The sequence below is a fragment of the Garicola koreensis genome (genome assembly GCF_014195445.1).
Classification (GTDB): Bacteria; Actinomycetota; Actinomycetes; order Actinomycetales; family Micrococcaceae; genus Nesterenkonia; species Nesterenkonia koreensis.
Genome location: NZ_JACIBT010000004.1, coordinates 55,852 through 104,691, shown reverse-complemented (window position 1 = coordinate 104,691; position 48,840 = coordinate 55,852). Strand labels below are relative to the sequence as shown.

General features: G+C 64.6%; 43 protein-coding genes and 1 tRNA gene (1 of these 44 only partly in view). 21 read left to right on the top strand and 23 right to left on the bottom strand.

Features of this window, described 5'->3' with window-relative positions:
- The 9 genes from FHX47_RS07605 to FHX47_RS11070 form a co-directional block, all read right to left on the bottom strand.
- Nucleotides 1–827 (bottom strand): MFS transporter (locus FHX47_RS07605; protein ID WP_183358328.1); only part of this gene is annotated, 827 nt, incomplete at its 3' end.
- Nucleotides 828–1,096: 269 nt separating this feature from the next.
- A complete protein-coding gene (locus FHX47_RS07600) occupies nt 1,097–1,420 on the bottom strand; it encodes a DUF4870 domain-containing protein (RefSeq protein WP_183358327.1) in 324 nt (107 codons plus the stop codon).
- A 201-nt stretch (nt 1,421–1,621) separates the two neighbouring features.
- A complete protein-coding gene (locus FHX47_RS07595) occupies nt 1,622–2,848 on the bottom strand; it encodes a cysteine desulfurase-like protein (protein ID WP_183358326.1) in 1,227 nt (408 codons plus the stop codon).
- 9 nt (nt 2,849–2,857) lie between these two features.
- The gene (locus tag FHX47_RS07590; protein ID WP_183358325.1) at nt 2,858–3,667 is read right to left on the bottom strand and encodes a carbon-nitrogen hydrolase family protein; all 810 of its coding nucleotides are present in this window, start codon (nt 3,665–3,667) and stop codon (nt 2,858–2,860) included.
- Nucleotides 3,668–3,676: 9 nt separating this feature from the next.
- A complete protein-coding gene (locus FHX47_RS07585; RefSeq protein ID WP_183358324.1) occupies nt 3,677–5,386 on the bottom strand; it encodes a flavin monoamine oxidase family protein in 1,710 nt (569 codons plus the stop codon).
- A 22-nt stretch (nt 5,387–5,408) separates the two neighbouring features.
- The gene (locus FHX47_RS07580; RefSeq protein WP_183358323.1) at nt 5,409–6,527 is read right to left on the bottom strand and encodes an ABC transporter permease; all 1,119 of its coding nucleotides are present in this window, start codon (nt 6,525–6,527) and stop codon (nt 5,409–5,411) included.
- Entirely contained in the window at nt 6,524–7,456 is a 933-nt protein-coding gene (locus tag FHX47_RS07575) for an ABC transporter ATP-binding protein (RefSeq protein ID WP_183358322.1), read from the bottom strand. Before FHX47_RS07575 ends, FHX47_RS07580 begins: the two co-directional genes overlap by 4 nt.
- 135 nt (nt 7,457–7,591) lie before the next feature.
- Entirely contained in the window at nt 7,592–8,293 is a 702-nt protein-coding gene (locus FHX47_RS07570; RefSeq protein WP_183358321.1) for a response regulator, read from the bottom strand.
- 3 nt (nt 8,294–8,296) lie between these two features.
- Entirely contained in the window at nt 8,297–9,634 is a 1,338-nt protein-coding gene (locus tag FHX47_RS11070) for a histidine kinase (protein WP_183358320.1), read from the bottom strand.
- A gap of 97 nt (nt 9,635–9,731) precedes the next feature.
- Between FHX47_RS11070 and FHX47_RS07560 the strand changes: the two genes are divergently transcribed.
- Nucleotides 9,732–10,598 (top strand): Fpg/Nei family DNA glycosylase, encoded by an 867-nt coding sequence (locus FHX47_RS07560; RefSeq protein ID WP_183358319.1) that lies wholly within the window; start codon nt 9,732–9,734, stop codon nt 10,596–10,598.
- A 138-nt stretch (nt 10,599–10,736) separates the two neighbouring features.
- On the opposite strand, the gene purL is transcribed toward FHX47_RS07560, so the two are convergent.
- Genes purL through purS form a run of 3 tightly spaced genes read right to left on the bottom strand, consistent with a single transcriptional unit; the run spans nt 10,737 to nt 14,163 of the window.
- Nucleotides 10,737–13,124: a phosphoribosylformylglycinamidine synthase subunit PurL gene (gene purL, locus FHX47_RS07555; RefSeq protein ID WP_183358318.1), complete on the bottom strand. Its 2,388-nt coding sequence runs from the start codon at nt 13,122–13,124 to the stop codon at nt 10,737–10,739.
- Nucleotides 13,121–13,903 carry a phosphoribosylformylglycinamidine synthase subunit PurQ gene (purQ, locus tag FHX47_RS07550; protein ID WP_183358317.1) on the bottom strand — a complete coding sequence of 261 codons (783 nt, stop codon included), beginning with the start codon at nt 13,901–13,903 and terminating at the stop codon, nt 13,121–13,123. Before purQ ends, purL begins: the two co-directional genes overlap by 4 nt.
- Nucleotides 13,900–14,163: a phosphoribosylformylglycinamidine synthase subunit PurS gene (gene purS / locus FHX47_RS07545; protein WP_183358316.1), complete on the bottom strand. Its 264-nt coding sequence runs from the start codon at nt 14,161–14,163 to the stop codon at nt 13,900–13,902. The genes purQ and purS overlap by 4 nt, the downstream gene beginning before the upstream one ends.
- 265 nt (nt 14,164–14,428) lie before the next feature.
- Here purS and FHX47_RS07540 point away from each other — a divergent pair, with 265 nt between their 5' ends.
- Nucleotides 14,429–15,097: an NADPH-dependent F420 reductase gene (locus FHX47_RS07540; protein WP_343064336.1), complete on the top strand. Its 669-nt coding sequence runs from the start codon at nt 14,429–14,431 to the stop codon at nt 15,095–15,097.
- Between the two features lie 244 nt (nt 15,098–15,341).
- Here FHX47_RS07540 and FHX47_RS07535 read toward each other — a convergent pair whose 3' ends face one another.
- The 8 genes from FHX47_RS07535 to FHX47_RS07500 all read right to left on the bottom strand — a co-directional run bounded on the left by FHX47_RS07535 (nt 15,342) and on the right by FHX47_RS07500 (nt 24,725).
- Nucleotides 15,342–16,625: an aspartate kinase gene (locus tag FHX47_RS07535; RefSeq protein WP_183358315.1), complete on the bottom strand. Its 1,284-nt coding sequence runs from the start codon at nt 16,623–16,625 to the stop codon at nt 15,342–15,344.
- Between the two features lie 129 nt (nt 16,626–16,754).
- On the bottom strand, nt 16,755–17,591 hold the full coding sequence (locus FHX47_RS07530) for an amino acid ABC transporter ATP-binding protein (RefSeq protein ID WP_183358314.1): 837 nt from the start codon (nt 17,589–17,591) through the stop codon (nt 16,755–16,757).
- Entirely contained in the window at nt 17,575–18,282 is a 708-nt protein-coding gene (gene ehuD, locus FHX47_RS07525; protein ID WP_183358313.1) for an ectoine/hydroxyectoine ABC transporter permease subunit EhuD, read from the bottom strand. Before ehuD ends, FHX47_RS07530 begins: the two co-directional genes overlap by 17 nt.
- Entirely contained in the window at nt 18,279–19,106 is an 828-nt protein-coding gene (locus FHX47_RS07520) for an amino acid ABC transporter permease (RefSeq protein WP_183358312.1), read from the bottom strand. Before FHX47_RS07520 ends, ehuD begins: the two co-directional genes overlap by 4 nt.
- Before the next feature lie 99 nt (nt 19,107–19,205).
- Nucleotides 19,206–20,201 (bottom strand): transporter substrate-binding domain-containing protein, encoded by a 996-nt coding sequence (locus tag FHX47_RS07515; RefSeq protein ID WP_183358311.1) that lies wholly within the window; start codon nt 20,199–20,201, stop codon nt 19,206–19,208.
- 326 nt (nt 20,202–20,527) lie between these two features.
- Complete coding sequence (recR, locus tag FHX47_RS07510) at nt 20,528–21,124, bottom strand: recombination mediator RecR (RefSeq protein ID WP_183358310.1); 597 nt, start codon at nt 21,122–21,124, stop codon at nt 20,528–20,530.
- Between the two features lie 80 nt (nt 21,125–21,204).
- Nucleotides 21,205–23,661 carry a DNA polymerase III subunit gamma and tau gene (locus FHX47_RS07505; protein ID WP_183358309.1) on the bottom strand — a complete coding sequence of 819 codons (2,457 nt, stop codon included), beginning with the start codon at nt 23,659–23,661 and terminating at the stop codon, nt 21,205–21,207.
- An 11-nt stretch (nt 23,662–23,672) separates the two neighbouring features.
- Entirely contained in the window at nt 23,673–24,725 is a 1,053-nt protein-coding gene (locus tag FHX47_RS07500) for an acyltransferase family protein (RefSeq protein ID WP_183358308.1), read from the bottom strand.
- Nucleotides 24,726–24,878: 153 nt separating this feature from the next.
- Here FHX47_RS07500 and FHX47_RS07495 point away from each other — a divergent pair, with 153 nt between their 5' ends.
- The 3 genes from FHX47_RS07495 to FHX47_RS11130 all read left to right on the top strand — a co-directional run bounded on the left by FHX47_RS07495 (nt 24,879) and on the right by FHX47_RS11130 (nt 27,978).
- A complete protein-coding gene (locus tag FHX47_RS07495; protein WP_183358307.1) occupies nt 24,879–25,277 on the top strand; it encodes a hypothetical protein in 399 nt (132 codons plus the stop codon).
- Nucleotides 25,278–25,520: 243 nt separating this feature from the next.
- On the top strand, nt 25,521–27,833 hold the full coding sequence (locus tag FHX47_RS07490; protein ID WP_183358306.1) for an acetate--CoA ligase family protein: 2,313 nt from the start codon (nt 25,521–25,523) through the stop codon (nt 27,831–27,833).
- 52 nt (nt 27,834–27,885) lie between these two features.
- On the top strand, nt 27,886–27,978 hold the full coding sequence (locus tag FHX47_RS11130; RefSeq protein ID WP_183358337.1) for a type II toxin-antitoxin system prevent-host-death family antitoxin: 93 nt from the start codon (nt 27,886–27,888) through the stop codon (nt 27,976–27,978).
- 192 nt (nt 27,979–28,170) lie between these two features.
- Here FHX47_RS11130 and FHX47_RS07480 read toward each other — a convergent pair whose 3' ends face one another.
- Both FHX47_RS07480 and FHX47_RS07475 read right to left on the bottom strand, forming a co-directional pair.
- Nucleotides 28,171–29,049, bottom strand: coding sequence for an NmrA family NAD(P)-binding protein (locus FHX47_RS07480; protein ID WP_183358305.1), 879 nt, complete (start codon nt 29,047–29,049; stop codon nt 28,171–28,173).
- Nucleotides 29,050–29,193: 144 nt separating this feature from the next.
- Nucleotides 29,194–29,285: transfer RNA gene (locus FHX47_RS07475), tRNA-Ser, on the bottom strand.
- 173 nt (nt 29,286–29,458) lie between these two features.
- On the opposite strand from FHX47_RS07475, the gene FHX47_RS07470 reads away from it, so the two are divergent.
- From FHX47_RS07470 to FHX47_RS07450, 5 genes are all read left to right on the top strand, one after another.
- A complete protein-coding gene (locus FHX47_RS07470) occupies nt 29,459–31,231 on the top strand; it encodes an FAD/NAD(P)-binding protein (RefSeq protein ID WP_183358304.1) in 1,773 nt (590 codons plus the stop codon).
- 188 nt (nt 31,232–31,419) lie between these two features.
- The gene (locus FHX47_RS07465) at nt 31,420–32,790 is read left to right on the top strand and encodes an MFS transporter (RefSeq protein ID WP_183358303.1); all 1,371 of its coding nucleotides are present in this window, start codon (nt 31,420–31,422) and stop codon (nt 32,788–32,790) included.
- A gap of 55 nt (nt 32,791–32,845) precedes the next feature.
- Nucleotides 32,846–33,922, top strand: coding sequence for an ABC transporter substrate-binding protein (locus tag FHX47_RS07460; RefSeq protein ID WP_221206213.1), 1,077 nt, complete (start codon nt 32,846–32,848; stop codon nt 33,920–33,922).
- Entirely contained in the window at nt 33,922–34,863 is a 942-nt protein-coding gene (locus FHX47_RS07455) for an ABC transporter permease (RefSeq protein WP_183358301.1), read from the top strand. The genes FHX47_RS07460 and FHX47_RS07455 overlap by 1 nt, the downstream gene beginning before the upstream one ends.
- Before the next feature lie 3 nt (nt 34,864–34,866).
- Nucleotides 34,867–35,658: an ABC transporter ATP-binding protein gene (locus FHX47_RS07450; RefSeq protein ID WP_183358300.1), complete on the top strand. Its 792-nt coding sequence runs from the start codon at nt 34,867–34,869 to the stop codon at nt 35,656–35,658.
- 113 nt (nt 35,659–35,771) lie between these two features.
- Here the strand turns inward: FHX47_RS07450 and FHX47_RS07445 are convergent, their stop codons facing one another.
- Nucleotides 35,772–36,383, bottom strand: coding sequence for a TetR family transcriptional regulator C-terminal domain-containing protein (locus FHX47_RS07445; RefSeq protein WP_183358299.1), 612 nt, complete (start codon nt 36,381–36,383; stop codon nt 35,772–35,774).
- A gap of 152 nt (nt 36,384–36,535) precedes the next feature.
- On the opposite strand from FHX47_RS07445, the gene FHX47_RS07440 reads away from it, so the two are divergent.
- From FHX47_RS07440 to FHX47_RS07390, 11 genes are all read left to right on the top strand, one after another.
- Nucleotides 36,536–38,488 carry a primary-amine oxidase gene (locus FHX47_RS07440; RefSeq protein WP_183358298.1) on the top strand — a complete coding sequence of 651 codons (1,953 nt, stop codon included), beginning with the start codon at nt 36,536–36,538 and terminating at the stop codon, nt 38,486–38,488.
- Entirely contained in the window at nt 38,469–38,951 is a 483-nt protein-coding gene (locus FHX47_RS07435; RefSeq protein ID WP_183358297.1) for a hypothetical protein, read from the top strand. Before FHX47_RS07440 ends, FHX47_RS07435 begins: the two co-directional genes overlap by 20 nt.
- Before the next feature lie 9 nt (nt 38,952–38,960).
- Nucleotides 38,961–40,385, top strand: a complete 1,425-nt coding sequence (locus FHX47_RS07430) for an aldehyde dehydrogenase family protein (RefSeq protein ID WP_183358296.1) — start codon at nt 38,961–38,963, stop codon at nt 40,383–40,385.
- 33 nt (nt 40,386–40,418) lie between these two features.
- Nucleotides 40,419–41,900, top strand: a complete 1,482-nt coding sequence (locus FHX47_RS07425; protein WP_183358295.1) for an APC family permease — start codon at nt 40,419–40,421, stop codon at nt 41,898–41,900.
- 232 nt (nt 41,901–42,132) lie between these two features.
- Nucleotides 42,133–43,569: a fumarylacetoacetate hydrolase family protein gene (locus FHX47_RS07420; protein WP_246328098.1), complete on the top strand. Its 1,437-nt coding sequence runs from the start codon at nt 42,133–42,135 to the stop codon at nt 43,567–43,569.
- Between the two features lie 10 nt (nt 43,570–43,579).
- A complete protein-coding gene (locus FHX47_RS07415) occupies nt 43,580–44,251 on the top strand; it encodes an FCD domain-containing protein (RefSeq protein ID WP_183358293.1) in 672 nt (223 codons plus the stop codon).
- 66 nt (nt 44,252–44,317) lie between these two features.
- A complete protein-coding gene (hpaE, locus tag FHX47_RS07410) occupies nt 44,318–45,823 on the top strand; it encodes a 5-carboxymethyl-2-hydroxymuconate semialdehyde dehydrogenase (RefSeq protein ID WP_183358292.1) in 1,506 nt (501 codons plus the stop codon).
- Between the two features lie 65 nt (nt 45,824–45,888).
- The gene (gene hpaD, locus FHX47_RS07405; RefSeq protein WP_183358291.1) at nt 45,889–46,998 is read left to right on the top strand and encodes a 3,4-dihydroxyphenylacetate 2,3-dioxygenase; all 1,110 of its coding nucleotides are present in this window, start codon (nt 45,889–45,891) and stop codon (nt 46,996–46,998) included.
- Between the two features lie 12 nt (nt 46,999–47,010).
- Complete coding sequence (hpaH, locus tag FHX47_RS07400; RefSeq protein ID WP_183358290.1) at nt 47,011–47,814, top strand: 2-oxo-hept-4-ene-1,7-dioate hydratase; 804 nt, start codon at nt 47,011–47,013, stop codon at nt 47,812–47,814.
- Entirely contained in the window at nt 47,799–48,611 is an 813-nt protein-coding gene (locus tag FHX47_RS07395) for an HpcH/HpaI aldolase family protein (RefSeq protein ID WP_183358289.1), read from the top strand. Before hpaH ends, FHX47_RS07395 begins: the two co-directional genes overlap by 16 nt.
- A gap of 9 nt (nt 48,612–48,620) precedes the next feature.
- Nucleotides 48,621–48,840, top strand: partial view of an FAD-binding monooxygenase gene (locus tag FHX47_RS07390; RefSeq protein WP_183358288.1) — the start only. Its footprint extends 1,685 nt past the window's final position; only the first 220 of its 1,905 coding nucleotides appear in the window; its start codon is at nt 48,621–48,623; its stop codon lies off the right edge, out of view.

Here is a 48,840-nt window from a genome sequence, read left to right as displayed (position 1 = left end):
AGCAAGAACCGTGCTGGAAGGCTCAGCAGCCCCACCGCAGCGGCCCACCAGGCGAGCATGGTCGGGTCGAATCCGGAGCTTTCGAAGCGAGCGATGCGGTGGACGTTGAACGATTCCAAGACTGCCATGGTGCAGACCACGGCTATGGTCAGCGGAAGAAAACCAGCCGGCAGGCCGCGGCCGTCAGCGACCGCGATTTCCTCGGTCTCCAGGGCGGGAGCGATTGTCGCAGGTGCGGGGGCGACGCGCAGGGCCCACGCTGAGGCAAGTGTGGTGGTGGCCAGCACCAGCAGCCCCAGTACTGCTGCGGTGACCCTCCAGCCGTACCCCTCGACCAGAAACGTCGTCGAGGGGATGAAGATAGGTCCGGCCAGGCCGGTGATCAGCGTCAGGGTCCCGGCTGCGCGGTTGCGGGCCTGCCTGGTGAACCACTGCTGCAGGGCAATGAAGCCCGGATCGAAGAGAACCATCGCACTGCCGGGGCCGACCAGCAGCCACCAGGAACCCAACAGCTGCCAGGGTGTGGTGCTGAGTCCGAATCCGCAGAACCCCAGCATCACCAGCACCCCGCCCAGGGCGGTAAGTCCGCGGATCCCGTGACGATCTGCGTAGCGGCCCACCGGGATCGCCAATGCTGCTCCGGTCAGCACAGACCCGGAGAAGGCAGCAGACAGCAGGGACAATGAGTACACAGCACCGGCAGCCGTGGAGGTAATCAGCACCGAGGTGCCGAACAGGATCGCCCCGAAGCTCACACCAATGCTGACCGCCAATGAATACACCAGCCGGCCGAAGTAAGAAGCAGAATCAGACGAGGAACGGGACAAGGAAAGACCTCCAGGAAGTGGGCGTCAAAGGACGCCGACACCACTCCTGAAGGTTTCTATCCCGTAAGATCAACACCGCCCGCAGGCGGCATACCGTGGCGCTCGAACCAGACCCGACACCTCAAGATGCCGACGGAACCCTAGCCACCAGTGCTGGCCGGTCTCACCAGCATAGGCCACACTGAGGTGCTGGGGAGATTTCGAGACAGCGCGGCGTGCCCACGTCCCATGGCGAGACTGGGGCGTCGGGAGGGAAGGTGCCCCGCGCGCTATTTGATCAGGCGGATCGACAGCGGGTAGCGGTACGGTTGCCGGTTGTACGCCGCGATGGCGCCCATGATGCCGAAGATGAGGGCACATATCCAGGCCGCGAAGATGATCAGGAAGCCCACCAGAACGATCGTGAGTATACCGCCGACGACGTAGGCGATGAACAGTGTGATCTGGAAGTTCAGCGCTTCTTTGCCGTGTTGGTCCAGGGCCTGGCTGCGCTCGCGGCACACCAGCCAGATGACCAGCGGGGCCAACCAGGAAACCACCAGGCCCCCCAGGTGGATGCCTACACCCCAGCCCTGCTCCTCACCGGCCGTCATCGGCTGCGGGCCTGCTGCCCCCGGCTGACCCGCAGGTGCGGGGTCTCCCTGGGGTGATGGCTGCTGCCCCGGCGGAGGCGCATACCCCTGGTGAGGAGGTTGCCCCGCAGGGCTCGGATATGGTTCGTTCTGCGGTGGACGTGCCTGCGGCTCGTCTTCGAACGGCTGTCCACCCTCATTTGGCTGTGACATACCCTTACACTAGCTTGACACAGACTTGGCGTCTATGGTTCTGCGCAAACTGGTGAGCAGCCGGTCGACGTCGTCGTCGCTGGTATAGGGCGCGATTCCGATGCGCAGGCCGGTCTCATCTGCCAGATTGAGGGCCCTGACGGTCTCGTAGGCATAGAACGAACCGGCCGGGGCGTGGATGCCGTGGTCACTCAGCGCCCGTGAGACCTGCTGCGCGTGCTGCTCGGAGAAGGTGAGGAACAGGGTCGGCGTGCGCCGCTGCGCCCGAGAATGAACGCTGACCTGCTGCGCGAAATCTTCTTCCAAGGTGCGCAGAATGCGGCCCGCGAGTCGCTGCTGGTGGGACTCAAGCGTCTGCTGAGCGGTGTGGAGTCGGTGTCGGCGAGTGCCGGGCTCAGCGGTGGCGGCGCCGATGAGGTCCACTGCGGCCGTGGCTCCGGCCATGATCTCGTAGGGCAGGGTGCCGAACTCGAACCGCTCGGGGACGGCGTCTGTGGCCGGCAGCAGCTTATCGGGGGTAATGCCCTCCAGCAGGCTGGGCGCAGCGGCTAGGACAGCGCAGTGCGGGCCCAGGAACTTATACGGTGAGCAGACGAAGAAGTCTGCACCCAGCTCATCGACGTCGACCGGATGGTGTGCGGCGTAGTGGACGCCGTCGACGTAGACCAGCGCCCCCACACTGTGCGCCCGCCGCGCGATGCTCGCCACGTCGGGAACGGTGCCCAGCAGGTTGGAGGCAGCGGTGATGGCGACCAGCCGAGTCCGATCGGTGATGATCGAATCGAGCGCGGTGGTGTCCAGCTGCGCAGTGGCCGGATCCAGCTCAATCCAGCGCACTGCAGCTCCGGTGCGCTCAGCCGCCTGCACCCAGGGGCGGACGTTGCAGTCATGGTCCAACTGGGTGACGACGACCTCGTCGCCGGGGCCCCACTCCTTGGACAGGTGCCGGGAGAAGTCATAGGTGATCTGGGTGGCGCTGCGCCCATAGACGATGCCCCGTGGGTCTGCGCCCAGCAGGTCGGCGTAGGCCGCGCGGAATGCGGTGACCGTCTCCTCGGCGTTGCGCTCAGAGACTGCCTGGGTCCCACGGTTGGACAGCGGGGCGCTCAGCGTCTGGGCGATCGCCTCGCCGACCTGCCGCGGAGTTTGCGTGCCCCCGGGTGAGTCGAAGAACGCGACGCCGGACTCCAGGGCCGGAAAATGACTGCGGAATGCGGGCAGATCGAATCCTGACATGGTGCGATCCTATCCGGGCGCCGTGCCGTGCCCGTAGAGGTCCAGGCGGCGGTCGGTGAGATAGGTGAGGTTCCGGCGTGCCTCCTCCAGCGTGGCTCTGTCCAGGTCTGCGGTGAGGATCTCTTCGGCGTCGGGGCTCGCCGCAGCGCAGAGGTCGCCGGTGGGGGAGGCGATGACGCTGGTGCCGGCATAGGAGAACGTCTCATCGGCGCCGCAGTAGTTGGCGTAGGCGATGTAGAGCTGACTTTCATAGGCGCGGGCGGGGACGATCAGGCGTGACACCTGTTCGAACCCGACCATATTGGCGGTGGGGGTGCAGATCAGATCGGCGCCGTCCTCGGCCAGCATGCGCACCGTTTCGGGGAACTCGATGTCGTAGCAGATCGCCAGGCCCACGTTCCAGCCGTTCCAGGCGACCACCGGGGGTCGGTCATGGCCTGGGGAGAACTGCTCTGCGTCGACGGACTGAAACAGATGCAGTTTGCGGTGCACAGCAAGGTGCTCTCCGGTTTCGCTGACGAAGCTGGCGGCATTGTAGATCTTCTGGTCCGAGCCGCGTTCGGCGAACCCGTAGACCACAGCGATGCTGCTGCGGCGAGCAATGCGGGCCACGGCGGAGGCCATCTCGCCGTCGACCGGTTCAGCGAGGCGTTGGGCGGCGGCGCGGCCGATCGCATACCCGGACAGAAACGTCTCCGGGACGATCAGCAGGTCCGCGCCGGTGCTGCTGGCACTGCGCGCGGCCCGTTCCACGGCGGCCAGCGCCTGCTGCGGCTGCGCGATGTGCGGGCGAAGCTGCCCGACTGCCACGGTGATCATCAGTTCAGCTCAGTCTTCCAGGCGGAGGGGTCGCAGCTGATCGTAGACGTCACCGGGCCCGGGATTCTGCGGGTGGGAGGTCCCGCCGAAGTGGGTCATGATTCCCCACAGTGCGTTCAAGCCGGTCTGCACTGCGCCTTCCGCCCACGCAGGGGTGAATGAGATGTCATCGCCGGCCAGGAAGATCCCGCGGTGGGAATCAGGCATGCTCTGCTGATAGAAATGCGAGTACATCCGCTCGTTGTACCGGTAGTGGCCCGGCAGTGCGCCCTTGAACGCGCCTAAGAAGTTGGGGTCGGCCTCCCAGGACACGGAGATCGGCTCGGCAATGATGTGGGATTCGATGTCCACGTTCGGATAGATCTGCGCCAGCGCCTCCAGCGCTAGGCGCGTCCGCTCCGGAGCCGAGTGCGAGAGCATCTTCAGCGCATCACTCATCCACGAGTACGACAGGCACATCACCGCAGGCTGATCCGGCCCGTCGTCGAACAGGTAGGTGCCCCGGGTCATGCGGTCGGTCAGCGTCATGCTCATCGCCGGCCTGCCGGTCTGCGGGTCCAGGTCCTTCCAGAACGGCCGATCAACGAGAACGAAGGTCTTCGCGGACTGCATGTAGCGGGTGCGGTCCAGAGCCATCCACATGTCTTGGGAGAACAGGGCCTCCTCGCAGTCGATGTGCGTGGTCAGCAGCCAGCTCTGGCAGGTCACCAGGACGGCGTCGTAGTCTCCTCCCGGGCCGTAGGCTTCAGTGACGCGGATGCTGCCGTCGGCACGACGCCGCAGCGACCTCGCCGCCGAACGGGTGCGCCCCTGGTGCAGACTGCGCAGGCTGGTTCCCTCCGGCCAGGGGGAGTCCGGCCCAGTCTCGAGCTCCCAGAGTTGGCGGGGGACCTGCTCCGCACCGCCGCGGATCAGGTGCTGATCGGAGTCGCAGTTGGTGATGACCACCCGCAGAATCTCCAGCATGGTGTTGGCGAAGTCCGAGTCCCAGCCGCCGGTTCCGAACCCGACCTGGCCGAAGACCTCCCGGTGCCGGAACGACAGGCGCGAAAAGGCGTCCGAGGTGGCGACGAACTCGTAGAAGCTGTGGTCGTCCCAGCGCCGGACGATGTCGTTCCACAACGCTTTCAGCCGTGGGACGTCGCGGCCTCGGATGGCCTCCTGCAGGTCGGAGAAGCCGAACCCGTCCTCCAGCGCGGCGTCCCAGGCCTCCGCGACCTCGCGGAACAGCGCGGGCAGATCATCGACGCTCTGCGCAAACCAGGTCTTACCAGCTAAGTCGATGACGGTGGAGTCGGCGGCCGGTGTCAGGGGGTTCGGAAAAGCCTTCGTGTCCAGCCCCAGCTTCTGCACGTAGTGGAAGAACGTCGACGACGACTCAGGGAACCGCATGCCTCCCAGCTCCGCGACGGCTTCGTCTCCGGAGGAGAACTGCTCCGAGCGCAGGCGGCCGCCCATCCGGGCCGATTCGTAGATGACCGGGCGCAGCCCCAGGTTCATCAGCTCGTAGGCGGCGACCATCCCGGAGAGCCCAGCTCCGATGATGGCCACCTCAGCCCCGTGCTTCTCAGCCGGGATCGTGCCGATGCCTTTGGGGGAGGCCAACCACGAGTCGTAGGGGAAGGGGAAGTCCGGTCCGAAGATGGTGATCCGCTCGGGGTCACCATCTTCGGGGTCACCAGGTGCGGTGAAGCAGTGCGACTGTGAGGTCTGTGACATGCATCTCAGCTTAGTCGCCGGCTCACTCCGCTCTGCTCAGGGCTGTGCGCAGTGACACCGGCTGGCCGGTGCGCAGCAGGGAGCGGCTGTAGATCCCCGCAGCCAGTCGCATGATCAGCACAGTGGTGACCGCCAGGATCGCCAGGGACAGCAGCGGTTCGAACCACATGGATTCGTTGAAGAACATCCGCAGCGGCATCGCCACCGGCGCTGAGAACGGCACATAGGAGGCGATGGTCATTGCCAGCGTATTGTCGAAGAAGAACACGACGACGAAGTACGGGGCCATCACCAGCATCATCGCCGGTGTGATGACAGTGCCGGAGTCTTCCTGGCGGGAGACCAGTGAGGCGCTGGCGGCGAACATGGCGGCCACCAGCACGAAGCCGGGTATGAAGAACACGACGAACCACAGCATCGGCACGGTGAGCATATTCAGCACTTCCTGCTGACCTGAGAGCATCAGTCCCACGGAGGCGGCTGCGGCGAGCACCACGGCTTGGCCCAGCGCCAGAGCGGAATTGCCGAGGATCTTTCCGGCCAGCAGTGCACGCGCGGAGATTGCCGCCAGCAGCAGTTCCACAATTCGGTTCTGCTTCTCCTGGATGGTGTTCTGCACGATCATCATGCCTGAGCCGAGTGCGACCACCATGAACACCAGGCCGAAGCCCATGGCGACGATCGCGCGCAGCGGCCCTTCGGCATTGTCGGGGTCCAACACCTCTGTGGTGGGAGCGACTGCCAGCATGTCGGCGATGCCGGAAGGCTCAGTATTCAGTCCGATGACGCGCACACCGGTGGGTGAGGCATTGTCTGAGGTGATGATCGCCTCCACCTGCCCGTCACGCAGCAGCTCCTCTGCCTCATCCATGGTCCCGGCAGGCTGGGGCTCAAATCCGGCCGAGTCCAGGGCGTCGGCCTGACCGCTGAGGGCCACCGTCGCCACAGGTTCTGCGGCGTCGTCGTCGGAGGAGAAGAAACTCGTGGCGAGGATGCCGCCGATGACGAAGACCACCATGACGGCCAGCGAAATGATGAAGGCCTTGCTGCGCAGCTGGGTGCTGATCTCGCGTTCGGCCACCAACAGAGTGGCGGGGCCGTCGGCCAACGGTGTGCGCGGTGTCTGCTGCGCAGTGGTCATCGCTGCAGCTCCTTGACGTGGGTGTCCGGGGACTCGGAGTTGTAGGCGTCAGTGGTGAACTCGCGGAAGATCTCGCTCAAGTCGGGTAGCAGCGGGGTGAAGTTGGTGACCTCTCCGCGGCGCAGCGCTTCGGTCAGCACCTGCTGCGCCGCGTCGGTCTCCGCGCGGAAGATGACTCGGTGGGCGGAGAAGTCGTCGACCTCTACACCGGGGTGCTGGCGGACCCAGCCAGCATCGGAGCCGGTGCCCAGTTCGTAGCGCAGAGTGCCGTGGCGGGTGCGCAGCTCCTCGCGCTCGCCGGCGGCAAGCACCCGGCCGTCGCCGATGATGATCAGGTCATCGCAGAGCCGCTCCACCACATCGAGCTGGTGGGAGGAGAAGAGGACCACCGCCCCGGCGGACGCCTGCTCGTTCAGCACGCTGACGACCTCGTCCACCGCCAGCGGGTCCAGTCCGGAGAACGGTTCGTCGAGGATGAGCACATCGGGCTCGTGGACCAAAGCTGCGGCTACCTGCACGCGCTGCTGATTGCCCATGGACAGGGCCTCCAGCGGGTCGTTGATGCGCCCGGTGAGGCCCAATCGCTCCAGCAGGCCCTCTGCGCGGACGGCTGCCTGCCCTTTGGAGTACCCATGGAGCCTCGCCAGGTAGGTGATCTGCTCGCCGATTTTCATTTTGGGGTAGAGGCCCCGCTCAGAGGGCATATAGCCGAAGCGTGACCGGGCCGGTGAGCTCAGCGGCGCAGAGTCGAGTGTGATGGTCCCGGAGCTGGCGGCCAATACCCCCATGATGATGCGCATGGTGGTGGTCTTCCCCGCGCCGTTGCCTCCGACGAATCCGGTCAGCTGGCCGCGGGTGGCGCTGAAGGACACATCATGGAGCACTTCGCGACCGGAGAAGGAGCGGCAGATGTTCTGCAGTTCCAGCATGGGCACCTCGCTGCTGTGGTGAATTCTTAAGTGATGCTGTGAGCATATCGACCCGGGGGTCGTTGGCGGATCCCCCGAGCGGGGGATTGCCGGGCGTCACCCCATAGGAGGAAGTCGCAGAATCTGCTGAGGCGCTCAGTCGGCGACGATTCCGCAGCGGTGGGCATAGGCGACCGCTTCGATCCGGTTGCGCAGCTGCAGTTTGGCCAGAATGCGTGACATGTGAGTTTTGACCGTCTCTGCGCCGATGAAGAGCCTGAGACCGATTTCGGTATTGGACAGACCCAATGCGGCCTGAACCAGCACGTCGCGTTCGCGCTCGCTCAGCGGCTCGGTGCCGGTTTGAGGGCCGGCCTGGGGGTCGGCGCCCCACTGGGCGCCGGAGGGGGCGGGTGCCGCAGGGGCGGGTTCTGCTACTGCCCGTTGGATCAGGGTGCGTGTGACTTCCGGCGCCAGCAGAGCGTCTCCGGAGGCCGCAGCACGGATCCCCTCGGTGAGCTGCTCGGGGGTGGCAGTCTTCAGCAGGAATCCGCTGGCCCCGGCCCGCAATGCGTCCAGCAGGTAGTCCTCACGGTTGAAGGTGGTCAGCATAATCACCTGGGTGTCCATCGTTGCCAGAATCTCTGCAGCAGCCTCGATGCCGTTCATCACCGGCATCTCGATGTCCAGACACACCACATCGGGGCGGGCTGAATTGACCAGCTGCACAGCTTCGCGCCCATCGGCTGCGCTGCCGACGACAGCAATTCCAGGCTGAGCGCTGAGGATGGCGGTTATGCCGCCGAGCACCAGCGGCTGATCATCGGCGAGCACCACACGAATATCTTCTGAACTCACCGTTTAGACCCCTGTGCTCCGGTGAGCCGCCTCAGATCTGGAAACCTCTGCCAGGTCCGGCTGCAGCGGGAGTTCGGCGCGCACGGTGAAACCTGCCGTGGGGTCCGGCTCAGCGGTGAGCTGCCCATCGAGAGCTTCGACACGTTCACGCATGCCGGCGATGCCATGACCCGGATCAGCTGAGACCGCGGCACTGGTGGGCACGCGGCGCCGCCCTGCGCCGTCGTCGGTGACTTCCAGCTCCACAGAGCGGGGCTGGTAGCGCAGCACTATGCGGGTGCGGCTGCTCGTGCCGGCATGCTTGCGAACATTGGTCAGCGCCTCCTGGGCGACGCGGTACAGGCCCAGCGAGACCAGCGGCCGCAGCGGCTGTTCCGCGCCGAGTACGGAGCAGTCCACCTCCAGACCTGCTGCGCGGGCCTCAGTGATCAGACTCTGTATCTGGTCTACGCCCAATGCGCTGGAGGCGGCCTGCTCCAGACTCTCGCCGGAATCTTCGTCGCGGAGCACACCCAGCAGTGAGCGCATCTCGGCGACTGATCTGCGGGCGGAGTCTTCGATGTGCCGAATGAACTCCTCAGCCTGGTCGTTGTCGCTGCGCAGCACGGTTCGGGCAGCTCCGGCCTGCACACCCATCAGCGACACGTGGTGGGCCACCGAATCGTGCAGCTCACGGGCGATGCGCAGCCGTTCCAGGGCCACCGCCTGGGCGGCGACCGTCTGGCGCTCCGCACGCAGCTCCTCCGCCTGCTCGTGAAGCCGGGCCTCAGCGCGGGCACGCTCCCAGGCGTGGTTGCCGAACCAAATGGCTGCGGCGAAGTAGAGAATGTTGATCACCAGCTGCATCAGCATGGAGGCCAAGGCCGGGGTGAGCCCTCCCACACCGAGCTCGTCGGCGATCTCAGGGTCCAATGTCGCTCGGAAGAACGCGGTGAGCAGCCACAGGCCCATGACGGCGACGATCACCCAGCGGCTGATGGTGGCCAGGCGCCTGTTGGCCGCCCATGCGCCCACGGTGTAGACGGCCAGGAACAGGGCGATATCCCGGATCAGCGGCTCTGGGACTTCCAACTCACCAATGAGGACCAGGCTGATTGACACGACGACGGCGACCGTGACGGGCCGGACTCGGCGCAGGGCCAGCGGCAGTGTGGCCAGCATCAGGCAGAGCAGCGAGGTGACCGGCCCCGCTGGGTCCTCGTAGAAGTCCATGGCGTTGCCCAGGGCAAGCGTCAGCGTGGACAGGCAGAACAGCCCGACGGCGATGATGGCATCGTTGCGGATGTCAGAGCCGGTGGCGGGCCGGCGCTGCCACTGCGGTGAATCGGTCGAGTGATGCACACCGCCATCTTCCCACAGCAGTAATGGGAGGCACCTCGACCGAATCTTATTCTGACCTACAGTGGAGTCACCCGGTCAGTCGACCATGGAGGATGAGATGCCTGAACTTCCTGAGGTGCACGCGCTGGCGGCTGATCTGTCCTCACGGTTGGCTGGCCGCGCCGTGGAGCGATTGGACATGACCTCGTTCACCGCCCTGAAGACGTTCGACCCGCCAGCTTCTGCGGTCGGCAGATCGGTGATCGACGTCGTCGTGCGTCATGGCAAATATCTGGACTTCGCTATGGCCACGCCCGGGGGCGGGCAGCTGCACCTGGTGGTTCACCTTGCCCGTGCCGGGTGGGTGCGCTGGCGCAGGAACGCTCCTGAACGCGCCAGGCCCGGCAAGGGGCCACTCGCGGCGCGGCTGGTGCTCGAGAACGGCAGCGGGGTGGACTTCACTGAAGCCGGCACCAAGAAGAGTCTGGCGCTGTGGCTGGTGGGCGACCCCATGGAGATTTCTCAGGTGGCCGGGCTGGGACCCGATCCGCTGCGCGAGGACTTCACCGCTGAGCAGCTGGCTGGGATTCTGCAGAAGGCCGGCCGCGCTCAGATCAAAGGTGTGCTGCGCAGTCAGTCGACCATCGCCGGCATCGGCAACGCCTACTCCGATGAGGTCCTCCACGCTGCGGGTCTGTCTCCGTATCAGCCGGCGGAGAAGACCGACGCCGTCCAGTTGTTGGATGCCATCCGTTCCACCCTTCATGGGGCGATTGCCCGCTCGGCAGGTTCTGCCGCCGCCGATCTGAAGGCGGAGAAGAAGGCCGGGCTGCGCATCCACGGTCGGGCCGGCGAAGAGTGTCCGGTATGCGCAACGGTGATCCGTGAGGTGATCTTCGCCGACCGCAGCACGCAGTACTGCCCCACCTGCCAGACCGGCGGCAAAGTGTTGGCTGACCGCGCGCTCTCTCGGCTGCTGAAGTGAGCCTCGACCACGTGCCCTGAACAGCCCCAGAACCCCACAGACTCCACTCCGCAGAGCTTCTGCCGATGCGTGGCCAAGCAGCTCGACGATTCGGCAGGAGCCCTACGTTAAACGAAGGTCAGGCGGCTCGCGCGCGGCCTACGCGGGATCCTGCGGGGCGCCGAAGCGCGACGGGATCACGCTGGACCAGGACTCCTTCAGCTCATCGATGCCGATGCCGAAGCTGCTGCCTTCGAACGGCCCGGAAACTTCAATCCCACCGGACTCGGCGTCCACCACGCCCAGTCGCAGGGCGGGGAAGCCCCGGGCGGTGGTCATATCGGTGAAGCGCAGCTCCTCCGAACGCGGCAGCGCCACCACGGCACGCGTCTGCGATTCGCTGAACAGGGCGGTGAAGGGATCCACCCCGTCGCGCTCGCACACCTGATCGATGGAGGTGCGAGAGCCGACGCCGAAGCGCAGGCTCATCTCCGCCAGTGCGGCGGCGAGCCCGCCCTGGGAGAGGTCGTGGGCGGAGTCGATCATGCCGTCGCGGGAGGCGTTGATGAGGATTTCGCCCAGCGTCTTCTCCGCAGCCAGATCCACCTGCGGTGGTGTGCCGCCCAGGTGGTGGCGCAGGCGAGCGTATTCGGAACCGTCGAGCTCATCGGCGGTGGTGCCCAGCAGATAGATCGCCTGACCGTCGGCCCAGCGCTGGAAGCCCGACGGCGTCCGGCGGGAGACGTCGTCGAACCGTCCCATCACCGCCACTATCGGGGTCGGCGGGATCGGCTGCCCTGCCGTCTGGTTGTAGAGGCTGACGTTGCCGCCGGTGACCGGGACCTCCAGCTGCTGGCAGGCGTCGGAGAGTCCGCGCACCGCCTCGGAGAACTGCCACATGACATCAGGGTCCTCCGGGGAGCCGAAGTTCAGGCAGTCCGAGACCGCCATCGGCACCGCCCCGGATGTGGCCACGTTGCGGTAGGACTCCGCCAGCGCCAGCTGGGCGCCGGCGTAGGGGTCCAGGTAGGTGTAGCGGCTGTTGCCGTCGGTGGACAGGCCGACGCCGAGCCCCGACTCCTCGTCGACGCGGATGACGCCGGCGTCGTCGGGCTGGGACAGTGCGGTGTTGCCGCCGACGAACCGGTCGAACTGGTTGGTGATCCAAGACTTATCGGCCATATTGGGGCTGGACATCAGCTCGACCACCGCCGCACCGAGGTCCTCAGCGGTGGCGGGCAGGTTCTCTCCCCCCGCCGATGCCCGGAAGGAGTCGGCCTGCAGCGCGTCCTGGGCGCTGGGCCGCTGGTAGGGCCGTTCGTAGACGGGTCCGTCGTGGGCCACGGTGCGCGGGTCGACGTCGACGATGGTCTCGCCGTCCCAGTCGATGACCAGCCGTTCAGTGTCGGTGACCTCACCCAGCCAGGAGTACTCCACGTTCCATCGGCTCATCACCGCCTCAAAGGCAGCAGCGTTCTCCGGGGTGACCACAGCCATCATCCGCTCCTGGGACTCCGACATCAGGATCTCACCCGGGGTCAGGGTCGGATCACGCAGCAGCACATTGGTCAGCTCCACGTGCATACCGCCCTCGCCGTTGGAGGCCAGCTCACTGGTGGCGCACGAGATGCCGGCCGCACCCAGATCCTGGATCCCCTCCACCAGTTCATTGTGGAAAAGTTCCAGGCAGCTTTCGATGAGGACCTTCTCCGCGAACGGGTCGCCGACCTGCACGGCCGGGCGTTTGGAGGGCTTGGATTCGTCGAAGGACTCCGAGGACAGGATGGAGGCGCCGCCGATGCCGTCGCCGCCGGTGCGAGCGCCGAAGAGCACCACTCTGTTGCCCACGCCTGAGGCGTTGGCCAGGCGCAGGTCCTCATGGCGCATCACGCCCACCGCCAGTGCGTTCACCAGCGGGTTGCCCTGGTATGCGGAGTCGAAGACCACCTCACCGCCGATGTTCGGCAGACCCAGCGAGTTGCCGTAGCCGCCGATGCCGGAGACCACCCCCGGCAGCACCCGGTGGGTGTCGGCGTGGTCGATGTCGCCGAAGCGCAGCGGGTCCATCACTGCCACCGGGCGGGCGCCCATGGAGATGATGTCACGCACAATGCCGCCGATGCCGGTGGCCGCACCCTGGTAGGGCTCCACGAACGAGGGCGAGTTGTGAGACTCGATCTTAAACGTCACAGCCCAACCGTCGCCCAGGTCGGTCACCCCGGCGTTCTCGCCGATGCCGACCATCAGATCCTGCTTCATACGATCGGTGACCTTATCGCCGAACTGGCGCAGGTGAACCTTGGAGGACTTATAGGAGCAGTGCTCAGCCCACATCACCGAGTACATGGCCAGCTCTGCGGCCGTCGGGCGGCGCCCGAGGATCTCACCGATGCTGGTGTACTCGTTTTCCTTCAGTCCCAACTCCGCCCAGGGCAGCTCAGTCTGCGGGGTGGCTGCGGCGTCGTCGACGGTGTCGATGCTGAATTGGGGCTCGTCGGTGAGCTCAGGCTCGCCGTTTCCCGGCTGTGCGGCGGGGTTCTGGGTCACTGCTGTCCTCCTGCCAAAGATGAGACGACGGAGGTGAATACTGTCAGTCCGTCGGTGCCGTTGCGCATCCCGGTCGCGTCGTCGGGTCCGTAGCCGGCTTCCACGGCGTGCTCCGGGTGGGGCATCAGCCCCACCACGTTGCCGCGCTCATTGGTGACCCCGGCGATGCGGTTGCGTGAGCCGTTGGGGTCATCGCCCACGTAGCGGAAGACCACCCGCCCCTCCGTCTCGATCTGCTCCAGCTCCTGCGCCGAGGTGACGTACTGGCCCTCTTGGTTCTTCATCGGCACCGCAATCAGCTCATCCGCGGTGAACTGAGCGGTCCACGCGGTGGAGGTGTTCTCCACACGCAGCACCTGGTCCTTGCAGATGAACTTCAGGTGGTCGTTGTTGATCATCGACCCGGGCAGCAGGTGAGCTTCGGTGAGCATCTGGAAACCGTTGCAGATGCCCAGAACCGGAAGCGGCGACGACGACGTCTGCTGGGCGCCGGCCTCTTTGATCAGCGTGTTCATCACCGGTGCGAAGCGCGCGAGCGCGCCTGCGCGCAGGTAGTCGCCGTAGGAGAACCCGCCGGGGAGGATGACGGCGTCCACCCCGTGCAGGGACTCGTCGCCGTGCCAGAGGGAGACGGCGGTGCCGCCGCCCAGGGTCACTGCCCGAGCGGCGTCGCGGTCATCAAGTGTTCCGGGGAAGGTGACGACGCCGATGCGGGCGCCGTCGAGCTGCTGTGCGGGGGAGGCGCTGAAGCTGCCGATGAGCGGGGACTCTGTGCTCATGCGGTCTGCTGATCCTCAGCAACCGCGACGGAGACGACGTCTTCAATGACCGGGTTGGAGAGCATCTCCGCGGCAGCTTTGCGGGCGGAGTCGAGCACCTCCTCGGTCACCTCGCCCTCAACGGTCAGCTCGAAGCGCTTACCCTGCCGGACGCCGGTGAAACCGGTCAGCCCCAGGTGCGGCAGCGCATTGGCAATGGCTTTGCCCTGCGGATCGAGGATCTCAGGCTTGGGCATGACCTCGACGACGATCGTAGGCACAGAAGTCTCCTGGTGTCGGAACCGTACAGAACTGTTCCTCATCCTACCGCGAGGTGCGCCGGTGCCGGCGCGATGGTCGCGGACGTCAAGAGTTCACAGTGCTGTTGCGAATACACGGCCTGAGGAGGCGCAGTTCCTTCACAGCGCTGGGTCATTCAGGAGGGTGGTCGCTTGGGGCAGTGGTGTTTGCCACACCAGGAACAAAAGCGCTCTGAGCAGGCGTTGCAGTATTCAAGATTTGAAGAATCCTTTTCGACTACGACGAGTGAGGGAAGCTGCTGAGATGAACGAGTCTCTGACCATTGGGGTCCTCGGTGCCGGCCGCGTCGGAACGGCGGTGGGCCGCCAGGCGGTTCGTGCCGGTCACACGGTGAAGATCGCCACCGGCCGTCCCGCCGACGACATCAAGCTGATCACCGAGATCATCGTCCCCGGCGCGGAGGCCGTCAATAAGGAGCAGCTGCGCGGCGCAGACATCATTGTGGTCGCTGTGCCGCTGCACAAGTACCGCAATATCGACACCGAGGTCCTCCAGGGCCAGACCGTGATTGACACGATGAACTACTGGGCACCGGTGGACGGCATCATGGACGAGTTCGAGTCCGGAGCCTCCACCTCAGAAGTCATCGAGGAGTTCCTCGGCGATGTGAAGCTGGTCAAGACGCTGAATCACATCGGCTACGGGGACCTGGAGGTTGACTCCCACCCTGCCGGTGACCCCAACCGTCGCGCGCTGGTCCACGCCTCAGACCACGACGACGTCAAAGACCTGGTCGCTCACTTCATCGACTCGATGGGCTACGACGCCGTGGATGCGGGACCGCTGGCGGCCGGACGTGCCATGGAGAACGGCACTGAAATCTTCAACGGGCGGCACACCGCAGCAGAGGCCAAAGCACTGCTGCAGAAGCACCGGCAGTTCGCCGGCGTCTAGATTCGGGCTCCCCTGAGTCCGCCGCTGTTCGTCACGATGCGTTGGGCTGACGCTGCGGCGACACGCTCATCCATGAAGCCTGTGTTCAGAAAACGAGAAGATTCCTGCAGAAACCTGTGATGTTGCTGGTTATCTACGGTATACTCAGTAACCGTAATCTCGCACCTGAAACTGGAGGGCGGCAAGGAACAATGGGGACCTTGCCGCCCTCCAGTCGTTTCAGAAGAGTCAGCGAGGCAGCGGATCAGCGGCCGGTGCCGGCGTAGACCTGAGCTTCGACGTCGGCGTCAAGGCCGAAGGCGGTGTGGATGGCCTTCACGGCTTTGTCGAGCAGCTCCACATCGGTGATGACTGACACGCGGATCTCAGAGGTGGAGATCAGCCCAATGTTGATGCCAGCATCGCGCAGCGCGGTGAAGAATCGAGCAGACACTCCGGGGTGGGTGCGCATTCCGCCGCCGATGAGGGAGACCTTGCCCACCTGAGGCACGAAGTGCAGCTCTTTGAAGGCGATGGCGTCCTTGTGCTCGTACAGAATGCGCTGGGCTCTCTCGCCCTCAGCGCCCGGCAGGGTGAACGAGATGTTGGTCGTCTGAGTCTCCAGGGAGATGTCCTGGACGATCATGTCGATGTTGATGCCGGCCTGGGCGATGTGGTTGAAGATTTCGGCGGCCTTGCCCGGTACGTCGGGAACGCCGGTGATGGTGAGCTTGCCTTCTGAGTCATCATGGGCAACGCCGGAGATGATGGGCTGTTCCAAGGGTTCGCCTTCCTTGATGGTGACAGTTTGTGATTCGTCGGGAATGACCCAGGTGCCTTCCTTGCTGCTGAAGGATGAGCGCACGTGCAGCTTCACACCGAAGCGGCGAGCGTACTCCACGCTGCGCAGGTGCAGCACCTTGGATCCGGCCGCTGCCATCTCCAGCATGTCCTCACTGGTGATGGTGTCGATCTTTCGAGCAGACTTCACCACGCGCGGATCTGCGGTGAAGATGCCGTCGACGTCTGTATAGATTTCGCACGCATCGGCGTTGAGCGCAGCGGCCAGGGCGACAGCGGTGGTGTCGGAGCCTCCGCGTCCCATCGTGGTGATGTCTTTGGACTCCCGGCTCATTCCCTGGAACCCGGCGACGATTCCGACGTGGCCGGTGTCCACAGCTTCTTGAACACGCTTGGGGGAGACCTCGATGATTCGCGCCTTGCCGTGGATGGCGTCTGTGATCATTCCTGCTTGGGAGCCGGTGAAGGACTGGGCCGTCTCGCCGAGCTCGTAGATGGCCATGGCAAGCAGCGCCATGGACATGCGTTCGCCGGAGGAGAGCAGAATGTCCATCTCACGCAGCGGGGGAGTGTCGGCGATGTCGGAGGCCAGGTCGAGCAGCTCGTCTGTGGTGTCTCCCATCGCGGAGACGACGACGACCACTTGGTTTCCGGCCTGCTTCGTCTCCACGATTCGCCGCGCCACGCGCTTGATGGATTCAGCGTCCTGGACTGAGGATCCGCCGTACTTCTGAACAATAAGGCTCATGGGGGGTGGTTTCTCACTTCGGATGAGTGCAGGGACAGTAGCTCAGACACCAGTTTAGAGACGTCCGGGCAGCAATGAAAACGCATGACGCCGGCATCTCAACTGGTGAGTGATGGTGATATGGGGGGCTCAGTTGTTGCCCAGCACCGCAGAGAGGAACTTCTGGGTGCGCTCCTCGTCGGGGTCGCTGAATATCTTGTCCGGGTGACCCTCCTCAACGACATGGCCGCCGTCGAACATCATCACTTTGTGGCTGACGTCTTTGGCGAAGGCCATCTCGTGGGTCACGATGAGCATGGTCACATTGGTGGTCTCCGCGACCTGGCGCAGAATGGCAAGCACATCATCGACCACCTCGGGGTCCAAGGCGGAGGTCACCTCGTCCAGCAGCAGGATCTCCGGGTCCATCGCCAACGCGCGGGCGATCGCCACCCGCTGCTGCTGACCGCCGGAGAGGCTGGTGGGGTGGGCGTTGGCCTTGTCCGGAAGCCCCACCTGCTCCAGCAGTGAGTGCGCTTTGGCCACGGCATCCTTCTTCGACCGGCCCAGCACGTGGATCGGTGCTTCGGTGATGTTCTCCAGCACCGTCATATTGGGGAACAGGTTGAACTGCTGGAAGACCATCCCGATGCGGGTGCGCAGCTGCTTCTGCGCCTTCTTGGAGACCTCTACTCGCCTGCCGTCGCGGTCCTCATGGGACAGCGCCTCACCGTCGATGTAGATGTAGCCGCCGGTGAGCTCCTCCAGGGTCATCACCAACCGCAGGATGGTGGTCTTGCCTGAGCCGGAAGGCCCGATGAGGGTGACGCGTTCGCCGCGGGCGACGGAGAAGTTGAGATCTTTGAGCACCACGTTGTCGCCGAAGCGCTTCTCGACGTCGACGAACTCAATGACGGGGTTTTCCGACGGCGTCGTGTCGGGCTCGGCGCTGGTGGCCGCTGCCGTGGAATCAGTGGGCGTAGGCAAGACGCTTCTCCAATCGGTTGATGAGAATAGCGGTGGGGTAGCTGGCGGCCAGGAAGATCAGCCCAGCGATCGTGACCGCCTCGTTGTAACGGAACGTGGTGCCTCCGATCTCTCCGACGGCGAGCGTGACCATCTCGGTCACACCGATCGCGTAGAGGAACGGGGTGTCCTTGAACATGGAGATGGCATAGTTGCCCAGCGAGGGAATGGTTGATCGCAGCGCTTGGGGGATGACGACTTTCCGCCAGGTGCGCACAGGATTCATCGACAGTGCCGTGGTGGCTTCCCACTGGCCCTGGGGCACCGACTCGATGCCGGCTCGGTAGACCTCGGCCATATAGGTGGCGTAGTGGACGCCGAAGACGACGATCCCGATGGTCAGTGCATCCAACCAGAGGAATCCCCAGAACAGCAGGATCAGTTGGACCACGATGGGGGTCATCCGAATGAAGTTGGAGGCCCACCGGACGATCCACGCCAGAGGTTTGGGCAGCACCATGATCAGGATGGCGATGATCAGTCCCAGCACTGCAGCAATGATGGTGCCGGTGACGGTGACCACCAGGGTGTACTGCAGGAAGGCCAGCAGCATGTCCGGCAGGATGTCCCAGGCGAAGGCCCAGTCCCACCACGGTCCACCCGGGTCAACCGGTTCGTCAGCTTCCTGGGCGAGGATGTTGAGGCTGGTCATCGGGCACCTCCCGACTTCGAATCGGTACCTGCAGCGGTGGACGCTGGGTCACCTGCGCTGTCTGGGACTGCTGTGGGCGGATCCGGGGTGAGAATCTGTTTCAGCGAGGGCCCGCGTCCCAGCTTGTGCTTGGCGCGAGCCTCAAGAGCATGCATGAAGAGAGTCAGGATCAGAGCCAGGATGAAGTAGGTCACCAGTCCGATCAGGGCGTGGGAGAACCAAATATCTGTGGGCCGCCGCAGATTGTTCAGCTCGAAGGTGAGGTCGTTGACCCCGGGCAGGATGTAGACGATGGCGCTGCCTTTGAGCAGATGGACCCAGAGGTTCGTCAGTGAGGGGAGCATCAGCGCCCAGGCCTGGGGGAAGACCACCCGGCGCATTTTGTGCAGCCAGCTCATCGACAGCGCCGTGGTGGCTTCCCACTGACTGTTCGGCACTGTCGTCAAGGAGGCACGTACCGCCTCAGCCCCGTAGGCGCCGTAGTTGATGCCCAAAGCGACTACACCGATGAGGAATGAGTTGCGCACCAGCTCCTCGCCGGGAAGATCTGGATTTGCCATCCAGAACAGCGGCAGGACGTAGACCATCCAGAACAGCAGAACCAGCAGCGAGATGCCGCGGAAAAATTCGATGAGGACTCGGGCGGGGCCGCGCAGCCACAGCCGGGGAGACCCTGCAACGATTCCCAGAACAATGGCTATGACGAAGGCAAGTGCCCCGCCGAGCAGCGCAAGTTGGATGGTGGTCCACAGGCCATCCAAAAGACGGTCAGAGAAATTGCTCAGCGAGCCGAAATACTCGCGCTGATTCTCAAGCCAATCCATGATGCGAGTTGTTCCCCTCTGGTCGGACGAAGCGTGGGGCACAGACTGGGCGGCCCGCCCAACAAGGGCGGGCCGCCGCTGTCAACGAAGTGCTCTGGATCAGTTGAGGTACTGCTCGTTGAGGGCCTCGATGTCGCCTTCGCAGAGTTCATCGGCAGTCAGCTCAGCCGGCGGAACCTCTTCCTCGGTGAAGCCGAACTCGCTGATGATCTCCAGGAATTCACCGGACTCCTTCAGCTCAGCCAGGTGCTCGTTGTATGTGCTCAGGAGCTCTTCGTCTTCGAAGCGGAAGACAGTGGAACCAGCCGAAACTTCATGGGCGAACGGGTCGGTGACCTCGTAGCCGTCCAGGTCCTCTGCCATGGCGTTGAGCGAAATGGCGGTCAGTGCGAAGACGTCGGCGCGGCCGCCGGTCACGAAGTCCACACCGTCTTCGGCGCTTGCCACGCCTTCGGCTTCAATACCGAGGTCTTCGGTGTATCCAGCCTCAACACCTGCGGTCAGGGTGACGACGTCGAGCCCTTCTGATTCCTGGACCTCAGCCATTTCCTCGAAGTTAGTGATGCCGTGGGGGTTGCCCTCTTCGACCAGGAATGCGGTGGTGTACATAATTTCCGGCTCGGAGAACGCCGCCTGCTCGCAGCGTTCTGGAGTGATGGACATGCCGGCTGAGACCACATCCCACTGGCCAGCGTTCACGCCGGGAATGAGGCTGTCCCAGTCGGTGAGCTCGGCCTCAACGTTGTAGCCCATGTCTTCACCGAGGATCTGTTCGGCCAGGGCTACGGCAGCGCCGGTAGCTTCGCCGGTCTCCTCATCGAGGTAGGAGTAGGGGACCTCTCCGGCGATGGCTACGGTGATGTCTTCACCCTCGCCCATTCCGCCTTCGCCGCCAGCCTCAGTCTCGCCGCCGTCGCCAGTCTCTTCCGCGCCGTCGGTGGTCTCTTCGGTGGTCTCCTCCGTGGTTTCCTCAGCGGTCTCATCGGCTGCGTCGGAGTCGGCGGTGTCGTCGCCGTTGCCGCCGCAGGCGGTCAGGGCGAGAAGCGCAGCGCTGGTGAATGCTCCGGCGCGCAGTGCAGAACTCTTGATCCTCATCGGTCGACCTCAGTTCCTCGTAAGTCGTTGGGTGCGAGCTGAACGTTGCCTGCCTGTGGCAGGTTGTTGACAATCCTACGTATGATCGCCGTCAACATCCAGAGCTTCACAGTAGTGAAAATCAATCACGATACAAACTGAGAACCGCCCCGCGGTGAGCAGAATGCAGGTGCCTGTGGAATACGGGAAATGTTCGTGAAGATGATGTGATCATTCTGCATCGCAGTGCTGACCGGGAAACAGTGCTGTCGCTTAAGTGTGTGAAATTCAGCAGTAATAGCTCTGATTACAACTTGATAACCATTTTGGGAAGGCTTGCGACAATGTCAGCCCAAAGGCGTGCGCCCTTCAAAAGCGCGGCCGAGGGTGACCTCGTCGGCGTACTCCAGGTCACCCCCGACAGGAAGCCCAGAAGCCAGACGAGTGATCTTGATGCCAAGAGACCCAAGCATGCGCATCAGGTAGGTGGCCGTGGCCTCGCCCTCCAAGTTGGGGTCAGTTGCCAGGATGACTTCCTGAATCTGATCGTCGGAGAGGCGGTTCAGCAGCTCGCGGATGCGCAGCTGGTCGGGTCCGACCCCGGCGATCGGGCTGATGGCGCCGCCCAGCACGTGGTAGCGGCCGCGGAAGCTGCGGGTGCGTTCGATGGCCATGACATCTTTGGACTCCTCCACCACACAGATCACGGAGTCTTCCCGGCGGGGGTCCTGGCAGATGCGGCAGCGGGACTCTTCAGAAACGTTGAAACACGTCTCGCAGAATTGGACCTTCTCCTTGACGGTTCGGATGGCCTCGGCAAGACGCGTCATATCCTCAGAGTCGGCCTCCAGAATGTGGAATGCCACCCGCTGAGCGGATTTTGGGCCGATGCCGGGCAGTCGGCCCAGTTCGTCGATCAGTTCTTGGACAGCGCCCTCGTACACAGTCGGTGGGGTGCCTTTCGTCTAGGAGTGGGGTCGAGATTCGATTCAGTCTACGCGCGCGCAGGCGCTGGCGAGGCGGATCAGCGCGGGGGTTGGTCCTCGAGACGCTGCTCCTCCAGCAGAACTCCTCCGAGGATGCGTTCGACGGCGCGCCGGCCGAACACCCCGGAGCCTTCAAGGTCTGCGTCGTCCTCACGAGCGATGTCCTCCTCGTCCGGGGAGGCTGCCTCGGCCCAATCCGGAGGCGGGGAGGAGTCATACAGATCCTCTGCTGGTTGGTTCAGCTCACTGGGGGCAGCCTCTGCGCCGGGGGAGCCGTCCCTGTCGGCGAGACGCTGCCGAATCTGAGCGGCTCTCCCGTTGGCAGGCGCAGCCGGCTGGTCAACGGTGGTGGCAGCATCAGCGCCAGCGTTGGGGGTGGTCGGTGAGCGGCGGGCGAAGACCGGCACCGGCGACTTCTGCGGAACCCGGGAGTTCTGCTCTTGCCGAGGGTGCTGTGCGGTGTCCGCCTCAGTTGCTCTCGGGTGGGTCGGCTCAGGCTGCCAGGCGCCTGCTGGAGCAGGGGTGTCCCAGCGGTCTTCAGGCCAGGGCCCGGGATCCTCGTCCGGGTCCTCGGCATCCTCAGCACCCCACGGGCCATCGACGTGGTCGTCGGCTGACGCGGCGGGGTGCGGGGCGGCAGGGGGTTCAGCTGCTGGTTCGAAGTGGGCCGGAGCTGACGTCGCCTCAGCCCGGCCCTCACCTTTTGGGGCCGCGTCCTCACCACCGGGGGGTGATCCCGAGGTCAGTTCAAAGTTGACCTGCATTCCCAGAACTTCTTGGATCGTCTCTCCGAGGGCCTGCTCCCCGCTGCGGTTGGCGAAGGAGCTTCGGGCGCCGTCGTTGCTGAACGCCAATGTCAGGGTCTGGCCGTTGAACCCGGCCACAGAGACGTTGCCTTTGACCAGCATCCACAGCATGCGTGACCGTGACTTCATCGCATCGACGATGTCCGGCCAGGCGCGCTGCATCATGTCAGCAGACCCACCTGCAGAGGGTTCCGGCTGCCTCTGGGGTGCCGGCGCTTCAGCAGCCGGCTGGGGTGGGGTCACGGTGTGGTCGTCCGCCGGTGGGGATGCGGGTGCGGACGCAGGTGCTGGAGTCTCCGGCGGCGGGGACTGCTCTGAGTGGTCTGCGCTCCGGGAGCCGGGGGCAGGCTGTTCAGCTGCTGGCTCCGGCTGCTCAGCTGCGGGCGCAGGAGTCGGCCCAGGGTCGGAAGCGGGCTGCTCGGCTGCACGCTGCTCAGCGGGCGGCTGCTCAGCGGGCGGCTGGTGCTGAGAAGGTGGTGCGGCCTCGGCCGGGGCCTCTCCAGCAGGTGTGCTGCCGGCTCCGGATGTGAAGTCCATGCGGCGTTCGAGGCGTTCCAGCCGAGCGGCCAAGCTCGCGTGGCCCGATTCAGCGTGGGGCAGCAGCAGCCGGGCCATCAGCAGCTCGAGGTGCAGCCGCGGCGAGGTCGCGCCGACCATCTCCGTCAGGGCGGTGGCGGTGATGTCGGCGGCGCGGGAGAGTTCAGCGGGTCCGACCTGCTGAGCTTGGGCCTGCATCGTTCGGATCTGGTCCTCGGGCACACCGCGCAGGATCGCCTGCGGTGTCTCCGGCACCGACTTCACGATGATCAGGTCCCGCAGCCGCTCCAACAGGTCCTCCACGAACCGTCGAGGGTCCTGGCCGGACTGCACCACTTGGTCCACCACGGAGAATGCTTGAGACGCCTCCAGCGCGGCCACTGCCTCGACCACCTGGTCCAGCAGTGCAGCGTGGGTGAAGCCCAGCAGGGCCACGGCCCGGTCGTAGTCCAAACCGGTCTCTTCAGCTCCGGCGATCAGCTGGTCCAGGACGGACAGGGTGTCGCGCACCGAACCGCCGCCGGCCCGCAGGACCAGCTGCAGGACCCCCGGGGCCACAGCGATGTCCTCCGCCGCGCAGAGTCGCTCCAAATACTGCAGCAGCGGTTCCGGCGGCACCAGCCGGAACGGGTAGTGATGCGTCCTGGAACGGATCGTGCCGATGACTTTGTCCGGCTCGGTCGTGGCGAAGATGAACTTGATGTGCTCCGGGGGCTCTTCCACGATCTTCAGCAGCGCGTTGAAACCCGCGGCAGTCACCATATGGGCCTCATCGATGATGAAGATCTTGTACCGGTCGCGCACCGGTGCGAAGGTGGCCCGCTCACGCAGGTCCCGGGCGTCGTCGACCCCGCCGTGGCTGGCCGCGTCGATCTCAATCACGTCTAAGGATCCCGACCCACCGGTAGCCAGGTCCTGGCAGGAGTCGCACTCACCGCACGGCCGTCCAGTAGGACCCTGCGCACAGTTGAGGCAGCGCGCCAGAATGCGTGCCGAGGTGGTCTTTCCGCATCCGCGGGGGCCGGAGAACAGGTACGCGTGTGAGACAGCATCTTTGCCCAGGGCGGTCACCAGCGGGGCGGTGACATGGTCCTGGCCGATCACGTCGGCGAAGGTGTCTGGCCGGTAGCGGCGATACAGGGCGGTAGTCACAGTTCAGAAGCCTATCGCGGGAGGCGGACACGCGTCTCGGCGCGGCGGCCCAGACGCTGCTGGATGCCGCTGCTGTGGGGGAAGACGTAGAGCCAAGGGGTCCTGGAGCGAAGCGCGACGGCGGCCACCGACACCGTCAGCGCCACGGTGGTGCACATGATGGTGTGGGTGAAGGGATCTGCGTCGAGAAAGTTCATGAGCCGGTGGGTGAGCACCGCCGCCGGGAAGTGGACGATGTAGACGACGATCGAACTGCGCCCGACCCACGCGAGGAACGTCAGAAGCAGCCCCGATCTCACCCGTGAGGCCAACCAGATGGCCACCGCGATGCCGATCACCGAGCCCGGCACTGCGTAGAGCGTGCCGGTGCGCAGCCACCGGTCATCAGCTCCCATATAGGAGATGACGACCGCGATGATGCCAAGGACCAGGACCACAGCCCCGGGTGCTCTGATCCACCGAGGGACGGCCCGCACGCAGGCTGCGCCGAGGAAGAAGAACGCGCCGTTGTACAGCGTGCGGGTGGCGATGGAGAGATCAATGTCTGTGAACTGGCGGGTCAGCAGCATGGCGGCAAAGAGCCCGAGGGCGGCCAGAATGAATGCCCACCGGTTGCGCACCAGCGGCTTGAGCCCGACGCCGATCAGGTAGCAGATGGTCAGCGCGGTGAGGAACCACAGGTAGTCCCCGCCGCTGCGCCAGAAGACGGGGCTTTCGATGCCCCCGTGGTAGATGAACAGCCCGAACAGCAGGATCCACAGCAGCAGCGGCCACAGGATCGCAGCGACCTTGCCCCAAGCGTAGAGCCGCAGCGGTTTGGCCAGTGAGCGCGGCAGCAGCATCCCGGAGAGGAACATCAGCAGCGGCATCCGGAACGGTTCCAAGTACCTGTTGACCTGCGCCCACTCTTCGACCCCGTTGCCGTTCAGGTATGGGATATCGGCCCCATGAAGCACGACGACGAGCAGCACCGCGATCCCGCGCAGCATGTCCATCCATTGCATGCGCGCGCCTGCAGCCGTCGTGGCGGCAGGCGGGACGGGGGCGGGGATGGCGGAAGGCATAGCGATCCAGTATATCGGAACGAAGCGGTGCGGCTTCTTTGCGCCAACACCTCAGTGTGCGAAAGTTCTAGACAGTCACATTCGTGCTGTTCACCAGGTCGCACGCCGGCGCAGCGTGTTTTCGTGCGTCTGCGGCCCACCAGAAGGGATCCGATGCCACAGCGGGTTTACCGAATGCTGTTCCTGGGAGAATCCTGGGCGCATGTGCCCACCGGACGCGCCGAGCGGGCAGTCAGCCTGTTGCGTGGACACTCCGGTGAGCTTCCCGAGGCTCTGCGGCCTTTCACAGTCGCCGCAGACAGGGTGGTCGCCGGGACTCCGACAGCTCGGCTCTCAAGCTTGCAGAGCTCTGAGGTTCGCAGGAGCCCGAGCGGACTCCTCACGCGACTTCGGATCCGGCGGTTCGTCGGCGATCTCCAGCAGGCCGGCGTCGATGCGGTGGGCCTCGCCACGCCAGGGGTGATGGGTGTGGACTCACGGCTCTTCGGTGGCCTGCAGCGGGCATTGGCTGAGGCTCAGATCAGCGGCTTCGGGGCCGGCGTCACCCCATAGGAGGCGTATCGACCTCATCGAATCGCGCTGCCCGAGGCCGTGGGTGCCGGTGAAATTCACCTGCACGGCTGTATGTGGACGACGACGTCGGACTCGGAGACTGCCTCCAGCGCCTCTGACCCCCACCCACGCGCTCTCTGCGCCAGGGTAGGGGCTGCCCAGGCTCCCGGGGTCGTGCCCGGTGCAGCAGACATACTCCGGGTCGCGCTGCCCTTATGGGACAGTCAGTCCCGGTGGCGGACGTTGGATCAGTTCCACACCGCAGAGAAGCTGCTTGACGCTGACTATGATCTGATCCTTGGGCATGGTCCCGCTGCGGCCCAGGAGGTGCTGCGGCACCGGCGTCGCTGGGTCCTGCACAGCTTGGGTTCCCCGGCCGGTTCTGCGCATGGTGAAGACTCGGCCATCGGCGCGGGGAACTTCAGGTTCTTGACGATGCTGGAGGTGAGCTTCGAATCCGGTATGCGCAGTCTGCGCCTGAAGCTCTACCCGGTTGTCCCCGCCGCAGATCACCACGCCGCCTCCGGGATTCGACTGTGCGGGGAGTCCCAGCTGGCCGCCGTCGTGGAGTCTCTGCAGCGCCAGTCACCCAATGGATGGAGCTTTGACAACCCGGCCCGCAGCAGCGGGCAGGATGATCTGGGCTGGTACATTCAGCTGGATCTGGGCTCCTTGCCGACCGTGGAACCGCCCCAGCGGGCACCTGGGCTGCTGGATGAGGGGGACCCGGACCAGACCCAGCCCTTCCGGACCTATGCCGGCATCCGCCAGGGCCTGGAACGGTTCTCCCCCGAGCGGCACCTCGGGTCCTCGCTGAATGCGGAGGCGGCCGAGCTGGCTGGCGCTGAGGTCGAATGGGTGACTTCGAAAGTGGCACTGGCCACCGCCGATCAGCGTTCCTACTTGGTTGATGGCTATATGGCCCACAGCTCACAGGTCGGCGCCGAGGTCTGCACGGATAAGTACCAGACCCATCGTTTCTTGCGGCGCGCCGGTGTGCCGGCAGCTCGGGCGGCGCTGGTGCGCTCAGCTGATGAAGCCTGGGAGGCGGCCGAACAGATCGGGCTTCCCGTGGTGATCAAGCCGGCGGATCGAGACCGGGCCCGAGGGGTCAGCGTCAATCTGAGGACACGTGACGACGTCGAGGCTGCCTACCAGCGGGCGCGGGGGAGCAGCCGCAGAGTGATGGTCGAGCAGCACATCGACATTGAGACCGAGATGCGGGTGATGGCCTCCAGCGCAGAGTGCGTCTCGATCACTGAACGCATACTGGCCGAAGTGTGGGGCGATGGCTTCTCCACAGTTCAGCAGCTGATCGAGGAGCGCAACCTCTACCGCAGCAGCATCTTCAGCCTCCGGGGCAAGGACGCGCCGATCGACGAGTCCGCCCTCGGGCGTATCGCAGAACAGGGGTACGACCTGCAGGACGTCCCCGACGTTGGTGCAGTGGTCATTGTGGGCACCGTCGGTGGCCAGAGCAGCGGGGGTGACATTGCCGAGATCTCCCACACAGCAGACGCGCGAATCAGCTCGGCAGCAGTGGCCGCGGTCCGCGCTGTTCCGAGCCTGCGCTGGGGCGGGGTGGACCTGATGATCCAGCTGGGCACAGGTGATGTCTACGTGGTGGAGGTCAATTCGCGCTCCGGGTACGGCAGTGCCACGTTTCCCTCTTTCGGAACGCCGAAGGATGTGGCCGGCCGCGTGTGGCAGCTGCGTGTGCAGCACGCTCAAGAGGCTGCTCGGCAGGGCACCGAAGAAGCTGCGCCTACATTGGCCGTTGGATCCGGGCCGACGCTGAAACAGCTTCCCTACGCCACGGATCGGGACCGTTCTCTCGCGCAGCTGCTGTTCGCCGTTGCCGAGCATCATGGATACCGGGTCAGGCGCCGCGGGCCGCGACTGCGTCAGGTCACCTCCCCCGAGGGGGATGAGCAGCTGCTGACCTGGCAGGGTCTCGGGGCCGAAGATTTGGCCGTCGCGGTCCGGATGCTCAGCAAATTCGGCACACTGGATCGGATCCTGAAGGCCGCCAATGTTCCCCTGGTCCAGTCCCGGACCGTCACCAACGCCGGGCAGGCGGAGCGTTTCCTGCGCCAACAGGGTCCCGGTCTCATCACCCCGTTCCACTCTGCGTGGGGCGGGGCCCGAACCCAGTCGCTAGCCCCAGGGGAGGCAGAACGGCTGGACTTCACCGACCGGTGGATCGTCCAGGAACAGCCATCTGGGCACCGGCTGCGAGTGTTGGCTTTCCGCGATGGGGCGCTGGCCGTGACGGGGGAAGAGTCGGATGTTGCAGCCGTACCGCGTGTCTCCGCAGAGCGCCTGGCGGTCCAGGCGGTGCGCGCGGTTCCCCAGCTGTGGTGGGGTGTGGTCGAGATCGTAGTGCCTGCCGACGGGGATGACCATCTGCCGCCCGCTGGCCTGGTTCAAGGCATGAGCCTGACCCCGAGGTTCTCTCCCGCGGACACGGTGGAGGCCGGAGATATCGACCGGTTCTTCCAACGCCTGTTGGGAGAAGACCGCCAGTGGCAACGTCAGGGCACGGCGATAGGCTGAGCTCAACGAGGGGCACGAGGCGCGATAACAACGTTCGGCATCTCCAGATTGGATCAGACGGTCGCGAGACGGCCAAGAGATCATCATTACTGAGCGGGGCACACCGGTGGCGCGGCGAGCGGGATCTCTTGCGCCCACTGATTGACCCACCAGGGCGTCATGTTCCCTCGATTCAGCCCCTACTCAGAAAGTTGTTCACGCTTCCGCTTGGCTGCGACAGCGAAAGCGCCCATGCCTACCGCTAGAACAAGAATGGTGATGAGTCGGCCAGCGCCGAAATCCTCGAACAGTCCTGGCACCAGCAAGATGGTAACCGTAGAGACGACGCTGGGCCCGATTATGCCGTGCCCTTCACGAGGGCGGCGATGTCATCCGCAGTGATGCCTCCGGAGTGGCCGGAGAGTCGTTCGATGTCATTGCCCGTGGTGTGGCACTTTCCCCTGGCGATCGCGACGTGAAAGTCGTTGGCCACGCTGTGGGCATGCTCGGGGTCGATACCGCCGTCCACGAGTGCCGAGTCGACCTCAGAAGGCGTGGCGGGGCGGTGGGTGATCTGTCGGCCGACCGCTTCGGTAAGTAGGGCGGCGACGTCGTCGTAGGTGTAGGGCGTGGGGCTGACAAGGTTATAGGTGGAGCCGATGTGACCGTCCTGAGTGACTGCCGCGGCGATCGCCGCAGCCTGAGACACCCGCGGAGCCCAGTTCATCGCGCGGTTCTCGGTGGCCGAAAGCAGCTGGCCGGACTCCACTGCCACCGTGAGCTCCGGAGCGAGCTCCTCCAGGTACACCGAATTGCGGAGGAACGTGAACGCAATGCCGGCCGCGCGAATCGAGTGCTCAATCGCCAGGTCGACGTCTTCGAGGCCGAACGGACGCTTCTCGGCGTCCGAAAAGCTCACAAAGGCCAGCTGTGTCAGGTGCCCACCATGGGCAGCCATGACCGCACCATGAAGCTGATGGAGGCGAACGGCGTTGTCCAAAGACGGCGGGGAAATCAGGACGAGCTTATCGACCCCGTCGATGGCGCGCGCGAACCCCTCCGGGTCGTCATAGCTGGCCACCCGCGGCGACATGCCCCGTGCGGCGAAGCGCTCACCTTTGCTGGCGGCGCGCACCAGAGGCATGACCTCATCTGCCGGAAAGCCACCTTCCAGCAGATGGTCGATGACCAGGCCGCCGAGGTTTCCGGTGGCACCGGTCACTGCGATCGTGGGCATGACGACTCCTTTCGCGAGGCGCCTACGTTCCTTCAGCGTAAGGATGAACACCAAATGATCGCGTACTTTTCCGCGCAGCTTCGACTGCTCAAGAAACAGCACACCCCGCCTGACCCGGGAAAATTCCTAGTCAGGCGGGGTTATTGGCGGAGGTGGAGGGATTTGAACCCTCGATCCCCGGTTAAGGGGATCCTTCATTAGCAGTGAAGTCCGTTCGGCCGCTCCGGCACACCTCCTGGACGCGTCAGGTGCGAAAACATCGCTCGCGACGCGCCTACACAGACTAGCGGGTCGAAGCCGCCCAGATCAAAGCAAGGTTCTGGCGCCCACCCGGTAATGTTGCTGCGGGTCCAGAAGGTCGGCCCCCAAAAGGTCGGGGCCGCAACTACTGCCGAGGGGGAGACGAGGAATGAGCAGCAGCGCGGAACGTGTCATCGCCGTCGTCGGTGCTGGCCCCCGTGGAACCTCATTCCTGGAGCGCCTGCTGGCACACATCGAGCAGATCGCGCCCAACGATCGGCCACGGCTGCGCATCAAGGTCTTCGACCCCGCTCCGCACGGACCGGGAAAGGTCTGGAATCCCGAGCAGTCACCGCTGTACCTGATGAACACTCCAGCCAGCTACCCCACAGCGGCCCCGACCGGTGAGACCCAGGAGGCTCTGCCGGCGTCGTCGTGCTCGATGAGCTTTATGGACTACGCCACGCTCAACGGGCTGAAGTACGACGACGCAGACTTCCCCGCCCGCGCCCACTACGGCCACTACCTGGCCTGGCTGAGCAAAGAGGTCAGTGCCCGCCTGCGCGGACGCGGGGCAGCTGTGGAGCACATTGCCGCGGAGGTCACGGCGCTGCGGCAGCACCAGTGCGGCTACCGGATGCAGACTGAGGGCAGCTGGCACCAGGCGGATGCGGTGGTTCTGGCCCTGGGGCACCTGGCGGCCGAGCCCAGCGGTCCCAGCGGCCGGCTGGCACGCACCGCTGCCGAGGCCGGGCTGCACTATCAGGGCGCCGCGATCCCCACGGACGTGGACTATGACGACTTCCCCGCGGCAGAGAACGTCCTGGTGCGCGGCATGGGCCTGAACTTCTTCGACCTGCTGATCCAGCTGACTGTCGGCCGGGGTGGCCAGTTCGAAGAACACCACGACGCCGGGCCCGGGTCTCGGTACGACTATCTGCCGTCGGGCCGGGAGCCGGTGATCATCGCCGGGGCTCGTCGCGGCACCCCATACCGCGCGAAGACCACTGCGAAGGGCGTCGTACCGGCAGTCGTCGAGCTTGAGCACCTGACCCAGCAGCGCATTGACCAGCTGCTGGAACAGCGCACTCAGCTGGACTTCGTCGAGAACCTCTGGCCGCTGATCCAGGCCGATGCCCTGGTGGTGTACCGGCGGGCAGGAGGCACCGACGCGGCGTTTGACGTCGACGACTACGCTCATCCCTTCGCCCACCGGACCTTCACCTCTCATGCTGACTACCAGCAGCAGATGCGCAGCTGGCTGGTTGAGGATGCGACCAGTGCGCAGGCCGCTGAGCGCAGTCCCGAGAAGATGGCTCTCAACGCTGTGCATGCCGCGCGGCTGCGCATCAAACCGCTGCTGACCCAGGGGCTCATCACTGCGGCGAGCAGGCTGCACGACGTCGAGGGGTGGTTCGAATCGTTGATTGAGGGGCTGGCCAGCGGCCCGCCGCTGCAGCGCATCGAGGAGCTGGCCGCCTTGGTGCGGGCCGGCGTCGTGGAGTTTCTGGGTCCTGACCCCGTCTACGGGGTGGACCGGAAGGATGGCCGCTTCATCGCCGACTCTGCTGCCGTGGCGGGAGCCCGCTACACCGCACAGCACATGGTCGAAGCGATGATGCCGCCCAACCGCATCACCCAAGCAGGATCACCTTTGGTCACTGACATGCTCAGCAGTGGACTGGCTCGGCCCGCCAGCTTCGACGTCGACTCTGAGACTCACGTGCACAAGGGCTTCGACGTGTCCGGCCAGCCCTACCGGCTGCTCGACTGCCAGGGCCAGCCCGTGGGTGGGGTCTACGTGCTGGGACTGCAGCTGTCTTCGGTGCAGTGGGGGACTGCCATCGCGGCCGAAGCCGGAGGTGAGGCGCATGTCACCGCCCAGACGTTGGCCGATGCTGACGCCGTGGCACGCGATCTTCTGGAGCAGCTGACCGACTGACACTTTTCGCCCTGACGGCGCTCATACCATCCGCTCGAGCCACCACGCTCGATCACTTACTAACCGACCGGTCGGTAAGTCTGTTAGAGTACACAAGCACAGTGACCCCAATCACATTGTCGAGCATGATTCTTCATGTCGGGGTTGCTCCTTTAAACAGTACGAGCGCAGGCGCCAACGGAGGCACTATGAGTCAGCAGGGATACCTCAGCAATGAGGGCCATCAGGTGACTCGCGAGGAGAAGAAGGTCCTTGCGGGAACTCTGGTGGGCACCACGATCGAGTGGTATGACTTTTTCATCTACGCGCAGGCTGCCGGATTCGTTCTGGCGGTGCTGTACTTCGAGCCGTTGGGGGAGGAGAGTGAAACCCTGGCGCAGCTGGTTGCCTGGGCCTCAGTCGGCATCTCATTCCTCTTCCGGCCGCTGGGAGCGATCCTGGCCGGGTGGATCGGTGACCGGTTCGGACGCAAAGTAGTCCTGGTCATCACCCTGATGGGTATGGGTGGTGCGACGTTCCTCGTCGGCGTCCTGCCCACGCACGCCACTTGGGGCATGGCTGCCCCCCTTCTGCTGATCGTTCTTCGTGTGATCCAGGGCCTCTCCGCCGGCGGTGAGTGGGGCGGTGCCGCACTGCTCTCGGTGGAGCACGCACCTCGCCATAAGCGCGGGCTGTTCGGCATGTACCCCCAGATCGGCGTTCCTCTGGGCATGATCCTAGCCACCCTGTTCATGTTCGGCCTCAACGCATTCCTCACCGAGGAGCAGTTCCTCCAGTGGGGCTGGCGCGTACCGTTCATCTTCTCCTTCGTGCTGATCGTGGCCGCCTACCTGATCCGCCGCCGGGTCGAGGAGTCCCCGGTCTTCACCGAGATGAAGGAGCGGAAGAAGGAATCCTCAGCGCCGCTGAAGGAGCTGGTCACCACCCACAAGAAGTACACCTTTCTCGCCGCCCTGATCTTCGCAGCCAACAATGCAGCCGGTTACTTGGTCATCGCGTTCTTCGCAGCCTACGGCGCTTCGTCGTTGGGAATGTCGCGCACCGAGACGCTCACTGCTTCACTCATCGGCGGTGTGGGCTGGTTCATCTTCACCGTGTTCGGCGGATGGATCTCCGACCGGATCGGACGGGTTCTCACCTTCCAGATCGGCTACGGCATCATCATCGTGTGGGCGATCCCCATGTGGTTCCTCATCGATACCGGGGTGGTGTGGATCTTCACGCTGGCGATCGTCGTTCTCACCATGGGGCTGGGGCCCTCCTACGGCCCGCAGTCTGCGCTGTATGCAGAGATGTTCCCGGTTTCCATCCGGTTCTCCGGGGTCTCCATCGGCTACGCCTTCGGCTCGATCATCGGCGGCGCGTTCGCTCCGATGATCGCCCAGGCGATCCTCGATGGCACCGGTCAGTCCTGGATGATCGGCCTCTACATCTCCGGGCTGGCTATCATCTCGTTCCTGGCCGTCTCGGTGGTGCCCAAGAAGCTGCAGGGCATCAACCTGCAGGACGACAGTGAGCGTGAGGAGTTTAAGATGGCACCTAAGCTCAAAGCTGACTGAAACACCGTGATCCACCCTCTCGATCCACCATTCGCACCTTTAAGGAGAAATGACCATGTTTAGAAGAGCTTCAAGCGCACGTCTCACCGCAGGGGTCGCAGCTGCTGCCCTGCTGCTGACCGCGTGCGGCAACGGAAACGGCGACGGCGACGCCAACGGCGGCAGCGGCGACAACGGAGACAACGGCGAAGCCGCCGAGAGCTACTCGATCGGCGTCACCCAGCTGGTCAACCACCCCGCTCTGGACTCTTCCGCGGAAGGCTTCAAGGAAGCCTTCGAGGAGGCGGGGATCGAGGTCGAATGGGATGAGCAGAACGCCCAGGGCGAGCAGGAGACTGCCTCCAACATTGCTGGCACCTTCGCCTCGGGCGACTACGACCTGATCCATGCGATCGCCACGCCGACTGCTCAGGCCGCAGCACAGCAGATCACTGAGGATCCGGTCGTCTTCTCCGCTGTCACTGACCCGGAGGACGCAGGACTGGTTGACTCCTGGGATGAGCCCGGCGGCAACCTCACCGGCGCCTCGGACATGAACCCGGTTGCTGAGCAGCTGGAGCTGCTGCAGGAGATTGTGCCTGACCTGGAGACGGTCGGCGTGGTCTACTCCTCCGGCGAAGCGAACTCCCAGGTGCAGGTGGAGCTGCTGAATGAGGCCGCCGACGAGCTGGGTCTCGAGGTGGAGGAAGCCACCATCTCCGCCTCCGCCGAGGTGCAGCAGGGGGTGGAGTCGCTCAGTGCTGACGCCATCTACGTGCCCACTGACAACGCTGTGGTCTCAGCCCTGGAAGCCGTCATCCAGTACGGCCAGGCTAATGAGGTTCCGATCCTCGCCGCAGAGGCCGACTCGGTCATCCGCGGGGCAGTAGCCACCTACGGCATCGACTACCACCAGCTGGGTGTTCAGGCCGGCGAGATGGCCATTCGCATCCTGCAGGATGGTGAGGACCCTGCCAGCATGGCCGTGGAGACTCTCTCGGAACTGGAACTGACGGTGAACCCGGACGCAGCCGAGGCCATGGGCATCGAGATCCCGCAGGAAGTCATGGACCGCGCTGACGTAGTCGTCGGCGAGGATGTTGACGCTGAGGACCCAGCTGAAGCCGGCGATGAGGGCGACGACGACGAATAATGATCACTGCGCTCGAACTAGGCCTGATCTATGCGTTGGTGGCGCTCGGGGTCTACCTGACCTTCAGGATTCTGAACTTCCCTGATCTGACGGTGGACGGCTCCTTCACCTCGGGAGCCGCCACCGCGGCCGTCCTCATCGTCAACGGAACTGACCCGTTCCTAGCCTCTGCCGCGGCCTTCGTGGTGGGCGCCCTGGCGGGGCTGATCACCGGCCTGCTGCACACCAAGGGAAACATCAACGGCTTGCTGGCCGGCATCCTGACGATGATCGGGCTGTACTCGATCAACCTGCGCATCATGGGCGGGGCCAACATTCCCCTGCTGGGTGAGGACACGCTCATCTCGGGCCTTCGCGACGTCGCGGGATCCGGGTGGACCTCGGTGCTGGTGCTGGTGGCCATGGCGCTGGTCTTTAAGCTCATCATCGACTGGTTTCTGCACACCGACTCCGGCCTGGCTCTGCAGGCCACTGGCGACAACGAACAGATGATCACCTCCTTCGCAGTCTCCACCGACCGGATGAAGATCATCGGCCTGATGATCTCCAACGGTCTGGTGGGGCTGGGCGGTGCCATCGTCGCTCAGTTCCAGGGCTTCGCCGATATCGGTATGGGCATCGGCCTGATCCTGGTGGGACTGGCCTCGGTCATCGTGGGACAGGCGATCTTCGGCACCCGGGTGGTCATGCAGGCCACACTGGCAGTGGTGCTGGGAGCGGTGGTCTATCGGCTGGCTATCCAGTTCGCGCTCAACGTGGGGCTGAACCCCAACGACATGAAACTGATGTCAGCAGTGCTGGTCGTCGCCGCTCTGCTGCTGCCGCAGTGGAAGGGATTCCAGCGCATCGCCCAGTGGCGCAAGAACCGGACCGCGTTGGACGCCGCGGGGGATGCCACGCTGACATCCGAAGCCAAAACTCACGGGGAGAAGGTGCGCTGAGTCATGCTGAACGTCTCTGAAGTCTCGAAGACCTTTTTTCCGGGAACGGTCAACGAACGACGCGCCCTCGATGATGTGAATCTTCAACTGGCCGCCGGGGACTTTGTCACGGTCATCGGTTCCAACGGTGCCGGAAAGTCCACGGTGCTCAACACCGTGGCCGGACGCATCACCCAGGAGAAGGGCGTCGTTGAGCTGGAGAATCGAGATGTCTCCAAGCTCAAGGAGCACCAGCGGGCCGCTCAAATCGGCCGGGTGTTCCAGGACCCCATGGCGGGGACCAGCCCAAACCTGACCATCGAGCAGAACCTCTCCCTGGCCGACAGGCGCGGCTACAGCCGAGGACTGCGCCTGGGGGTCACCGCCTCGAAGCGCGAGCGGTTCGCCGAAGCGCTGAAAGTTCTGGAACTGGGGCTGGAGGATCGACTGAGGGCTAAAGTCGGCTTGCTCTCGGGAGGTCAGCGACAGGCACTGAGTCTGCTGATGGCCACCCTCTCCCAGCCGAAGGTCCTGCTGCTGGATGAGCACACCGCGGCGCTGGACCCTCAGCGGGCCGAGTTGGTGACCCGGCTGACCACCAAGATTGTGAAGGAACAGAAGCTCACCACACTGATGGTCACCCACAACATGGCTCAGGCCCTGGAGGTGGGCAACCGGCTGATCATGATGCACGAGGGCCGCATCATCCTCGACGTCTCTGACGAGGAGAAGGAGAAACTCGCTCCCGGGGATCTGCTGGCCGAGTTCAGCAAGATCAAGGGCGCCGTGGTTGACGACAAGACCATGCTGCAGTAGCCGATTACGATGTGTATGGGAGAAAGGGGGGCCAGTCGAACGGCCCCCTTTCTCGTGCCCCCGGCGGGGCGGTCGACATGTGCTTCAGGACCTTCTGGCGGGCATCCCTCACCCTATGAAGCAGAGTCCTCTCTTCGCGATCGCAGGCGACGCAAGTAGTAGGTCAGCTGCGCCGCGAAGGCGGGGCCGTCAAAGCGGTCCGCGACGGCGATACGGTTCACCTGGGCGCCCATCATGTATGTGATCAGCATGTCCGCTTCGGTCGAGATGTCGATGTCGGCCGCCAGCTCATTCTGCTCGTGTGCCTGTTCGAGCCAGCCGATGATCTGAGCGCGCCACGGCTCGATCGTCTCCTGGGTGGTTCGAGCATGCAGATCGTTCTGCGCCACCTCGCCCCAGAAGGACAGGACCACCCGAGCTTCGTCCCGTAGGGCGTCACTGACGGGAAGCACTTCGTCGGCGAACGCCTCCAGCGCGGCGAGCCCGCTGCGCCCTTTGGTTGCCTTCTCGACCCGACGGTTCGTCGCATTGAATACGTACAGATAGGTCGCCGAGAGCAGGTCGGATTTCGACGCGAAATAGGGTTTGATCGCACCATTGGCGAAACCGGCCTCAGTGGCGACATCCCGCATCGTGGCCCCTGAGAGGCCCTGGCGGACAATTATGCGCAGCGTAGCCTGCATCAGATCGCGGCGGCGCTGGTCATGATCGACGATCTTGGGCACATTCCATCCTTTCGGTGACTTATTGATGATCTCAGGTCCGGACCGCCGCAACGAATTTTCGGGAACCTCTTGACTCTTTTATCTACGAGTGTAGATTTAAGCGTGACACACCGCACAGTCACTCGCGACCTACGCCGCGGAAAGGTTTCACCATGACCACTGAAACGCCAAGCGCTGTTACGACGGCATACGCTCAGCAGACCCCAGAAGAGATCAGCGCCGTGCGCGCCCTGCTGAAGGACGATGGTTACTTCCCTGCCGAGGCTCGCATCGCCTACCTCGGACTGATCGACCCGCCCCGAGGGACCGAGCGGGCAGAGGTAGAGGTAGACCGCCGCTTTCGCGTGTTCGTTCTGAACACCGCCGAAGGGACTTCACGGGACATCGTGGTGTCCGCTACTCATCAGACGGTTGTCTCCGTGACCGAGCTGGACACAGCAGTCGACGGCGAACTTCCGGTGTTGGAGGAAGAGTTTGAAGTCGTGGAGGCTGTACTTGCGGAGAACGCTGAGTGGCGCTCCATCCTCAAACGCCGCGGGCTGCCAGTCGCTGAGGTCCGTGTAGCGCCGCTGTCAGCGGGTGTGTTCGAGTACCCCGACGAGGCGGGCCGACGGATCCTGCGGGGGTTGGCCTTCCACCAGAAGCACTCGCAGGACTCCGCCTGGGCTCACCCGATCGATGGGCTTGTGGCCTACGTCGACGTCACCAACCGTGTGGTGGACCAGATTCTCGACCTGGAAGACGTTCCGGTACCGGCCGAGCACGGCAACTTCACCGACCCGGACCTCACCGGTCCCGTCCGCACCACACAGAAGCCGATCTCCATCACCCAGCCGGAGGGGCCGTCCTTCTCTGTGACCGACGGAAATCACGTCGAATGGGAGAAGTGGAGCCTGGACGTAGGGTTCGATATGCGCGAAGGCCTGGTGCTGCACAATATTTCCTTCCAGGATGGGGAGCGCAAGCGAACGATCCTGGACCGCGCTGCCATCGCTGAGATGGTCGTGCCCTACGGGGACCCCTCACCGGTGCGGTCCTGGCAGAACTACTTCGACACCGGAGAATACCTGATCGGTCAGTGGGCCAACTCCTTGGAGCTGGGCTGCGACTGCTTGGGGGACATCACCTACCTCTCTCCGTGGGTCGCCAACAATCAGGGTGAACCGCGGCAGATCAAGAACGGCATCTGCATGCATGAAGAGGACTGGTCCATCCTCTCCAAGCACACCGAGCTGTGGACCGGGGAGTCCTACACCCGCCGCAATCGCCGCCTGGTGATCTCCTTCTTCACCACCGTCGGAAACTACGACTACGGCTTCTACTGGTACCTCTACCTGGACGGCACCATCGAGTTCGAAGCCAAGGCCACAGGCGTCGTGTTCACCTCCTCCATCCCGGACGGCCCAACGGATTTCGCGTCCGAGATGGCGCCCGGCCTGGGTGCGCCCTTCCACCAGCACCTGTTCTCCGCCCGGTTGGACTTCGCCCTTGACGGCGGCAAGTGCCGAGTCGAAGAGGAGGATGCAGTCCGGCTGCCGTTCTCCGAGACCAACCCCCGCGGCAACGCCTTCACCCGCAGCCGTACCGTGCTCTCCACCGAACAGCAGGCCCAGCGAGACAGTGCTCAGGAGAAGGGCCGCACCTGGGTGATCGCGAACCCCGAGTCCAGGAATCGGCTCGGTGCTCCCGTCGGATACAAGCTGCACCCGCAGGGGCTGCCCACGCTGTTGGCCGCGGAGGGATCATCCATTCACCAGCGGGCGAACTTCGCCTCCAAGGCACTGTGGGTCTCGCAGTACCACGAAGACGAAAAGTACCCCACCGGAGACTTTGCTAACCAGCACCCCGGAGGGGCAGGGCTGCCCGCGTGGACCGCAGCGGACCGCAGCGTGGACGGCGAAGAGATCGTCGTCTGGCACAGCTTCGGTCTGACGCACTTCCCACGCGTGGAGGATTGGCCGATTATGCCCGTCGATACGGTCGGTTTCAAGCTTCGGCCGGAGGGCTTCTTCGACCGGTCTCCCGTCCTGGATGTGCCGGCACCGACTCCGGGACACGCCTGCTGCTCGACCAATGGCACCTCCAATGGTTGCAGTTGCCACTGATCAGCTGACTCGCCCCGCCTGGGCGGTCGCAGCGGTTGCGGCGATGTCGATATTGGCGCACATCTGGATGTTGGCATTCCACGCCCACGGAGTGGCCCTCACAGTACTGATGATCGCCATGACTCTGTGGTGCGCGTGGTGCGCGGTGGAGGCTCTCCTCCGCCCCAGCGTTCACTGCTTGCAACGGCTGCTGCTGATGTCCCTGGCAATGGTGGCTGTTCATACCATGATGATCGTTGTCCCGGCGCAGGCGGGCTCCGGAGGGCACGCCCACCACCAAGGCGCCGACACCGCAGCGCCCGGCACAGCGATCACCGCGGCAGATGGCCAAGCCTCAGCGATGCTGGCGATCATCGCCATCGAGTTTCTCGTCGCAGTGGTCTGCGCGCTGAGCCTGCGCCGCCGCAGATCACCCCAAGCCTTCGATCTCATAAGTGAAAATCACACCGCAAACACAACATAAGGAATGATGATGACTGTTCAATCTGATGCACTGTTGACTCTTGACCATCTGCTGGACACCGTTCAGGAGCCGAACGGGCGTGAAGTGATCGACCCAGCTACTGGGGCGACCGTGGGGCGCACGCGTGTAGGCACTCCGCAGGACATCAACGCTGCCGTTGCCGCAGCGAAACAGGCCCAACCGAACTGGGCAGCTCGCAGCCACGCTGAGCGCAGTGACCTGCTGAACCAGGCTGCAGACGCGGTCGAGGCATCGGCCGAAGCCCTGGCCGAGCTGCTGAGCCGTGAGCAGGGGAAGCCGTTGAACGGGCCGAACGCCCGTTTCGAAGTCGGTGCTTGTGCTGCCTGGCTCCGCGCCAACGCCGGCTTCGAGCTTGAGCCTGAAGTGGTAGTCGACGATGAGTCCGGTCGCGCGGAGCTGCACTACAAACCGGTCGGCGTCGTCGGCGCGGTGGGGCCGTGGAACTGGCCGATGATGATTTCGATCTGGCAGCTGGCCCCAGCGCTGCGGATGGGCAACACCGTGGTGCTCAAACCCTCGGAGTACACCCCACTGTCGGTCCAGGCCCTTGTGCATGTGCTGAACCAGGTGCTGCCGGCCGACGTGCTGCACGTGGTGCCCGGCGACGGCGAGGTGGGCGCAGCACTCATCAGTCACGCACAGGTGGACAAGATCATGTTCACCGGCTCCACTAAGACCGGACAGGCCATCATGCGCACCGCCGCCGACACCCTGGCCCGGCTGACCCTGGAGTTGGGCGGCAACGACGCCGGGATTGTGCTGGACGATGCTGATCCGCAGGCAATCGCCGAGGAGCTCTTCTGGGGTGCATTCATCAACACTGGTCAGACGTGCGCGGCGATGAAGCGACTGTATGTCCCGGAAGGGCTGTACGACCAGGTCTGCGAAGCCCTGGTTGAAGTCGCTGAGAATGCGCCGATGGGAGTGGGTCTGGACGAGAAGAATGTGCTGGGTCCGCTCCAGAACAAACAGCAGTACGACATTGTGGCCAGGCTGGTGCAGGCGGCCAAGGACGGCGGAGCGCGCATCCTCACTGGTGGGGACCCGGACGAGTCCCAGGCCGGCTATTTCTATCCCACGACGCTGGTAGCCGATATCGACAACGACAACCCACTGGTGGCCGAAGAGCAGTTCGGGCCCGCGCTGCCAATCATCAAATACACCGAGCTGGACCAGGCCATTGAGTGGGCCAACGCCCTCGATGTGGGTCTGGGCTCCTCGGTGTGGGGCAACGACGTCGACCTGTGCAGGAAGGTTGCCGCCCGACTGGAGGCTGGGACTACCTGGATCAACAAGCACGGGGCTGTGGACCCAAGGATTCCGTTCGGAGGGGTAAAGAATTCCGGGTTCGGTCTTGAATTCGGCCTAGAAGGCCTCAAGCACGTCTCTGTGCCCCATGTCATCAGCTGGTAACTAACCCTCGGGCCTACTTGGAAGAGGACAATCATGAGTGAATCTGTTGCTCGTACACAAATACCTGCCCCAGAAGAATCAGCACTTGCACAACGCACACTCGGGGTGCCTGCGCTGGTCTTCCTCATCATCGCGGCCTCGGCGCCGCTGACCGTGCTTGCCGGAGGTGCCACCACCAGTTTCGCGGTCACCGGAGAAACCGGGGTTCCTGTGGGGTACCTGGCGCTGGGGATCATTCTGGTGTTCTTCGCCCTGGGATATGGGCGTATGAGCACCTATGTGCAGAATGCTGGCGCGTTCTACGCCTACGTCGCCGCCGGGCTCGGTGCTCGTCAGGGGATCGGCACCTCCTTCCTGGCGCTGGTGACCTACAACGCGATGCAGATTGGTCTCTACGGAGTCTTCGGGTTCACCGCATCATCGATCATCGGCGACGTCATAGGCTTGGAGCTGCCGTGGTGGGTGTGGGCGCTGGCAGCCTGGCTGCTGATCGGGGTGCTGGGCATCAACAAGATCGACCTTTCCGCCAAGGTCCTGATTGTCATTGTGAGCCTGGAGTTTGTTGTTGTCATCGGCGTGAGCCTGTTGTCCTTCGGCGTGGCTCCGGAAGGCATCAGCGCTGATCCCTTCTTGCCGATGAACTGGCTCACCGGCAGTCTCGGGGCGCTGCTGGCCTTCGGGATCGCGGCGTTTATGGGCTTTGAGTCCGGAGCCATCTACTCGGAGGAGGTGAAGAACCCGAAAAGGTCGGTGGCCCGGGCGACCTACATCGCGGTCGGCATCATTGCGGTCTTCTACGCACTTTCGTCCTGGGCATTCGCCATTGGCATCGGCCCGTCCGAGATCGTGGCGCAGTCCCAGGAGTGGGGCCCGGACCTGATGTTCGTTTTCCTGGAGCAGCAGGTTCCGGTGGTCGTCGCCAACCTGGCCGCGGCGCTCTTTCTGACCAGCATCTTTGCCGCAATGGTTGCCTTTCACAATGCGGCAGCCCGGTACTTCTTCTCGATGGGGCGGGCTCGGGTGCTTCCGCAATACCTGGGTGCCACCGGCGCGCAGAACGGCGCTCCCGTAGCCGGATCGATGACACAGACGGCACTGGCTTTGGTGTTCATCATCATCTTCGCCATCTCAGGCACCGGATCCGAATTTGGCCCCCTGTACCCGGTGATGACCATGTTCCCGTGGCTGACCAATGCTGCAGGGTTCGGGATGGTGCTTCTGCTGTGCATCACCTCAGTTGCGATCATGCGCTACTTCGGACGCGACCCCCACAACCATCCTCTTCTGATCAGGACGGTGGCTCCACTGGTCGCGGCGATCGGGCTGGGTGTGATCGCAGTGCTGATCATGTTGAACTTCGACGTCATGATCGAATCCGAGGGCTTCTCTGCGCTGGTCGTCATCATCCCTGGAGTGATCATCGGCTCTGGGATTGTGGGCCTGATCTGGGGAGAGTACCTGCGCGTAAAGAGGCCAGAGATCTACCAGGCGGTCCGAGACGCCAACATCGGCTGATCGTTTCGTGACAGGGGAGTGGCTGCCTCAGATGCGAGGTTGGCGGCAGCCACCCTCCTGTCACGTCGACGCCGAAGCCAAAACACCGTGGCTTGCAAAACACAGCGGCTTTTCGTCGATGCCGCGGAATATGTCCCGCGGCGACCATGAAAACTTGCGGTGTATTGAAGCCTGTGCCGCGGCTCACAAAATGTGCTTGCCGGGCCACCGCAGATGATATATGATCTCAAATATGTTCAGTCCTGGGAAGATTATCGCCGTCCATATCAGCTACGAATCACGCGCTGCTGAGCGTGGACGACGCCCCAAAGCGCCGTCGTACTTCTTCAAGCCCACCAGCTCGGTGGCTGCTTCCGGGGATTCGGTGGAGCGGCCCGCCGGCACCGAGCTGCTGGCCTTCGAAGGTGAGATCGCCCTGGTGATCGGCGCCGAAGCGCGCAACGTTTCACTGGAGAAGGCCTGGAGTCACGTGGAATCGGTGACCGCCGCCAACGACTGGGGGCTCTACGACCTGCGGGCAGCGGACAAGGGATCCAACGTTCGCAATAAGGGGCGCGACGGATACACTCCGTTGGGCCCGGAGCTCATCGACGCCGAAGGCCTCGACCCCCAGGCGCTGCGCGTGCGGACATGGAAGAACGGGCAGCTGGTCCAGGAGGACAGCACTGACGGGCTGATCTTCTCGCTGGCCCACATCGTCGCCGACCTCTCCCAGCACCTGACGCTGCACCCCGGCGATGTGATCCTCACCGGAACCCCGAAAGGCGCGTCCGTCGCCCAGCCCGGAGACACCGTCGAGGTGGAAGTCGACGCCCCCGACCGGGGTGTGAGCACCGGACGTCTTGTCTCCACCATCGTGGAGGGTGAGGACTCATTCGACCCCGAACTGGGTTCTGTGCCCCAGGTCAACGACCTGCAGCGCGAAGAAGCATGGGGCAGCCGCGACGCAGCGGGCCTGCCCGCAGCCGGACCAGCCCTGAGCCCAGAGCTGAAGGCCAAGCTGACCCAGGCGCCGGTCGCCGGACTGTCTCAGGAGCTGCGCAAGCGCGGACTCAACAATGTGGCCATCGACGGGGTCCGCCCGACCCGACCGGGCCAGAAGCTGGTCGGCACGGCAAAGACCCTGCGCTTCGTGCCGAACCGTGAGGACCTCTTCAAGTCCCACGGCGGCGGTTTCAACGCACAGAAGCAGGTGTTCGACGCCGTGGCCGAGGACGAAGTCATCGTCATCGAAGCCCGCAACGAATCCGGCTCGGGCACCCTGGGCGACATTCTGGCCCTGCGAGCGCAGACCCGCGGCGCCGCAGGCGTGGTCACCGACGGGGGAGTCCGTGACTACACCACGGTGGCCGACATCGACCTGCCGGTCTTCACCCGCGGCGCCCACCCGGCCGTGCTGGGACGCAGACATGTGCCCTGGGACGCTGACCTGACCATCGCCTGTGGAGGCGCAACGGTGCAGCCCGGCGACCTCATCGTCGGAGACGACGACGGCGTCGTCGTCATCCCCCCAGCCCTGGCCGAAGAAGTGGTCGACGCGGTCCTGGCCAAGGAGGCCGAGGACGCGTGGGTCGCTGAACAGGTCAAAGCCGGGGCCCCGATCGAAGAGGTCTTCCCGATGAACCAGCAGTGGCGGACCCGCTACGAGGCTGAGCACGGGAGGGCGTGAGGCCGTGTCTGTGCCGGCGACCGCATCCACCAGCAAGCCCGAATCCACCAGCAAGTCCCAGCGCACCTACGACTGGCTCAGCCAGCGCATCCTGACCCGGGACTTCAACCCCGGCTACCGGCTGGTCCTCAGCAGTATCGCTGCCGAGCTGGGCGTCAGCACTGTGCCGGTGCGGGAGGCGATCCGCCGGTTGGAGGCCGAAGGGCTGGTGGAGTTCGAGCGCAATGTGGGCGCCCGGGTCGCGATGGTCAATCAGGAGGAATACGTCGAGACCATGCAGACCCTGGGGGTCCTAGAAGGCGCAGCCACTGTGCTTTCCCTGCCGCACATCACCGAGGACGACGTCGCCGCGGCCCAGGGCATCAACGACCAGATGCGAGCCGTGCTCAGCGACTTTGACCCCTCGGTCTTCACCGTGCTGAACGAGAGGTTCCACCGTGCGCTGTTCGCCCGCTGCCCCAACGCGCACCTGAGCATGCTGGTGGACCGAGGGTGGGGACGAATGGCCGGGCTGCGCACCTCCACCTTCAGCTTTGTGCCGGACCGGGCGCCGCGCTCGGTCGATGAGCACGACGAAATCCTGACGCTGATCCGGGACCAAGCAGATCCCGCCGATATCGAGATGAGAATCCGCCACCACAAATGGCGCACCGTGGAGGCCTTCCGCGACCAGGACGGTTAGCAGCCCGGCCCCGCAGGCTGCCCACCACGATCACCAGACCACAGCAACACATCAAGGAGCACCACGATGACACACTATGAGACTCGTACCCCCGCCGAGCTGCCGGAGCAGATCCGGCACTACATCGACGGCGAATTCGTCGACTCAGCCGACGGAGCAACCTTCGACGTCATCAGCCCGGTCACCAACGAGACCTATATTCAGGCCTCGGCGGGCAGCAGCGCCGATATTGACCGCGCCGTCGCCGCAGCCCAGCGAACCTTCGACGCCGGCACCTGGTCCCAGGCGCTGCCCCGGGAACGCTCACGGGTGCTGCACAAAATCGCAGATGTGGTGGAGACCCGCGGCGATCGCCTGGCCGAGCTGGAGTCCTTCGACACCGGCCTGCCCATCACCCAGGCGCTGGGCCAGGCACGCCGGGCAGCAGAGAACTTCCGGTTCTTCGCCGATCTGATCGTCGCCCAGCACGATAATGCCTTCAAAGTTCCCGGACGTCAGGCCAACTACGTCAACCGCAAGCCGATCGGCGTGGCCGGACTGATCACCCCCTGGAACACTCCCTTCATGCTGGAGAGCTGGAAGCTGGCCCCGGCCATCGCCACCGGAAACTCGGTGGTGCTCAAGCCGGCCGAGTTCACCCCGCTCTCCGCCGGCCTCTGGGCGGGCATCTTCGAAGAGGCTGGCCTGCCAGCTGGTGTGTTCAACCTGGTCAACGGCATGGGTGAAGATGCTGGCGATGCGTTGGTGAAGCACCCCGAGGTCCCGCTGATCTCCTTCACCGGAGAGTCCAGCACCGGCCAACTGATCTTCGCCAACTCGGCGCCGCACCTGAAGGGCCTCTCCATGGAGCTGGGCGGCAAATCCCCGGCCATCGTCTTCGCCGACGCCGATATGGAGACCGCCATCAACGCCACCGTCTTCGGCGTCTTCTCGCTCAACGGCGAACGCTGCACCGCCGGTTCCAGGATCCTGGTGGAACGCAGCATCTACGACGAGTTCGTCGAGCGCTACGCCGCCCAGACCAAGCGCGTCAAGGTCGGCCTGCCCCACGAGCCCGCCACCGAGGTCGGCGCCCTGGTGCACCCGGAGCACTTCGACAAGGTGATGAGCTACGTGGAGAAGGGCAAGGAGGAGGCCCGCCTGGTCGCCGGCGGTGGCCGCCCCGAGGGGTTCGAGACCGGCAACTTCGTCGCCCCCACCGTCTTCGCCGACGTCTCCCCGGACGCCAGCATCTTCCAGGACGAGATCTTCGGCCCCGTGGTGGCCATCACCCCCTTCGATACCGAAGAGGAGGCGCTGAAGCTGGCCAACAACACCAAGTACGGCCTCGCCGCCTATGTGTGGACCAACGACCTGAAGCGCTCGCACAACTTCGCCCAGGCCGTGGAGGCAGGCATGGTGTGGCTGAACTCCAACAACGTCCGCGACCTGCGCACCCCCTTCGGCGGTGTGAAGGCCTCAGGTCTGGGACACGAGGGCGGCTACCGGTCCATCGACTTCTACACCGACCAGCAGGCTGTGCACATCAACCTCGGTGAAGTGCACAACCCCGTCTTCGGCAAAGCCGACTGAGCTTCCTGCCGCTGAGCCCTATTCTGCTGAGCCCCTTTCCACCTGACAGAGCAAGGACGCCTGACATGACCCCCAACACCCCTGACGCAACGATTCCGACCCCGTCGTCGCCGGCTCCCGATGTAGTGCGCTGCGCCTATATGGAGCTGGTGGTCACCGACCTGAAGCGCTCCCGCGACTTCTATGTGGACGTACTGGGCCTCGTGGTCACCACAGAGGACGAGAACGCCATCTACCTGCGCTCCATGGAGGAGTTCATCCACCACAACCTGGTGCTGCGCCAAGGCGACGCCGCCGCCGTGGCCGCCTTCTCCTACCGGGTGCGCAGCCCCGAGGAGGTCGACAAAGCCGAGGCCTACTACAAAGAGCTGGGCAGCCCGGTGAAGCGTGCGAAGAACGGATTCGTCACAGGCATCGGTGACTCCGTGCGGGTGCAGGATCCGCTGGGCTTCCCCTACGAGTTCTTTTACGACGTCGAACACGTGGAGCGGCTAGCCTGGCGCTACGACCTCTACTCGCCCGGCGCCCTGGTGCGGCTGGACCACTTCAACCAGGTCACCCCAGATGTGCCCAAGGCCGTGAAGTACATGGAGGACCTCGGCTTCCGGGTCACAGAAGACATCCAGGACGCCGAAGGCACCACCTACGCCGCGTGGATGCGGCGCAAGCCCACCGTCCACGACACCGCCATGACCGGCGGCGCGGGTCCCCGGATGCACCACGTGGCCTTCGCCACCCACGAAAAGCACAACATCCTGGCCATCTGCGACAAGCTCGGTGCCCTGCGTCTCTCCGACCACATCGAACGCGGACCCGGCCGGCATGGGGTCTCCAACGCCTTCTACCTCTACCTGCGCGACCCCGACGGCCACCGCGTGGAGATCTACACCCAGGACTACTACACCGGCGACCCCGACAACCCGGTGGTCACCTGGGACGTCCACGACAACCAGCGCCGCGACTGGTGGGGAAACCCGGTCGTGCCCTCCTGGTACACCGAAGCCTCCACCGTGTTGGACCTGGAGGGCAACCCGATGCCCACCGTGGAGCGCAGCGAGACTGACGAAATGGACGTCACCATCGGCGCCGACGGCTTCTCCTACACTCGCAAGGGCGATGAAGAGACCATGCCCGAGTGGAAACAGGGCGAATACAAACTCGGACACCAGCTGTAGGGGGGAGGCCCAATGCCCGCTGAAAACACCAGGCTCAGCCAGGAGACGATCACCACCATCGCCGATGAGCTGGCCGCCGCCGAGGAGCAGCGCAGCATGATCGGTCTGCTGACCAGCCGCTACCCGGAAATGACCATCGAGGACTCCTACGCGGTGCAGAACGAGTGGCGACGCCGCGGAGCAGCCGCTGGTCGCCGTCCGGTGGGCCGCAAGATCGGCCTGACCTCCAAGGTGATGCAGGCAGCCACCGGCATCACCGAGCCCGACTACGGGGCGATCTTCGCCGACATGGTCTACGAGAACGGTTCGGTGATCCAGCACAGCCGATTCTCCAACGTGCGCATCGAGGTGGAACTGGCCTTCGTGCTCGGCAAAGACCTCACCGGGCCCAACGTCACCATATTCGACGTCTTAGACGCCACCGACTATGTGGTGCCTGCCCTGGAGATCCTCTCGTCGCGCATCGAGATGACTGGGCGGACCATTGTGGACACCATCAGCGACAACGCCGCAATGGGCGCCATGGTCACCGGCGGCAACCCGGTCAAGCCCCACGACGTCGACCTGCGCTGGGTCTCCGCGCTGCTCTACCGCAACGAGACGATCGAAGAGTCCGGGGTGGCGGCCGCAGTGCTGAACCATCCGGCCTCCGGCGTGGTGTGGCTCGCCAATAAGCTCAGCCAGCACGGCGACTCGCTCACCGCCGGAGAGATCATTCTGGCCGGCTCCTTCACCCGCCCGATGTGGGTCGAAGCCGGCGACACGGTCTTCTGCGACTATGGGCCGATGGGAACAGTGACATGCCGCTTCGACTAGACCCGACCTTCGGCAAGCAACTGGCAGCGGCGCAGCGCACGCTCTACGGCGGCTGGATCTGCTCCGGCTCACCGGTGGTCGCCGAGATCATGGCCGGCGCCGGGCTGGACTGGCTGCTCATCGATATGGAGCACGCCCCCAACGGACTTCAGTCGGTCATGGCTCAGCTGCACGCGGTCTCCGGCTATGACACCACCCCGGTGGTGCGGGTGCCGGCCGGTGAGACCACCACCGTCAAACAGGTTCTGGACCTGGGGGCGCAGAACATCCTGGTGCCGATGGTCTCCACGGCGCAGCAGGCCGAAGAGGTCGCAGCCATGGCCACCTACCCCCCACACGGGGTGCGCGGCATCGGCAGCGCCCTGGCCCGCTCCGCCCGGTGGAACCGGGTGCAGGGCTACCTGCAGGAGGCTGAGCGCCACGTGTCGGTCTTCGTGCAGATCGAGACCGCCGAAGGCGTGGCCAACGCGGCAGAGATCGCCGCCGTCGACGGTATTGACGGCGTATTCCTCGGCCCCAGCGACCTATCGGCTTCCATGGGGCTGATCGGTCAGCAGACCCACCCCGATGTCGTCGCCGCGGTCAAAGAGTCCTTCGCCGCGATCATCGCCGCAGGCAAGCCCGCAGGGGTCAACGCCTTCGACCCTGAGGCTGCCAGAGACTACGTGAGCGCCGGCGCCCGCTGGGTGCTGGTCGGGGCTGACGTGGCCCTGGTGGCCCGCGGCTCAGAGAAGCTCGCATCCACATTTATCCCGCAATCGTCGACGTCGGCGGCCGAACCGCCGGAAAGCTACTGAGGAGCAACTATGGAGTTCCACCACCACGGTTATGTGTCCACCGACCCGCGGGTTCAGCCCATCGCCGGCATCGGCAAGGACCGGCCCGCTGAGCTTCCCGACGAGATGGATGTTCTGATCGTCGGCACCGGCCCCGCGGGCATGATCACCGCCGCACAGCTTGCCATGTACCCGGATGTGCACACCCGGATCATCGAGCGCCGCCCCGGCCGGTTGGAAGTCGGCCAGG

What these genes read in the sequence shown, in the direction of transcription:
- FHX47_RS07585 (WP_183358324.1), bottom strand. Translation starts at nt 5,386, where the DNA reads ATGTCACAGACCTCACAGTCGCACTGCTTCACCGCACCTGGTGACCCC.
- purQ (WP_183358317.1), bottom strand. Translation starts at nt 13,903, where the DNA reads ATGAGCACAGAGTCCCCGCTCATCGGCAGCTTCAGCGCCTCCCCCGCA.
- FHX47_RS07560 (WP_183358319.1), top strand. Translation starts at nt 9,732, where the DNA reads ATGCCTGAACTTCCTGAGGTGCACGCGCTGGCGGCTGATCTGTCCTCA.
- FHX47_RS07480 (WP_183358305.1), bottom strand. Translation starts at nt 29,049, where the DNA reads ATGCCCACGATCGCAGTGACCGGTGCCACCGGAAACCTCGGCGGCCTG.
- FHX47_RS07495 (WP_183358307.1), top strand. Translation starts at nt 24,879, where the DNA reads ATGCCACAGCGGGTTTACCGAATGCTGTTCCTGGGAGAATCCTGGGCG.
- FHX47_RS07455 (WP_183358301.1), top strand. Translation starts at nt 33,922, where the DNA reads ATGATCACTGCGCTCGAACTAGGCCTGATCTATGCGTTGGTGGCGCTC.
- FHX47_RS07470 (WP_183358304.1), top strand. Translation starts at nt 29,459, where the DNA reads ATGAGCAGCAGCGCGGAACGTGTCATCGCCGTCGTCGGTGCTGGCCCC.
- FHX47_RS07515 (WP_183358311.1), bottom strand. Translation starts at nt 20,201, where the DNA reads ATGAGGATCAAGAGTTCTGCACTGCGCGCCGGAGCATTCACCAGCGCT.
- FHX47_RS07460 (WP_221206213.1), top strand. Translation starts at nt 32,846, where the DNA reads ATGTTTAGAAGAGCTTCAAGCGCACGTCTCACCGCAGGGGTCGCAGCT.
- FHX47_RS07575 (WP_183358322.1), bottom strand. Translation starts at nt 7,456, where the DNA reads ATGCTGGAACTGCAGAACATCTGCCGCTCCTTCTCCGGTCGCGAAGTG.
- FHX47_RS07450 (WP_183358300.1), top strand. Translation starts at nt 34,867, where the DNA reads ATGCTGAACGTCTCTGAAGTCTCGAAGACCTTTTTTCCGGGAACGGTC.
- FHX47_RS07600 (WP_183358327.1), bottom strand. Translation starts at nt 1,420, where the DNA reads ATGACGGCCGGTGAGGAGCAGGGCTGGGGTGTAGGCATCCACCTGGGG.
- FHX47_RS07440 (WP_183358298.1), top strand. Translation starts at nt 36,536, where the DNA reads ATGACCACTGAAACGCCAAGCGCTGTTACGACGGCATACGCTCAGCAG.
- FHX47_RS07595 (WP_183358326.1), bottom strand. Translation starts at nt 2,848, where the DNA reads ATGTCAGGATTCGATCTGCCCGCATTCCGCAGTCATTTTCCGGCCCTG.
- hpaD (WP_183358291.1), top strand. Translation starts at nt 45,889, where the DNA reads ATGACCCCCAACACCCCTGACGCAACGATTCCGACCCCGTCGTCGCCG.
- hpaH (WP_183358290.1), top strand. Translation starts at nt 47,011, where the DNA reads ATGCCCGCTGAAAACACCAGGCTCAGCCAGGAGACGATCACCACCATC.
- FHX47_RS07430 (WP_183358296.1), top strand. Translation starts at nt 38,961, where the DNA reads ATGACTGTTCAATCTGATGCACTGTTGACTCTTGACCATCTGCTGGAC.
- FHX47_RS07425 (WP_183358295.1), top strand. Translation starts at nt 40,419, where the DNA reads ATGAGTGAATCTGTTGCTCGTACACAAATACCTGCCCCAGAAGAATCA.
- FHX47_RS07465 (WP_183358303.1), top strand. Translation starts at nt 31,420, where the DNA reads ATGAGTCAGCAGGGATACCTCAGCAATGAGGGCCATCAGGTGACTCGC.
- ehuD (WP_183358313.1), bottom strand. Translation starts at nt 18,282, where the DNA reads ATGACCAGCCTCAACATCCTCGCCCAGGAAGCTGACGAACCGGTTGAC.
- FHX47_RS07535 (WP_183358315.1), bottom strand. Translation starts at nt 16,625, where the DNA reads ATGAGCCTTATTGTTCAGAAGTACGGCGGATCCTCAGTCCAGGACGCT.
- FHX47_RS07580 (WP_183358323.1), bottom strand. Translation starts at nt 6,527, where the DNA reads ATGACCACTGCGCAGCAGACACCGCGCACACCGTTGGCCGACGGCCCC.
- FHX47_RS07520 (WP_183358312.1), bottom strand. Translation starts at nt 19,106, where the DNA reads ATGGATTGGCTTGAGAATCAGCGCGAGTATTTCGGCTCGCTGAGCAAT.
- FHX47_RS07435 (WP_183358297.1), top strand. Translation starts at nt 38,469, where the DNA reads ATGGTTGCAGTTGCCACTGATCAGCTGACTCGCCCCGCCTGGGCGGTC.
- FHX47_RS07395 (WP_183358289.1), top strand. Translation starts at nt 47,799, where the DNA reads ATGCCGCTTCGACTAGACCCGACCTTCGGCAAGCAACTGGCAGCGGCG.
- FHX47_RS07420 (WP_246328098.1), top strand. Translation starts at nt 42,133, where the DNA reads ATGTTCAGTCCTGGGAAGATTATCGCCGTCCATATCAGCTACGAATCA.
- FHX47_RS07500 (WP_183358308.1), bottom strand. Translation starts at nt 24,725, where the DNA reads ATGCCTTCCGCCATCCCCGCCCCCGTCCCGCCTGCCGCCACGACGGCT.
- hpaE (WP_183358292.1), top strand. Translation starts at nt 44,318, where the DNA reads ATGACACACTATGAGACTCGTACCCCCGCCGAGCTGCCGGAGCAGATC.
- FHX47_RS07590 (WP_183358325.1), bottom strand. Translation starts at nt 3,667, where the DNA reads ATGATCACCGTGGCAGTCGGGCAGCTTCGCCCGCACATCGCGCAGCCG.